Consider the following 55,494-nt stretch of genomic DNA (forward strand, 5'->3'; position numbering starts at 1 on the left):
GATGGCGCTGTTGCCGCACAATCTGCTGACCAACCACGGCAGCCAAATCGGCTCGGCCTGCGAAATGATGTTGCTGGCCTTTGCGCTGGCCGACCGCGTCCATGTGATGCGGCGCGAGAAGGCGCTGGCCAAGCGTGCCGCCTACGAAGCCCAGGCCAGCCTGATCGCCAGCCTGCAAACGTCGGAGCGGCAGCTGGAGGAACGCGTCGCGCAGCGCACGGCGGAACTGCACGAGGCCAATGCGCGCCTGGCCGAACAGAGCATGACCGACAGCCTGACCGGCATCGCCAACCGGCGCCGCTTCGACGCGGTGCTGGCGACCGAATGGGCGCGCGCGGCGCGGCTGGGGCGGCCGCTGGCGGTGGGCCTGCTGGATATCGACCACTTCAAACTGTATAACGACCACTACGGCCACCAGGATGGCGACGAATGCCTGCGCCAGGTCGCCGCCGCATTCGCGGCCCAGTTGCAGCGCACCGGCGATCTGGTGGCGCGCTACGGCGGCGAGGAGTTCGCCTTCATCGCGCCGGCCACCGATGCCGACAGCGCACTGACCATGGGCCAGCGCGTCTGCGAAGCATTGGAAGCGCTGGGCTTGCCCCATGCGAAAACGCCGGGTGGCTTGCTGACGGTCAGCATCGGTGTGGCGGCGTGGACGCCCAAGCCCGGCGAAACGGCCGTGCAACTGCTGCGCGCGGCGGATGCGGCGCTATACCGCGCCAAGCAACTGGGCCGCAATCGCGCCGAACTGGACGCCTGATTTCTCTGGCTTTATTCGTGCGGTAAGGTTCTTGCTATGACGAGGCGGTGAGCCGGTAGGAATTGGCTCTGGCTTCACCCACCCATCCGATCGACCGCGACAGCTATGACGCCCGGGCCGGCACTTATGAATGTAAAATGTTGCACGGTATCGAATGCCTGTATGCGGGACCGCTGTTCAGCCATCAGATGTCGCACATCTGGCCGGCCAAATTAGCAGAACGGGAGGCGGTGGTGCCTGGACTTCTAGTCGCGGATTTGGGGGGGGGAGACCACCCGCCGCGACCGAAACTGAGCGCGTCGGGAAATGCAGCTCGCCGCCTCGTGGGACGCGCCTGCGTTCTTGCCGAACCAGTAGCAGGCTATGTACCGGAAACACCTCTTCATACAGAAGATTATCCTGTTCCCAAGCACAAAAAACAGTCTGCTCCTCGTCGGGGTGCCAGAAGCCGTCGTCGGCCCTCCCGATTACCAGCATCACGCAATCGGCGCCATGTATTTGCACTAGATCGCCTGCCCCTATGTCGCACATACGCCAAGCCCTCTTGTGTCGAAATCAGAAATGATTTTCCGACGAGAAACCGCCGGAAGGCGGTTTCTTGAGTCCATCAGGGTTAACCCTGGGATTTCCGACGCCGGGCAATAATGCCTATCAACCCTAAGCCGCCGAGCATCATTGCGTAGGTTTCGGGCTCTGGCACCCCCGACACTAACGCGACCCCGTAACTGCCTCCCAGCGAGCCGTCAGCCAGGCCGCTAACGATAATGTGGTACGGGCCGGCTCCCGCCAGCGCAAGGTCGTGCGTCATATTGTCACCCAGGAAGGTGCCGTAGGATGCCCCCGCTGAAGACGACGTTCCGTCGTACACCGAGTACGCAAGATTGATTATTTTGTAGATATCCGTGCCGCCCAGAGACACCAAGAGCGGGTTTGCCGACGACTGCACGCTGCCCGAAGGAATGGTGAAGTCGATAGTGTCTGTAAAGGTGCCCGGGTCATGTGTGAACAAATGTCCATACGGGTGGGCCGTGTCTTGGGTAATCGCACCGGCGTTCACCTGGATATCATTCGCCGAGGCAAAGCCGGTAGAAAGCGCCAATGCTAGCGCCATGAAAAGTGCCTTTGTTTTCATTGCAGTTTCCTATTCAGGTTGATGGCCGGCCTGAGACATGCCGGATGATTGCTCCAAGTCGGAGCAAAATAATTTTATCCACCATCAATCTCAACTCCTGGGGCGCACGTTTCCACCTGAAAAATAATTTTAAAAATACAACGGAATTTCACTATTTCTTTGCGATTTAACATTGCAATATGTCCAGGCGCGCAGCGATTCTTCCACTGTGGTTGAAAGTTCATTTGCCGTGGACGCTCATAAGCGGCGCCGGAATAGCCACCGCATTGAGATGTTGGGCAGTGGTGCTGTTCGGCGATACAATCTTGCCTTTCCCCGAACGCTGTTCTCTCATGACGATCCCGACTGCTATTCTCGATGCGCTGACGCGCGCAGATGCTTCCTGGCGTCCGCTGCTGGTGCAAGGACTGGAGGCCATGATGGCCGCCACCCCCGACTACCTGCCGCAGTTGGCCAATGACCAGTACCTGCCGACCGAACAGCGCCTGTTCGCCGCCTTCTCGCTGCCGCTGGATGAGGTGCGCTACGTCTTGGTTGGCGAAGGCCCGTATCCGCGCGCCGAGAGCGCCACCGGCGTGTGCTTCATGGACGGCGCCGTAGGCGGCCTGTGGTCGGAAGAGCAGGGCGGCGGCCTGTCCAAGCCGGTCAACAAAGCCACGTCGTTGCGCAACTTCATGAAGATGTTGCTGGTGGCGGACGGTCAACTGTCGCTGGACAACACCGCCGGCGAAGCGATGGCGGCCGTCTCCGCCCGCGCCCGCAGCGGCGCCGGCAGCCACATCCAGACCCTGGCCGACCTGCAGCAGAAATTGATCCAACAGGGGTTTTTGCTGCTGAACGCCTCGCTGGTATTCCGCAGCCACGTCGCCCCGGCCAAGGATGCCAAGGCCTGGCTGCCGTTCTTCGAGTCCGTGATGGCCGGCCTGGCCGCGCAGGCGCCGAAGACGCCGACCATGGTTTTATGGGGAAAGATCGCTGAACTGCTGAGCAAGTTGCCGGTAATGAAAGATTTCCCGCAAATCAGCGCGGAACACCCGTACAACCTGAGTTTCATCGGCAACCGGGACATGCACCAGCTGTTCCAGCCGATGCAGTTGCTGAAAGAGTAAGTACCCTGACAGGCAATGGGGCTACCCGGCAAACTTTGTTAAAGTTTGGTATACTTGACTAAATCGATCAACTAATCAGCGCTTGTGCAACATCGTGATTAGCGACAAGGTCGATATTTTAACCCAGTTGAACCGAGGTAGTGATGCGTCTGACCACCAAAGGCCGTTTTGCTGTGACTGCGATGATCGATCTGGCTTTGCGCCAAGGCAAAGGCCCGGTCACGCTCTCCGGCATCAGCCAGCGCCAGGCCATTTCGCTGTCCTACCTCGAACAGTTGTTCGGCAAGCTGCGCCGCCATGAGATCGTCGAGTCGATCCGCGGCCCGGGCGGCGGCTACAGTCTGGCGCGCCGCGCCGACAAGGTCACCGTGGCCGACATCATCATCGCCGTCGATGAGCCGCTCGATGCGACCCAGTGCGGCGGCAAGGAAAATTGCCACGGCGCGGACGCCGCCAGCGGCGCGCGCTGCATGACCCACGAACTGTGGGCCACGTTGAACGAAAAAATGGTGGATTACCTGGATTCCGTGTCGCTGCAGGATCTGGTTGATCAACAGAAGCAAAAGAATGCTGAACAAAACGTGGTCGTGATGCACCGTAACCACGCCGCGCTTGGTTAAGAGAACTAAATAACGGAGTAACCCAGATGAACGCCCCTGAAAAAAACATCGCGCCAGTGAAGTTCCAGACCGCCCCGCATTTCCCGATCTACATGGACTACTCGGCCACCACGCCGATCGATCCACGCGTCGCCGACATGATGATTCCTTACCTGCGCGAGCAGTTCGGCAATCCGGCATCGCGCAGCCACATGTACGGCTGGACCGCGGAAAAGGCAGTGGAAGAGGCGCGTGCGCATGTCGCCGCCCTGGTCAACGCCGACCCGCGCGAAATCATCTGGACCTCCGGCGCCACCGAATCGAACAACCTGGCGATCAAGGGCGCGGCCCAGTTCTACAAGACCAAGGGCAAGCACATCATCACCGTCAAGACCGAGCACAAGGCGGTGCTGGACACGGTGCGCGAACTGGAACGCCAGGGCTTTGAAGCGACCTATTTGGAACCGCAGGACAACGGCCTGATCACCATCGAGCAGCTGACCGCCGCGATCCGTCCGGACACCATCCTGGTCTCCGTCATGCTGGTCAATAATGAAATCGGCGTGATCCAGCCGATCGATGAAATCGGCGCGCTGTGCCGCTCGAAAGGCATCATCTTCCACTGCGACGCCGCGCAAGCGACCGGCAAGGTGGTGATCGACCTGCAAAAGACCAAGGTCGACCTGATGACCTTCACCGCGCACAAAACCTACGGCCCGAAAGGCGTGGGCGCGCTGTACGTCTGCCGTAAGCCGCGCGTGCGCATCGAAGCGCAAATGCACGGTGGCGGCCACGAGCGCGGCCTGCGCTCCGGCACCCTGCCTACCCACCAGATCGTCGGCATGGGCGAAGCCTTCCGCCTGGCCAAAGTGGAAATGGACAGCGAGATCACCCGCATCAAGGGTCTGCGCGACCGCCTGGCCAAGGGCCTGCAAGAGATCGAAGAAACCTACATCAACGGCGACATGGAACACCGTGTGCCGCACAACCTGAACGTCAGCTTCAACTACGTCGAAGGCGAGTCGCTGATCATGGCCGTGAAAGACCTGGCCGTGTCGTCCGGTTCGGCCTGCACCTCGGCCTCGCTGGAGCCATCGTATGTGCTGCGCGCGCTCGGTCGCAGCGACGAGCTGGCGCACAGCTCGATCCGTTTCACCATCGGCCGCTTCACCACCGAAGAGGACATCGACTTCGCCGTCAATCTGATGAAGTCCAAGGTACACAAACTGCGTGAGCTGTCGCCACTGTGGGACATGTTCAAAGAAGGCATCGACATCAGCTCGATCCAATGGGCAGCCCACTAATTTTTAAGATACAGGAGCATCAAAATGGCTTACTCGGAAAAAGTGTTGGACCACTACGAAAATCCACGCAACGTTGGCGCTTTCGAAAAGGGCGATGACAGCGTTGGCACCGGCATGGTCGGCGCACCGGCTTGCGGCGACGTGATGAAGCTGCAAATCAAGGTCGGCGCCGATGGCCTGATCGAAGACGCGAAATTCAAGACCTACGGCTGCGGTTCGGCCATCGCATCCAGCTCGCTGGTGACCGAATGGGTCAAGGGCAAGACGCTGGATCAGGCGCTGGCCATCAAGAACACCCAGATCGCTGAAGAACTGGCGCTGCCGCCGGTGAAAATCCACTGCTCGATCCTGGCGGAAGACGCCATCAAGGCAGCGGTACTGGACTACCAGACCAAGCACCCAGTCGCGGCCTAAGTCTGTTTTACACCGGCGACGCATGCCGTCGCCGGTACGGAGAATCAAATGGCAATCACCCTGACCGAAAAAGCAGCCAAGCATATCAACCGCTACATCGAACGCCGTGGTAAAGGCGTCGGTCTGCGTTTTGGCGTGCGCACCACCGGCTGCTCGGGCCTGGCCTACAAGCTGGAATACGTGGACGAAATCGCCGACGAGGACAGCGTCTTCGAATCGCACGGCGTCAAGGTATTCGTCGATCCGAAAAGCCTGCCGTACATCGACGGCACCGAGCTCGATTTCGCGCGCGAAGGCTTGAACGAAGGCTTCAAGTTCCATAACCCGAACGAGAAAGACGCTTGCGGTTGCGGCGAAAGCTTCCGCATCTGATAAGCCATGCAAAATCACTTTGAGTTGTTCAATCTGCCGCAGCAGTTTGCCGTGGACGCGGAGGCGCTGGACAGCGCCTACCGCGACGTGCAGGGCCGCGTCCATCCCGACAAGTTCGTCAATGCCACCGACGCCGAAAAGCGCGTCGCCATGCAGTGGGCCACCCGCGCCAACGAAGCCTATCAGACCCTGAAGAATCCGCAAAAGCGCGCGCAGTACCTGTGCGAGCTCAATGGCGTCGATTTGCAGACCGAGTCGAATACGGCGATGCCGATGGCTTTCCTGATGCAGCAGATGGAATGGCGCGAAGAACTGGGCGACGCCCGCGCCGCCAAGGACAGCGACGCGCTGGACGCACTCGACAAGCAGCTGCGCAACGAACGCAAGGCGCGCCTGGCGGAGATCGCAACGCAGATCGATGGCGGCGACTTCCACGCGGCGGCGCAAGGCGTGCGCGCGTTGATGTTTTTGGAAAAATTCAAAGAAGAAATAGAGCACAGCTTCACCGCGCTCGAAGACAACTAACAACGCCGGGGTCAAGTCTGACATTCGGACACGGTCTCTGCCGTAGCCGCAGCTACGGCAGAGACCGTGTCCGAATGTCAGACTTGACCCCAGGTTAAAGGCACGAAACAATGGCACTTCTGCAAATTTCCGAACCAGGCATGTCCACCGCACCGCACCAGCATCGGCTGGCGGTCGGTATCGACCTGGGCACCACCAATTCGCTGGTCGCCACTGTGCGCAACAGCATTCCAGAAGTGCTGTGCGATGAGGATGGCCGCCCGCTGCTGCCGTCCGTGGTGCGCTATCTGCCGAACGGCCATGCCAACATCGGCTACAAGGCGCAGGCCGCGCAGACCACCGATCCGAAGAACACCATCGTTTCCGTCAAGCGCTTCATGGGCCGCGGCCTGGCCGATATCGCCTACGCGGAAAACATGCCCTACGATTTCCAGGACACCCCTGGCATGGTGCAGCTGAAGACCATCGCCGGCGTCAAGAGCCCGGTCGAGATCTCGGCGCAGATCCTGGCCACGCTGCGCCAGCGCGCCGAAGATTCGCTGGGCGACGATCTGGTGGGCGCGGTCATCACCGTGCCGGCCTACTTCGACGACGCGCAGCGCCAGGCCACCAAGGATGCGGCGCAGCTGGCCGGCATCAACGTGCTGCGCCTGCTGAGTGAGCCTACCGCCGCCGCCATCGCCTACGGCCTGGATAACGGTTCGGAAGGTCTGTACGCAGTTTACGACCTGGGTGGCGGCACCTTCGATATCTCCATCCTTAGGCTGAGCAAGGGCGTGTTCGAAGTACTGTCCACCGGCGGCGATTCCGCGCTGGGCGGCGACGACTTCGATCACCGCCTGTTCTGCTACATCCACCAGCAGGAAAAACTGGCGCCGCTGTCTGACGAAGACACCGCCGTGCTGATGGTCAAGGCGCGCGAAGCCAAAGAGCAGCTGTCGACCAAAAACGATGTGACCGTCGACGCCATGCTCGGCTCCGGCGAAGAAGTGCATCTGAAGATCACCGCCGAGATCTTCCAGGAGATCACCAAGCACCTGATCGACAAGACCATGAAGGCCATCAAGAAGGCGCTGCGCGACGCGAATGTCGATGCGGACGACGTCGATGGCGTGGTCATGGTCGGCGGCGCCACGCGCATGCCGCACGTGCAGCGCGCGGTCAGCGAATACTTCCACACCATCCCGCACGCGAACATCGATCCGGACAAGGTCGTGGCGCTGGGCGCGGCGGTGCAGGCCAATCTGCTGGCCGGCAATCGCGCGCCGGGCGACGACTGGCTGCTGCTGGACGTGATCCCGCTGTCGCTGGGTATCGAGACCATGGGCGGCCTGGTCGAGAAGATCATCCCGCGCAACTCGACCATCCCTTGCGCCCGCGCGCAGGAGTTCACCACGTTCAAAGACGGCCAGACCGCGCTGGCGGTGCATGTGCTGCAGGGCGAGCGTGAGCTGGTGTCCGACTGCCGTTCGCTGGCGCGCTTCGAGCTGCGCGGCATTCCGCCGATGGTGGCCGGCGCCGCGCGCATCCGCATCACCTACCAGGTGGATGCGGACGGCTTGCTGTCGGTGTCCGCGCGCGAACTGCGCTCCGGCGTGGAAGCGTCGATCATCGTCAAGCCGGCCTATGGCCTGGGCGATGACGACGTCGCGCGCATGCTGCAGGATTCGTACAAATCGGCCGATACCGACATGGTCGCCCGCGCACTGCGCGAAGAGCAGGTCGAGGCCGAGCGCATCATGCTGGCAACGCAGTCGGCGCTGGACGAAGACGCAGCTTTGCTGAGCGACGAAGAACGCGCGGCAGTCGACGTGTTGATGAACAATGTGCGCGACGTGGTAGCCCAGTCGCAGACCGGCGCCGTCGATCACGCGGCGGTGAAATCCGCCGTCGAAGCGCTGGCCAACGGCACCGAAGAATTCGCATCGCGCCGCATGGATCGCAGCGTGCGCAGCGCACTGGCCGGCAAGACGCTGGACCAGGTAGTTTAAACAAACCTAGAGGTATCAAGTGCCACAAATCGTATTCCTGCCCCACGCAAAACTGTGCCCGGACGGCGCCGTCGTTGAAGCCGAAGTCGGCAAGACCCTGTGCGACGTCATGCTCGAAAATGACATCCACATCGAGCACGCCTGCGAGAAGTCCTGCGCCTGCACCACCTGCCACGTGCTGGTGCGCGAAGGCTTCAACTCGCTGAGCGAAGCCAGCGAAACCGAAGAAGACCTGCTGGACAAGGCCTGGGGCCTGGAAGCCGTTTCCCGCCTGTCGTGCCAGGCGGTGGTGGCGAATGAAGACCTGGTCGTCGAGATCCCGAAATACACCATCAATCACGCAAGCGAAGGCGGGCACTGAGATGAAATGGACCGACATCACCGCGATTGCGGAAGCGCTCTACGATAAGCACCCGGACGTCGATCCGCTGACTATTCGCTTCACTGATCTGCACAACTGGATCGTCGACCTCGAAGAGTTCGACGACGACCACACGCGCGGCGGTGAAAAAGTCCTCGAGGCGGTTCAGCAGGCGTGGATCGATGAAGCCAAGTAAGCCAGCAGCGAAAGCCGCGCCAGCGAAAATCGGCGCCACCGTCACCGGCGCGGACAACATGCCGGAAATCCGCGAAGGCCAGACCGTCGCGCTGCTGCAAGAACTGCACATCCTGACCCGCGACGGCAAGATGAACCAGGATAGCCGCCGCAAGCTGAAACAGGTCTACCACCTGTATCAATTCATCGAGCCGCTGCTGAAGGAAGTGCTGGCCGAGAAGGACAGCGTGTCGCTGGTGGATCACGGCGCAGGCAAGTCCTACCTCGGTTTCATCATCTACGACCTGTTCTTCAAGGCGCTGAACGATAACTCGCACATCTACGGCATCGAAACCCGCGAAGAGCTGGTGGCGCGTTCGCAGGAACTGGCCAAGCAGTTCAAGTTCCCCGGCATGTCCTTCCTGCCGCTGTCGGTGGCCGAGTCCACCGAATCGAAGCTGCTGCCGGACCAGATCGACGTCGTCACCGCTCTCCACGCCTGCAACACGGCGACCGATGACGCCATCCACTTCGCGCTGAAGAAGAAGGCCAAGTACATGGTGCTGGTGCCGTGCTGCCAGGCCGAAGTCGCGACGGTGCTGAAGAAGAACAAGGGCAAGTCGCTGGCCAAGTCCGCGCTGACCGAGATCTGGCGCCACCCTATCCACACGCGAGAATTCGGCAGCCAGATCACCAACGTGCTGCGCTGCCTGCAACTGGAGGCGCATGGCTACCACGTCAACGTGACCGAGCTGGTAGGCTGGGAGCACTCGATGAAGAATGAGCTGATCATCGCCACCTACAAGAACCTGCCGCGCCAGCGACCATCGGAGCGTTTGCAGGAAGTGCTGGAGACATTGGGACTTGAAGAAATGGGCAACCGCTTTTTCACCGAGCAGGTAGCTAAACAATAAATCAAAAAGGGGTGATGGAACGATGAGTGAGCTGAACGAAAAATGGTTGGACCTCCGCAGCGACACCATCACCCGCCCCAGCGCGGCGATGCGCGCCGCGATGAGCGCAGCGGACGTCGGCGACGATGTCTACGGCGATGATCCGAGCGTCAACCGCCTGCAGGAATACACGGCCGATTTGTTCGGCTACGAGGACGCGCTGTTCGCGCCATCCGGCACGCAGAGCAATCTGCTGGCGTTGCTGGCTCATTGCGGCCGTGGCGACGAATACCTGGTCGGGCAGGAAGCCCATACCTACCGCTACGAAGGTGGTGGAGCGGCGGTGCTGGGCAGTATCCAGCCGCAGCCCATCATCAACCAGCCTGACGGCAGCATCGCGCTGGCCGACATCGAAGCCTACATCAAGCCGGACGATTTCCACTTCGCGCGCACCAAGCTGCTGGCGTTGGAGAACACCATCGGCGGCCGCGTGCTGGGTCTCGACTACCTGAAGCAGGCAACCACGCTGGCGCACGAGCGCGGCCTGGCCACGCACCTGGACGGCGCGCGTGTCTGCAACGCCGCCGTCAAGCTGGGCGTGAGCCCGCGTGCCGCCGTGGCGGGCTTTGACTCCGTTTCGGTGTGCCTGTCCAAAGGTCTGGGGGCGCCGATTGGCTCCGTCCTGTGTGGCAGCAAGCCATTGATCGCCGAGGCCAAGCGCTGGCGCAAGATGCTGGGCGGTGGCATGCGCCAGGCCGGCATGATCGCGGCGGGCGGCATGTACGCCTTGCAGCACAACTTCGCGCGGCTGGCGGAAGACCATGACAACGCCACGTACTTCGCGAGCGAACTGGCCAAGCTGAAAGGCATCAAGGTCAGCACGCCGCAAACCAATATTTTCTACGTCGATATCCCGGCCGACACCTGCCGTGTCTTGAACGACGTGCTGCAACTGACCCGCATACGCGTATCGATGTCGCCGCACCTGCGCATCGTCACGCACATGGATGCATCGCGCGAGGACATCGACCGCGCCATTACCGTTTTTGAGGATTTTTTCGGATGACCGACACTACTGATAACAGCATCCGCCTGGCCAAGCGCCTGTCGGAGATGCGCCCATGCTCGCGCCGCGAAGCCGAACTCTATATCGAGGGCGGTTTCGTCAGCGTCGATGGCGTTGTGGTGGAAGAGGCGGGCGCCCGCGTGACGATGGAACAGCAGATCGACGTCGCACCCGACGCCACGCTGCTGGAGATCCTGCCGGTGACGATCCTGCTGCATAAACCGGTGGGCGCCAACGGCGGCATCGGCAAGGACGGCTCGCCGGCGGTGCACTTGCTGAACCCCGCTTCGCTGACGCGCTCCGCGCCGGGCCAGCGCTTCCTCAAGCGCCACTTGGTCAACCTGACCTTGACCACGCCGCTGGAGACGCATGCCAGCGGCCTGCTGGTGTTCACGCAGGACTTCCGCGTCAGCCGCAAGCTGGTCGACGAAGCGGCCAAGATCGAGCACGAGATCATCGCCGAGGTGACCGGCACCATCGTGGAAAACGGCCTAGCGCTGCTGAACCACGGCCTGCCGTTCAACGGCAAGCCGCTGCCGCCAATGAAGGTCAGCTGGCAGAACGAGAACCGCCTGCGCTTCGCGCCGAAGAATCCGAAGCCGGGCCAGATCGAGCATATGTGCAAGATGGTCGGCCTGACCGTGGTGTCGCTGAAGCGCATCCGCATCGGACGCATCGCGATGTCGAGCCTGCCGGTAGGCGAGTGGCGCTACCTGCAGGATCACGAACGCTTCTGATTACTTCGCGGTGGTCTGCGACAGGATGAAGGCTTAGGTATCGGCCGCTTCCACATCCTGCTGCGCCCGGGTCGAGCCCATGTTCGCCACGCGCGGGCGGAGGCGTTCTCAATAATTACACCGCTGGCACGGCCTTCTTTTTCTTTTCCGGCGGCGGCAGCTGGACCAGGCGGGTGCCGGTCAGTTTGTCGTGGAGGAACTGGCGGTCCTGGTCGAGGAAGGCCGTCAGCGACCAGATCAGGATGCCGGCGCCGACCGCGCCCAGCGCCTGCCACCGATGCAGGTCCAGCACCAGCGATAGCAGCAGCGCCGGCAGCACCCACATCCAGCTCAGCAGATAACGCACGGCGGCGGTTTGCAGCGACAGATGGTTGTGGCCGGGACGCACGACTTTCAGGCGCCAGGTCTTCATCGCCAGCGTCTGGCCGTCGCGGCTCCACTGGTGGATGAAGTAGGCGCCCAGCACCAGGAAGGCCAGCGCCTGGCGCATGTGCTCCAGGCTTGGCGTGTGGTTGCCGTGGACGGCGACTTCAAAAATCAGGAAGGGCAGGAACAGCACCGCGAAACCCAGCAGGGTTTCGTAGACCATCGATATCAGGCGGCGCTTGACGGTGGGAATGGTGACAAGCAGCTTATTTGACATTGTTGGCGGCGGGCTGGGCAGGCGGGACCGACGCCGGCGCGGCAGGCGCGACGAGCGGTGCGATATTCGATGCGTTGGGGATGTTTGGGTCGATCGCCGGCGCCGCGGCCGGCACGGCGCCGGCGACAGGCGAGGCCGGGGCCACGGCGGGACCGCCGGTGGTCGGCACCGACGGTTTGATCGGCGCCACGGTCTTCACCTTGCTCTGGGCCGGCGTCGGCAGGTTGGCGACTTGCTTCTTCGTCGCCGCCTTGGCCGCCAGTTCCTTCTTCTGCTCTTCAGGCAGCTGCTGGTACGACTCCCACTGCGTGGATTTCTGCGACGGATCGATCTTCTGCGCGCGGGCGAAGTTCTGGCGCACCTGGCGGCGTTCGTCCGGCGTCATCTTGACCCACTCCCGCATGCGTTCCTGCACGCGGGCCTGCTCGTCCGGCTTCATCGAGGCGTAGCGCTTGACGATGCCCAGCCATTTTTGCTTGCGGATCGGCTCCATCCGGTCCCATTCGGGCGCCAGCGGCTCCAGCGCCTGCTGTTGCTCAGGCGTCAAATCCTTCCACATGGTCTTTTCCGGCGACTTGGCCGACGCGCGCTTGCCCGCCGCCGCACCCGGCTGCACGCCGGCTGCGGAAGAACTCGACGCGGCAGGCTGGGCTGGCGTTTCCGAGCGGCCACAACCGACCAACGCCGCGCCCGCCGCTGCTAGCGCCAACACCACCACCGTTCCAGCGCCCCATTTTGCGCGACCGCTCAATGCCATGCTGGTTACTCGCTTTGGTTCAGGTAGGCGTTAAAACCGTGGTCCAGATAGGCGGACAACGGCAGTTCGTCCGACAGCACGGCGGCGTCGAGCTCGGCCAGGTCGGCCACGCGCTGTTCCTGTTCGTACTGGTAGATGCCGACCAGGCCGCCGACCAGCACCAGCAGTGGCAGTGCCACGCCCATGCGGGTCATCCAGCTGAACGAGAAGAAGCCGGTGCCGGCGCCAACCAGCGCATTCTTGCTGACGCGCACCTTCAGCGGCGCTTCCACGTGGACTTTCTTGCGGGCGAGCGCCAGCTTGCGCGCTTGCGCCAGGCGGTCGGTGGTCGATGCGGGCAGATCGTCCAGGTGCTCATTGAGCGCGTGGCGCACCTTGTAAGCGAAATTCAGATCGTCGGTGTTCATAGTGTTATTCCCTTGGCTTTTAGCGATTCGGCGAGCGTATGTGTTGCACGTGAGCAATGTGTCTTCACGCTCCCCTCGGAACATCCCATCGCTTCGGCTGTTTCAGCCACGTCCATGTCCTGCCAATAACGCATTAGGAAGGCTTCTCGTTGACGCGCCGGAAGCTTTTGTACTTCGGCATCGATCAGCGCCAGCATTTGCTGGCGCTCGATCTTGTCCGCGCTGGACTCGGAGGCCTCGGAACCCTCTTCGGCGGCGTACGATTCGAGCATGTCGAAATCGTCATGGTCGTCGCCGGAGGGGCCCATGCCCGAGAACAGGCTGACCCAGGTGTTGCGGACCTTTTCCCTACGGAAATAATCGAGGATGGTGGTTTGCAGGATGCGCTGGAACAGCATCGGCAGCTCGGCGGCCGGCTTGTCGCCGTATTTCTCGGCGAGCTTGATCATCGCGTCCTGCACGATGTCCAATGCGGACTCGTCCTTGCGCACCGCATAGACGGCTTGTTTAAAGGCACGCCGCTCGACGTTTTCGAGAAAGTCGGATAATTCTTTGTCTGTGGCCATGCGTCGGGTGTGGATACTGCCGGGAAAGCCGGCGCTGGGCCGCTAGGGGGGCGGCTCGATAACTGAGCGCATGCTAGCAAAATTTAGCCATTTCTGCATGGTTTTTGCGGCTTTGACGGTGCAAAATGTACCGAAGCTGCGATTTTTTCGATATTTCACTTGCTCAAACCGGGGCGGCGGGTGTACCGTATGGGACGCTTTGAACACCCCGAAGCTCTATGGTCTGGTCGCAGTTGGCACACAACGCCGCAATCGACGAGACGCGCTTTCATATGTCAGCAGTTTGCTCTAACCCGTGCCACAAGCGCGAGAGGTACGCAGAACCGCTACAGACAGATCCAGCCAAACGAGAGTTTGCAGCTAGCACTGCTTTGCACGTCACTACGGTTGACGGAAGAGGCAGGTGTGACTGCAGAGAAAAAGGGAAGCAGGGCAATGCTGTAGAGGTGGGCCTACTTCGTTAGGAAAGAGCATCCGATCAATCTCCTATGGACCTTGAAAGGAATGTTTCATGAATACCGAAGCAACCGCATCACAAGGAGCGAACACGCTCACAGGCGCTGAAATACTGGTGCGCTGCCTGGCCGAGGAAGGCGTGGAACACGTCTTTGGCTATCCGGGCGGAGCCGTGCTGTATATCTACGACGCCATCTTCAAGCAAGACAAATTCCAACACGTCCTCGTGCGTCACGAACAGGCCGCAGTGCATGCCGCCGATGCGTACTCGCGCAGCTCGAACAAGGTTGGTGTCGCGCTGGTCACGTCCGGTCCGGGCGTCACCAATGCCGTGACAGGTCTTTCCACCGCTTACATGGATTCCATCCCCATGGTCGTGATCTCCGGCCAGGTGCCGAGCCACGCCATCGGCCAGGATGCCTTCCAGGAATGCGACACGGTCGGTATCACCCGTCCAGTCGTCAAGCACAATTTCCTCGTCAAAGACGTCAAGGATTTGGCGGAAACCGTCAAGAAAGCCTTCTTCATCGCCCGCACCGGCCGTCCAGGCCCCGTGCTGGTTGATATTCCGAAGGATATCTCGATGCACAAGACGACGTACTCGTACCCGAAAGAGGTCGAGATGCGTTCGTACAAACCGGTCGACAAGGGCCACTCCGGCCAGATCCGCAAGGCAGTCCAACTGCTGCTGCAAGCCGAACGTCCGATGATCTACACCGGCGGCGGCGTGATCCTGGCCAACGCCTCGCCCGAGCTGAACAAGCTGGTCGACAAGCTGGGCTTCCCGGTCACCAACACGCTGATGGGTCTGGGCGCCTATAAAGCGTCGAGCGAGAACTTCGTCGGCATGCCAGGCATGCACGGCACCTATGAAGCGAACATGGCGATGCAGCACTGCGACGTCCTGATCGCCATCGGCGCCCGCTTCGACGACCGCGTGATCGGCAACCCGAAACACTTCGCCTCCAACCCGCGCAAGATCATCCACGTGGACATCGATCCATCGTCGATCTCCAAGCGCGTGAAAGTGGACATCCCCATCGTCGGCAACGTCAAGGACGTGCTGATCGAATTCCTGGCCCAGCTCGACGCTGCGGAAGCCAAGCCGAACGCGCCCGCCGTCAAGGACTGGTGGAAGCAGATCAACGAATGGCGCGGCAAGGACTGCCTGAAGTTCGCCACGTCGGACCTGGTGATCAAGCCGCAGGCCGTGGTGCAGAAGCTGTGGGAAGTGACCAAGGGCGACGCCTTCATCACCTCCGACGTCGGCCAGCACCAGATGTGGGCCGCGCAGTACTACCCGTTCGACAAGCCTAAGCGCTGGGTCAACTCGGGCGGCCTGGGCACGATGGGCGTGGGCCTGCCGTACGCCATGGGCGTGCAGATGGCCAACCCGGACGCCACCGTCGCCTGCATCACCGGCGAAGGCTCGATCCAGATGTGCATCCAGGAACTCGCGACCTGCAAGCAATACCATCTGACGCCGAAGATCATCATGTTGAACAACCGCTTCCTGGGCATGGTGCGCCAGTGGCAGCAGATCGACTACGGTTCGCGCTATTCCGAGTCCTACATGGATTCGCTGCCGAACTTCGAGAAGCTGGCCGAAGCCTATGGCCACGTCGGCATGCGCATCGAGAAACCGGGCGACGTCGACGGCGCGATGCGCGACGCCTTCGGCATGAAGGACAAGCTGGTCTTCATGAACTTCATTACCGATCAATCGGAAAACGTCTGGCCGATGGTGAAAGCGGGCAAAGGGCTCTCTGAAATGCTGTTGGGTTCGGAGGACTTATAAGATGCGACACATTATCTCTGTCTTGCTGGAAAACGAAGCCGGCGCGCTGTCGCGCGTGGTGGGCCTGTTCTCTGCCCGCGGCTACAACATTGAAACGCTGACCGTGGCGCCGACCGAAGACGCGACCCTGTCGCGGATGACCATCGTCACCACCGGTTCGGACGACATCATCGAACAGATCACCAAGCACCTCAACCGTTTAATTGAAGTGGTGAAGGTGGTCGATCTGACCGAAGGCCAGCACATCGAACGCGAACTGATGTTGATCAAGGTGCGCGCGGTGGGCAAGGAGCGTGAAGAGATGAAGCGCACTGCGGACATCTTCCGCGGCCGCATCATCGACGTCACCGAGAAGACTTACACGATTGAACTGACCGGCGCCAAGACCAAGCTCGACGCGTTCATCGATTCGATCGACCGCGCCTCCATTCTGGAAACGGTACGTACCGGCGGTTCCGGCATAGGACGCGGCGAACGCATCCTCAAAGTTTAATCAAATTCAAAAATACTACTAAGGAAATACCATGAAAGTTTTCTACGACAAAGACGCTGACATCTCCCTGATCAAGGGCAAAAACGTTGCCATCATCGGCTACGGTTCGCAGGGCCACGCCCACGCGCAAAACCTGAGCGATTCCGGCGTCAACGTGACCGTCGGCCTGCGCAAGGGCGGTGCTTCGTGGAACAAGGTTGAGAAAGCCGGCCTGAAAGTGGCGGAAGTGAACGACGCGGTCAAGGCCGCCGACGTCATCATGATCCTGCTGCCGGACGAGAACATCGCCCAGGTCTACAACGAAAACATCGCCCCGAACGCCAAGCAAGGCGCGGTGCTGGCCTTCGCCCACGGCTTCAACGTGCACTACGGCCAAGTCGTGCCACGCGCCGACCTGGACGTGATCATGGTCGCACCGAAGGCCCCTGGCCACACCGTGCGCGCCACCTACACCCAGGGTGGCGGCGTACCGCACCTGATCGCCGTCTACCAGGACAAGTCCGGCATCGCCCGTGACATCGCCCTGTCGTACGCCTCGGCCAACGGCGGCGGCCGTGCCGGCATCATCGAAACCAACTTCCGCGAAGAGACCGAAACCGACCTGTTCGGCGAACAGGCTGTCCTGTGCGGTGGCGCGGTCGAGCTGATCAAGGCCGGCTTCGAAACCCTGACCGAAGCGGGCTACGCTCCGGAAATGGCGTACTTCGAATGCCTGCACGAGCTGAAGCTGATCGTCGACCTGATCTACGAAGGCGGCATCGCCAACATGAACTACTCGATCTCGAACAACGCCGAATACGGCGAGTACGTGACCGGTCCTAAGGTCGTGACCTCGGCCACCAAGGACGCGATGCGTCAGTGCCTGAAGGACATCCAGACCGGCGAGTACGCCAAGTCCTTCATCCTGGAAAACAAGGCAGGCGCTCCGACCCTGATCTCGCGTCGCCGCCTGACGGCCGAGCATCCGATCGAAGAAGTCGGCGCAAAACTGCGCGCCATGATGCCTTGGATCGCCAAGAACAAGATGGTCGACCAGTCGAAGAACTAAGCTTCCTCTGCTTCACGAAAAAGCCGGCATTGATTGCCGGCTTTTTTATTTTAGCCGGGGCTACTCTTGATGGTTCGCGCGGATGTAGCACAAATGTGCTACATTTAGGTGCGAAAAGGAGCTGCCATGTCTACCACAACAATACGATTGCCAGAAGAGTTAAAGGCGCGCGTTGCTAGCGCTGCCGAACGTGCTGGCAAGACAAGCCACAGTTTTATTCTCGAAGCCATCGCTGAAAAGGCGGAAATGGAAGAGCTGCGCGTCGGCTTTGACGCCGAAGCCGACGCGCGCTTTGCCAAGCTGCTCGAAACCGGTAAGTCCATTCCCTGGGCAGACATGCGTGAGTACCTTGAGGGGCGTGTCGCAGGGTTGCCGGTGCAACGTCCTGCTGCAAAAAAACGTCGGGGCTGAAAATGACGCGCGTCGAACTGGCCGCTGAAGTCGCCGAGGACTTCGACCGCATCATTGAGCATCTCGCGCAGTCTGCTTCCTCCGACGCTCCCGGGCGTATCAATGAAATTGTCCAGGCAATCGAAGTTCTGGCGCACAACCCACTGATCGGCAGACCAACAGCCGGCGGCAAGCGCGAACTCGTTATTGGCCGCAAAGGCCGGGGGTATGTCGCGCTATACTGCTTCGTTGAAAAGATCGATACCGTCTATGTGCTCGGCATCCGCAGTCAGCGCGAAGCAGGCTATGCGCGATGACTCGGTTTATACGATATAAATAATTCCCAATCCGTTCTCAGCCTCTGGAAATTGCGCGCGCCGATGGACGTAGACTCAGGATCAACGCGCCAATTACGCCCAGCACGATCAGCGTGACAGCAATGATCTCCGCCTGCGTGGCCTGCAGGCCCATGACGTTAAACACGGGATTGACGCGGATCTGCTCGATCAGCAGGCGCTCCACGCCGGCCAGCATCAGATACACCGAGAACAGCCAGCCGATGCGGAACGGGTGCTTGCGCAGCGCCCACAGCAGCGCGAAGCACAGCAGCGCCATCGCGGTTTCATAGATCGGCGTTGGATACACGCCGGGCAGGGCGATCAGCTCGCCGTAGATGTTGTTGTCGTAGGTTTGCGCCCACAGCCAGGTCGGCAGCCAGTCCGGCTTGAGCGCCATGTTGGCCGCGATGCCCCAGTCGCCATCGCCCGACACCTGGCAGCCGACGCGGCCGATGGCGTAGCCGATCATCATCGCCGGCGCCGCCGCATCGAGCAGCGGACGCACCGGCAAACGCCAGCGCCGCACGCACACCATGCCGGCCAGCGTACCGACGATCAGCCCGCCGAATATGCTCAGGCCCGAGCGCGTGAAGATCATGCTCATCGGATCGGCCGCAAACTGGGCGGTGTGCTCCAGGATGTGGAACAGGCGCGCGCCGACGATGCCGGCGACCAGCACCACCATCGTCAGATCGCTGACCACGTCCTGTGGCGGCGCCTCGCGGCCGCGCACATGCGCCGGCCCGATCCGGCCCGTTTGGTACAGGCGTTTGAGCTCGGCCCGCAGCAGCGCTCCCGCCGCCAGCGCGCCCAGGGCCACGAACAGTCCGAAGGTTGCCAACGGCAGCGGCAGTTCATGGCCGGTCCAGGCCTTGATCACATCACTCAAATACGGATACGACATGTCAGCTTTCAAAAAGGAGTCCGCCGGAACTTTAGCACAAGGTACTTTTCTGCGAACCTCCGGGCGGATGTTATGCTGGCGGACGTTTGCTTTCTCAGGAAAGGTTGTTACGCGATGGCTGCAAAACATGTGCTGTGTTACGGAGACTCGATGTCCTGGGGGATTATTCCTGGGACCAGGCAGCGCCACCCGCATGATAGGCGGTGGACCGGCATTCTTCAGCAGCTGCTGGGCGACGACATCCGCGTGATCGAAGAATGCCTGAACGGGCGGACCACCGTCTGGAACGATCCATTCCGCCCGGGGCGAAACGGCAAGGACCTTTTGCTGCCTATCCTGCACTCGCATGCGCCTATCGACCTGGTCATCATCTTCGTGGGAACCAACGATCTACAAGCCATCTACGGCGTGGGCGCCTATGAATCCTCGCTGGGTGCCGGCGTGCTGGTCGACATCGTCCAGGGATGCCGCGCGGAGCCGATGCTGGTGGCGCCGCAAGTGCTGCTGCTCGCGCCGCCGCGCATCGGCAAGCTGGGCGGAACCATGGTGGAGAAATTCCACGGCGCCGAGGAAAAGTCGAGCCACTTTACGCGCTGCTACGCGCGCATAGCCGAAGAGCGCGGCTGCTCCTTCATAGACGCTGCAGAGTTCATTCAGCCCAGCGACGTCGATGGCGTCCATCTCGACGAACTACAGCACCGGCAGCTGGCGGCGGCGCTGCATCACCGCGTGCTGGCGATACTGGACCGCTGACGAATGTTACAAACACTCACTATGTCTTACATATCTTGCAGGTAATTTCAGGTAAAGTTCGCCTTGTTGTAATTTTAACTTTGGAGCCCGCAATGACCGTCATGAAAACACTCGCCGCAGCCGCTGCCGCCTCCTTCGCACTCGCCGCACAGGCCGCCCCGCTTGAATCGCTGCCGACCTCCGGCACGCTGGTCGTGGTGCCGGCGTTCGGCGAAGTCAAGCACGCCAACGATCAAGCGGTCGCCACCTTGGCGATCGAAGAGCAGGACAAGGACAAGGCCGCCGCCGCTTCGCGCGTCAACCTGAAAATGAAGCAGGGCCTGGACATCGTCAAGCAAGAAGACCCCGGCGCCAGCCTGAAAACCCAGGGCTACTACACCTATCCGGTCTATCCCGAGGAACGTCCATCGGTGAACGGCCAGCCGTCCAAGCCGCGCGTGCCGACCGCCTGGCGCGTGGGCCAGTATCTGCAAGTGACCACCACCAACCTGGAGAAGCTGCCGAAAACCGTGGCCGCCGCCCAGAAGATCCTGACCCTGAACGGCCTGCAATTCGGCCTGACGCCGGAAACCACGCGCCAGCTGGACGACCAGCGCATCGCCGCCACCTACAAGAACCTGAACGAGCGCATCAACTCGATCGCCAGCGCCATGGGCCGCAAGGTCGGCGACGCCGTGCTCGACACGGTCGACTTCGAAGGCTCGGGCAACTACGCCCAGGAACGCATGGGGGGCGCACCGGCGCCGATGATGATGCGCTCGGCCAAAATGTCGGACGCCGCCGATGTGGCCGAACCGAGCTTCGAGCCGGGCGAAACCACGCTGCAAATGAACCTGGTGGGCAAGGTTCGCTTCAAGTAAGGCCGATGCGCGGCGGCGCGCGTTGAGGTACAGTTGCGATTGCCTTTATATCAATTCTGGAGATCGCCATGACTGTCACGAAACGCCTGTCCGCCGCTGTTGTTGCCGCCTGTGCGCTGTCCGCGCAGGCCGCCCCGCAGGAATCCTTGCCGACCAGCGGCGCCCTGGTGGTCGTGCCCGCCTTCGGCGAAGTCCGCCACGTCAACGACCAGGCCGTCATCACGCTGAACGTCGAGGAGGTCGACAAGGACAAGGCTGCCGCCGCCTCCCGCGTCAACCAGAAGATGAAGCAGGGCCTGGAGATCGTCAAACAGGAAGATCCGCAGGCCAGCTTGAAAACCCAGGGCTACTACACCTACCCGGTCTATCCGGAAGAGCCGGCCCCGGTGAACGGCCAGCTGCGCAAGCCGCGCGTGCCGACCGCCTGGCGCGTGGGCCAGTCCCTGCAGGTCACCACCACCCAGCTGGCGGGCCTGCCGAAGACGGTCGCCGCCGCGCAGCGCGTCATGGCGCTGAATAATCTGTACTTCGGCCTGACGCCGGAAACCACGCGCAAGCTCGACGACCAGCGCATCGCCGCCACCTACGCCAACCTGAACGAGCGCATCAACTCGATCGCGCGTGCCATGGGCCGCAAGCTCAGCGACGCCGTGCTCGACACGGTCGATTTCGAAGGCTCGGGCAATTTCGTCGACCGCGTCAGCGTGACCGGCTCGCGCGTGATGGCGGCGCCGGCGCCGGCCTATGCCGCCCCGGAGGCCGTGGTCGAACCGAGCTTTGAAGCGGGCGAAACCACGCTGCAAATGCGCCTGGTGGGCAAAGTGCGCTTCAAGTAGGCAAACTTGGGCAGAATAGGGCGGATGGTCGGCCGACTCCCTTTTTTATGGTCGGCTCCACTATAATGACGAGGCAACATGACCAGCTAATCAGAAACGGAACCCCATGGCCAAATTCCCCCGTCGCCGAGCCAAGAATGGCGCAGTCCAAGGCAAAACGCCGCAGATGTCGCGCTTTAGCCGCTTTGCGCGCCGCGCCAGGGGCGAGGACCTCGACCGGCCGCGCCATCGCGGGATCTACCTTTTGCCAAACGCCTTCACCACCGCCGCGCTGTTCTGCGGCTTCTACGCCATCGTCATGGCGATGAACCAGAAATTCGAGCACTCCGCCTGGGCCATCTTCATCGCCATGGTGCTCGACGGCCTGGACGGCCGCGTGGCCCGCCTGACCAATACCCAGAGCGAATTCGGCGCCCAGTACGACTCGCTGTCGGACATGGTGTCCTTCGGCGCCGCGCCGGCGCTGGTGATCTACGAATGGTCGCTGCGCGGCTTGGGCAAGCTGGGCTGGATCGCCGCCTTCGTCTACTGCGCCGGCGCCGCGCTGCGCCTGGCCCGCTTCAACACCAATATCGAAGTGGTCGACAAGCGCTTCTTCCAGGGCCTGCCGTCGCCGTCGGCCGCCGCGCTGGTGGCCGGCTTCATCCTGCTGATGGTGGACCAGGAAGTGTCCGGCCTCGAATTGCGCTGGGTCTCGTGGAGCATCGCCGTATTCGCCGGCCTGACCATGGTGACCAATGTGCCGTTCTACAGTTTCAAGGACGTGAACTTCCGCAAGTCGGTGCCGTTCATCGCGGTGTTCCTGATCGCGCTGGGGTTCGCGCTGGTGTCGATCGACCCGCCGAAAGTGCTGTTCCCGATCTTTATCGCCTACGGCCTGTCTGGCTATGTGGTGTCGGCATGGCGGCTGGCCAAGGGCAAGAAGGTCAGCCTGATCCAGACCGAAGAAGACTCCAACGATCCCAGCGAGCGCCACTGAACAAGAGGGCGGCAGGCCCTGAGAATTCAAGCAACGAAGCATCAGCCACGGAGCTATCATGAGCAACTCATCCAACCGCCTCATTATCTTTGACACCACCTTGCGCGACGGCGAGCAATCGCCGGGCGCGTCGATGACCAAGGACGAAAAAGTCCGCATCGCCAAGCAGCTCGAGCGCTTGCGCGTCGACGTCATCGAAGCCGGCTTCGCGGCCGCCTCGCAGGGCGATTTCGAGTCCATCAAGGCGATCGCCTCGGTGGTGCGCGAATCGACCATCTGCTCGCTGTCGCGCGCCAACGACCGCGACATCGCGCGCGCGGCCGAGGCGCTGGCGCCGGCCGAACGCAAACGCATCCACACCTTCATCGCCACCTCCAAGCTGCACATGGAGATGAAGCTGCGCATGCTGCCCGACCAGGTGCTGCTGCAGGCGCGCAACGCGGTGCGTTTCGCCCGCCAGTTCACCGACGATATCGAATTCAGCCCGGAAGACGGCAGCCGCTCGGACGAGGATTTCCTGTGCCGCGTGCTCGAAGGCGTGATCGAGGAGGGCGCGACCACCATCAATTTCCCGGACACGGTGGGCTATGCGGTGCCGGAGATTTTCGGCGAAACCATCCGCCGCCTGCGCGAGCGCATTCCCAATTCGGACAAGGCCATCTGGTCGGTGCACTGCCATAACGACCTGGGCCTGGCCGTGGCCAACTCGCTGGCCGGCGTGATGATAGGCGGCGCGCGCCAGATCGAGTGCACCATCAACGGCCTGGGCGAACGCGCCGGCAACACCGCGCTGGAAGAAGTGGTGATGGCGCTGCGCACGCGCAAGGCCTACTACAACCTGGAAGTCGGCATCGACACCACGCAGATCGTCGCCGCCTCCAAGATGGTGTCGCAGATCACCGGTTTCGCCGTGCAGCCCAACAAGGCGGTGGTGGGCGCCAACGCCTTCGCGCACGCCTCCGGCATCCACCAGGACGGCATGCTGAAATCGCGCGAGACCTACGAGATCATGCGCGCGGAAGACGTGGGCTGGGCCGCCACCAAGATCGTGCTGGGCAAGCTGTCGGGCCGCAACGCCTTCAAGCAGCGCCTGCAGGAGCTGGGCATCGACCTGGATTCGGAAGCGGAGGTCAACGCCGCCTTCGTCCGCTTCAAAGAGCTGGCCGACCGCAAGTCCGAGATCTTCGACGAAGACATCCTGGCGCTGGTGTCGGACGAGGCGCAGTCGCATGAGGGCGAGTACTACCGCTTCCTGTCGCTGTCGCAGCAGTCGAACACCGGCCAGACGCCGAGCGCGAAAGTGGTGTTCTCGATCGACGGCGAGGAACATGCGTCCGAAGGCAAGGGCGATGGCCCGGTCGACGCCACCGTCAACGCCATCGAATCCGAAGTGGGCAGCGGCGCCGAGCTGGTGCTGTTCTCTGTCAACGCGATCAGCACCGGCACCCAGTCGCAGGGCGAGGTGACAATGCGCTTGTCGAAGGAGGGACGCATCGTCAACGGCGTCGGCGCCGACCCGGACATCATCGTCGCTTCGGCCAAGGCTTACCTGTCGGCGCTGAACAAGCTGCACTCGAAGATCGAGCGCGTCAATCCGCAGCCCTGAGGGTTGCCAATCCAGGAACCATCTATGCGAAAGTTTTTCCCGCTTATGTTGTTGTCGGTATCGGCTACTGTCATGGCGGAAGACGCCCCGGCCGAACCTATCCAGCAAGTGGCGGTGGCGGGCACCAAGGACCCCGACTGGAAGCCGTACCGGAAAATGCTGGATGGCTTGAACGCGTTCGATGAATACCATGCCCTCGCGCCCAAGGCGGAACTGAAATTCATCTTGCGTCCGCAACAGCCCAACCTGACGCTGGCCGATCTGAAGTTGCGCATTGTGGGCGACAACGCCAACATCGAGTTGCCGATCGCGGCCGACTACACCTTCTCGGTGCCGCGCGACGAGTCGGCCGCCAAGGACGATGCCGATTTGCGGCTCAACAGCAAGAAGGGATTGTTCCGCTGGCGACCGGACATTCATACTGCCGGTCTTCCCGCAGGGACGCGCCGGCTGGGCGATCTGCGCCTGGAGTGCGAGGTGCGCTGGGCGGTCGATAAATTTGATGCCTCGTTTATCAAGTTGGCCTTCATTGTTCCGCTGGGCGGGGTGTGCCACTCGTCCAGGAGCCGGGTGTTCTTCACGACCGCTACGCCGATCACAGGCGCCACCTTGGTATCCGGCTCCCGTCGCGAAAAACTACCGGCAGAGCGCCTCAACGCGACGGACCTCACTCGCTATGCGCCGCCGCTGCACGACCAAAGCTGGCCAGATGACACGCTGGTGGAATTTGAGTTGCTGGCGCCGCCGGTAGTTGAAAGGGCATCTAATTGAGTGAGTATTCCGGCGAATTTAATGTGGCGCTTACTGCGACAGCGTGGGCCAAGGGATGGACTCTGACGAGGAATAAATCATCGCCCGTGAGGCTAGCCTACGGTTGCAAGATAGACTTGGGACTTCCTGAACATTTGGAGCGCCATGTCGTCGTCGATGATGACGAGGGCATCCTGCTTGAACTGATCGATAAACTGCATACTCCCGGAACGTGGCTTAAAGTCTGCGCGCACCCGGAAAAGGTCATTCCACTCTTGCACGAAAATTGGCAGGTCCAGGCGCCGGAATATTTGATGGCGGTGGCGTTGCAAGGCGCGGTAGCGGGCCCGCATGATGGCTACCTGTTGTCTTTGTCCACAACTGGCGCGGTCACCGAGGCCGAGCTCAGGGATGTGGATGGACAATTGGCGGCGAGGGGGCGGGTCGCCCACAGCGACGGCGTCGCCACCTTTGACCAGATCGTGACTGAGCTTTTGCATCAACGAAAGGGGCTGGGCCGGGTCATCATGGCGACGCTGGTCAACGCGTCCATCGCCCAGGAGGCAAGCGTTGGCGTATTGGTCGCCACGGAGCAGGGCCGGGCTCTCTACCAGGCAATTGGCTGGGCAATGGTTTCGCCAGTCACTGCGGCGGTCATTGCTTAGGCGATTCTGGTCATGATGCGCTCAAAGATGGATTGACGTTCCAGAGCGTCTTCCAGCCTGTTTAGCAATGCGACGACGTCGCCCGACTCGGCGTTCAGCGCCAGGGCGGCTTCGTCAAATGCTGCCCAGACCGGTCGCAACTTCGTGACCAGCCGCTTGCCTGTGGCGGTGAGTATGATTTTCTTCTTTCGGGCGTCCTCGGGATCGGATTGCGATGTCACGATCCCGGATTTTTCCAGGGATTGTCGGGTCTGACTTACAGAGACATGCGTGATCTTCAGCGTCGCCGCCAGTTCCCCCACCGTGGCAGAGCCTTTGATGGCTAATTGGTTCAGCACGCCAAACCAGCGCTGTTCAAACTCAATCCCCAGGGCGGCGTACACCCTCACCGAGTCGCCATCGAGGTTTTCCGACAAACGTCTTAGCCTGGCGCCGATAGCCGCTCCACCGGCAGCGCGCGAATAATCTTGCGTGGTCATGATTTCTTATTTCTTAAGTTGACTTTTATGTAGGTGCCTACACATAATAACATGCAACGTCCGGTTTGCCACCACTTCCATGAAGAGAGCGAAAACATGCCAGTTCATACGCCCGCCCCTGTGTCGACGGTTTCTCGGCGCGCTTTTCTTGGCGCAGGATGGTCTGCGTTCTTGCTGCCTGCTGGTGCAGTGGCTGGCGGTCTCGCGTCGCCGGCCTCGGATCTGGAGGACTTTATCCGAAACGAAATGCGCATCGCCAAGATTCCAGGCCTGGCCGTCGGTTTTGCCCGCGATGGCGTTGTGCAATTTGCTCAAGGATACGGCATGGCCAATATTGGCCAGCGTAAGGCGGTGACCGCGAACACGATGTTTCATATTGCATCCATCACCAAGACGCTCACTGCGACCATGATTATGCGTTTGGTGGAGCGGGGCAAGCTCGCGTTGGATGAGCCTATCGCGGGCTACCTGGACTTCCCCGTCGCCAATCCACGATTTCGCGATACGGCGATCACCTTCCGACAGCTGCTGTTGCACACATCGAGCATTTCCGACGCACGGTATTACGAGATCGATTTCCGGCAGCCCGGTCACGACGCCGATCTATCCCTTGCCGACTTCCTCAAGCAATATCTTACTCCGGCGGGTGGCAATTATTCGGACGCGACGTGTTTCTCCACCGCGCGCCCGGGGGCGGCATGGGGCTACAGCAACGTGGGCTACGCTTTACTGGGTTATCTTGCGGGGCGCATTGGACAATTGGACATGCGCGTACAAACACGCAGGGACATTTTTGCGCCGCTCGCCATGGGGCATACGAGCTGGACTATCAAAGATACTCCCGAGTCGCTCAGTGCCGAGGCCTACGACCTGGTCGATGGTGCGCTGGTGGCTGTCAAACCTGTCGGCTTCCCTGATTGGCCGAGCGGCATGTTGCGCTCATCGATCAGCGATTTCATGAAGTTCATCGCCGCGTCGGCAAACGGTGGCAAGTCGGGCGGCATCAGTGTGTTGGGAGGGGATGCCATGGCGCAGATGCTCGATATGCAGGCGCCGGCCGGGCTGCCCACATGGCTGAACGGTCAGGGTCTGGGTTGGATGGCGTCCACGTTGGGCGGGCAGACCAGGCCCAACCATTGGGGCGGCGATCCGGGTGTTTTTACCGCGGCCTACCTGGCTCCGGCCACGCGCAGTGGCGTGGCGATATTCACCAACGTTAGCGCCTCGGCGGAAAATAGAATCGCCGTAAAGAATATCGCCAGCCGTCTTTTGCAATCAGCTTCATCCTGACGGCGATTCGATGACGGGACACTCGCCCGTGATACTCTTGCCGTCACGCCATTCGTGACCGTGACGGTTCAACTCCACATAGTTGTCGCCAATGGCGCCTCGTCCGTTTATATTCGCCAACCTATTTGGGAGACATCATGAAGTTGAAGTCATTTGCAGCACTGTTCTTTATCGCCGGCGCGGCGTTTGCGCAGGAAGCCGATACCGCGGGCGCCCGCGTGCCGGTCGAGAACTACATCAGGGCCCACGCCACCGGCGACGCGGCCTTCATGCGCAAGGCTTTCCACCCGGATGCAAAGATCTATTCCTACCGCGACGGCAAGTTGCAAACGCTGACGGTGGATGAATTCGCCAAACTGTTCCCCGGCAAACCGGCGGCCAACGAAGATAAGCGCGTGCGCCGCATCGAGAATGTCGAGGTAACCGGCGTCGCCGGAACGGCCAAGGTCTACCTCGACTATCCGACCGTGACCTACACCGACTACATCTCGCTGCTGAAGGTGGATGGCGAATGGAAGATCATCAACAAGACCTTCAACGGCGTGTCCAAGCCCAAGTCCTGACCTGCCGCCACGCATGCTTCGTTGCACGCCGAAGCATGCGCCGATGGAAGCGGCTATCCTGTGACATCTTTCTGCGTAGGAGCGCCACATGATCACCGTGATATTCGAAGTCATCCCCAGCACCGAAGGCTACGCCGAATACCTCGACCGCGCGGCCCAGCTGGCGCCGCTGCTGGAAAAGATGGACGGCTTCATTTCCGTCGAACGCTTCGAAAGCCTGAAGTCCCCCGGCAAGCTGTTGTCGCTGTCGTTCTGGCGCGACGAGCAGGCGGTGCGCGCCTGGCGCGAGCAGGACCAGCACCGCGAAGCGCAAAGCGCGGGTCGAGCCGGCGTGTTCGACAACTATCGCTTGCGCGTGGCCAGCGTCATCCGCGACTACGGGCTGATGGAGCGCGATCAAGCGCCGCCGTTCCATCCACCGATTGCAGCAGGCAAGCCATGAATACACCGCAACCACGCTTCGCCCGCGTCGCCGCCGCGATCGGCGATCCGACCCGCGCGCTGATGCTGTCGCGGCTGCTCGACGGGCGCTTCTATACCGCCACCGATCTGGCCCAGCATGCCGGCGTGTCCGCGCCGACTGCGTCGCAACATTTGAAACTGCTGGTGGAAGAGCGGCTGGCGAGCGTGCGCGCGCAAGGCCGGCACCGCTACTACATGCTGGCCGATGGCAATGTCGCCCACGCGCTGGAGGCGCTGCTGCGCGTGGCCGACGGCGCGCTGCCCGAGAGCACGCGCTGGCAGGCGCCGGCCATGCGCGGCCTGCGTCACGCACGCAGCTGCTACGGCCATCTGGCGGGCGTGCTGGGCGTGGATCTGTGCCGCTGTTTCATCGACAACGGCTGGGTGCAGCCAGGGGAGGGCGATGGCCACGACTATCCGCTCACGCCATTGGGCCAGGCGCGGCTGCGGCAACTGGGCATCCAGCTGGCGGAAGGCGCGCCGGCCCAGCGCCAGTTGTATGGCTGCGTTGACTGGTCCGAACGGCGCGATCACTTCGCCGGCCCGCTGGCCGTCGCCTTGCTCGACAACTTTGTCGAGCGCGGCTGGCTGCGCCGCAGCGACGACACGCGCGCGCTCGACGTGCCGGCCCAAGGCAAGACCGAACTGGCCGCCTGGCTCAGAAGCGGAACTTGACGTAAGCCGCCGGGCCGTTCATGCGCACGTTGACATCGGTCGCATCGCGCTCGCGATTCAGGCTGATCTTGGTCGCGCTGTATTCGGCCACCAGGCCGACGGTGGGCGTCGGATACCATTCCACGCCGACGGCGCCGCCGTAGATGTGGCCGGTGATGCTGCCTCCGTTTTTCTTGATGCCGCTGGCGTCCACATACATGCGTAGGTTCTGCGAGAAGACGTGGCGCCAGCCCAGTTCCAGCAAGGGCGCGTAGGCGTTCTGGTTTTCCGAATACGCGGCTTTGCCGGTGATGCCGTTCAGCACGCCGCTGGCGGTGCCGTCGACGCGCGCACGGTAGTAGGCGGCGCCGACACCGATGCCGAAGACGTCGTTGCCGCTGCCCAGCCACCATTTGTAGGCCAGGTTGGCCAGGTCCAGTTTCAGTTTGGCGTCCAGCTTGCCGTTGCCGGTCAGTGGAATGCCGTTGCGGTTGGTGGCGCCGGTCAGGCTGGGGTTGTAGGTCTTGCTGTAGTTGTAGTAATCGAAGTCCAGGCCCTGTGTATCGCCCAGCAGCAGTTGCGCCCGCACGCGCGGCAGCGTCACGTGATCGGCTTTGTAGCTGCCGCTGTCGATGTGGCCGTAGTTGGTGTCGGCTTCGTAGTTGATGCGCGGGTCGGCATAGTAGGCGCCGACCGATACGCTGGCGCGGTCCAGCGCCGGCGATGGATCGGCCCAGGCCATTGCGGTGGCGGTGGCTAGGGCGAGCAGGGTGGCCGCGTACATGGCGTGGCGTGCCGGGGGCGTGCGTAAGGACATGTAGGACTCCGGTCTATCGGCGATTGAATCCCGGAATCTTAGCAAGCCGCTGTCGCGATCGACGTCGGCGCACTCCCAAATGTGACGTGGGACTGGTCCTACTCGTCCTCTTCAATGCGCAGCGACAGCGCCGCCGCGATGAACATCGAGATGCCGCCGAGTACCAGCATCATCACAGCGCTGCCGTTGAAGACATGGGTCAGGAAATAGCCCAGGCAGACGCCGGACACCACCTGCGGGATCACGATCGACATGTTGAACATGCCCATGTACATGCCCATTTTCGTCGCCGGAATTTTCCCCGCGAGGATGGCATACGGCATCGACAAGGTGCTGGCCCATGCCAGCCCGACGCCGGCAAACGACAGCAGCAACATCATCGGCGAGGTGATGAAGTAGATCGAGATGAAGCTCAGCCCACCGACAACCAGTGCCAGCGCGTGCGCGGTCTTGCGGCTGGTGCGCGCGGCGATCAGCGGCAACACGAAGGCGAAGGCGATCGAGGCCGCGTTGTAGACCGCGCCGCACACGCCCCACCAGTTGGCGCCTTCGTTGTATAGCGCGGAGCTGGTGTCGCTGGCGTGGTAGATGTGCTGGGTCAGCGTGGCGGTGCCGTAGGTCCACATCGAGAACCAGGTGAACCAGGTGAAGAACTGCACCAGCGACAACTGCACCATGATCCTGGGCATGTTGAGGTAGTCGTTGACGAAGCCGCGCAGGCCGGTCGGCGCGTTCGCCTCCGCTTCCGCTTCGGGATGGAATTGGCTCAGCTGTTCCGGCGAGTATTCGCGGGTGCGCAGCACGGTCCACAGCACGGCCGCCAGGTAGATCGCGCCGCCGATGTAGAAGGCGTAGACCACCGAGTCCGGCGTCTTGCCGGCGGCGGCGGTGTTGGCCACGTCGAACCAGTGCGTCAGCACCCACGGCAGCGCCGAGGCGCCCACCGCGCCCACGCCGATGAAGAAGGTTTGCACGGCATAGCCGGTGGTCAGCTGTTCCTTCGGTAGCAGGTCGCCGACGAAGGCGCGGAACGGCTCCATCGAAATATTGATCGCGACGTCGAGCACCAGCAGCATGGCGGCGGCGGTCCACAGCACGGTGGCGTTCGGCAAGCCCAGCATCGCCAGCGTGGCCAGCACGGCGCCGATGAAGAAGTAGGGGCGGCGACGGCCCCAACGGCCCCAGGTGCGGTCGCTCAGGTAGCCGATGATGGGTTGCACCAGCAGGCCGGCCAGCGGCGCGGCGGTCATCAGGAAACCGATCTTGTCGAGCTCGGCGCCCATGGTCTGGAAAATGCGGGGAACATTGCTTTGCTGGAGGGCGAAGCCGGCCTGGATGCCGAGAAAACCAAAGCTCATGTTCCAGATGGCCCAGAACGACAGCTTAGGCTTTTGCGCCGGCGCGGCGGTGGCGCCGGTTTCGGCCAGTTTCACTTTTGCATGCATGAGGATCTCCGTTTTTGTTGGCGTATTATCTACTTGAAAAAGTAGTTTGGCTACAAAATGCGGAAATCCTCAGCAAAACTAAACAATTCGTTTGTATCTTTGCTACATTTTAGCGGCGGCGCGATTCCCGCTCCGGGTCCGGGCCGTTGACCATCGCCTGGACGATGCCGTTGCGGTCGAATTCCACGTGCATCACGGAATCCCAGACGTTTTGTTCCTTGTAGCGATAAACCCACACATCGCCGTCGACGCTGGCGTAATGCACCTGCTGGGCAGGCTTGCCGAAGGTGCTGAGGACGGTTTGCTTGCTGTCCTTGCGTGGTTTGATGGTGGCGAACTTCTCGCTGCTCAGCACTTGCTCGAAGGAGATCAGCTTGCCGTCCGGGCCGATGCGCGCCATATGCGTGTACTGGCCGAACGGGCCGCCGGCGTATTCGAGCATGATGTCCTGGCCGCTGGCATAGGTGGCGGTGGGCTGGCCCAGCTTGGCCTTGACGGCGTCGACCGGTTCGCCGGCCGCCAGCGGAGGGGTGTTGAGGCTGGCGCAAGCGCTCAGCACGGCAGGCAAGATTGCCACAAATATCAGTTTTTTCATCGCACACCCCTCTATAGGACCGGAAAGTTAGAACAATTGTAGCCAACACAGGATACATGTGGGAGTTTTTCCGCTATACTTCCGGGTCTGGTCTTCGGATCAGTTTTTTTTGAAGTTCACGATGTGCAGGGTTACGACTCCGCGCACCGCATGTTAAAGGTAAATATCATGACCGTAGAAAACATCAACAAAGCCGCCATTATCGCGGACAACGCCCGTGGTCAAAAAGACACCGGCTCCCCAGAAGTTCAAGTTGCGCTGCTGACCGCACGCATCAACGAATTGAACGGCCACTTCAAGGCACACAGCAAGGATCACCACTCGCGTCGTGGTCTGATTATGATGGTTAATCGTCGTAAGAGCCTGCTGTCCTACCTGAAGGGCAAAGATGCTACCCGTTATCGCGATCTGATCGCTAAACTGGGTCTGCGTAAGTAATTTTTTGCGTCATCCGGCTTAATCGAAATGCCTGCGCCAGTTTGCTGACGCGGGCATTTTGTCATTTTTGCCGGGAAAATTGCCAAGCGGAATAGCGTCTTGGCAGTGCGACATGGAATTCCTGGGTTTTAGCAGTTGCAGTAAAGACGATAACTATATCGTCTGTGGTGAGGTGAACGACAGCCCCTGAAAATCTGTCGGCAAATAGAAAGGGATTACCCATGTTTAATAAAGTTACGAAAACCTTCCAGTACGGTCAACACACCGTGACCCTGGAAACCGGCGAAATCGCTCGCCAGGCCTCCGGTGCAGTCCTGGTATCGATCGAAGATACCGTGGTGCTGGCTACTGTCGTCGCACGCAAAGACGCCAAGCCAGGCCAGGACTTCTTCCCGCTGACCGTCGACTACGTTGAGAAAACCTATGCTGCCGGTAAAATCCCGGGCGGTTTCTTCAAGCGTGAAGGTCGTCCTTCGGAAAAAGAAACACTGACATCCCGCCTGATCGACCGTCCTATCCGTCCTCTGTTCCCGGAAGGCTACCTGAACGAAGTGCAAGTGATCATTCACGTGCTGTCGGTCAATCCGGAAATCGATCCAGACATCGCCGCCATGATCGGCGCATCGGCCGCCCTGTGCGTGTCGGGCGTTCCGTTCAACGGCCCGGTCGGCGCAGCGCGCGTCGGCTACGCCAACGGCCAGTACATCCTGAACCCTACCGTTGAACAACTGAAGACCTCGCAGATGGATCTGGTTGTCGCCGGTACCGAAACCGCCGTGCTGATGGTGGAATCGGAAGCCAAGCAACTGTCCGAAGAAATCATGCTCGGCGCGGTCGTGTTCGGCCACACCGAAATGAAAGCAGTCATCGATGCGATCCACGAGCTGGTGCGCGACGGCGGCAAGCCGGAAGTTGAATGGGTCCCACCAGCGAAGAACGAAGCGCTGATCGGCCGCGTGTCGCATTTCGCCGCAGGCAAAATCAACGCCGCTTACCAGACCAAAGACAAGCAAGAGCGTACCGCCAAGCTGAAGGCCGCCACCAGCGAAGTGCTGGCCGACCTGTCCGCTGAAGCCGCCGCTGCCGGCGCCGCGCCAGTCGATGCAGCCGAAGTGAACAACATCCTGTTCGACATCGAAGCCAAGATCGTCCGTACCCAGATCCTGGACGGCGAGCCACGTATCGACGGCCGCGACACCCGCACCGTTCGTCCGATCTCGATCCGTACCTCGGTGCTGCCACGCACCCACGGTTCGGCGCTGTTCACCCGCGGTGAAACGCAGGCGCTGGTGGTTGCCACCCTGGGCACCGCACGCGACAGCCAGAAGATCGACGCGCTGATGGGCGAGTTCACCGACTCCTTCATGCTGCATTACAACATGCCACCGTTCGCCACCGGCGAAACCGGCCGCGTAGGTACGCCTAAGCGCCGCGAAATCGGTCACGGCCGTCTGGCCAAGCGCGCGCTGATCGCCGCGCTGCCGGCACCGGAAGAGTTCAGCTACTCCGTGCGCCTGGTGTCGGAAATCACCGAATCGAACGGTTCGTCGTCGATGGCTTCGGTCTGCGGCGGCTGCCTGGCGCTGATGGACGCTGGCGTTCCAATGAAAGAGCACGTCGCCGGTATCGCGATGGGCCTGATCAAGGAAGGCGGCAAGTTCGCGGTGCTGTCGGACATCCTGGGCGATGAAGATCACCTGGGCGACATGGACTTCAAGGTAGCCGGTACCCGCAACGGTATCACCGCGCTGCAGATGGACATCAAGATCATGGGCATCACCAAGGAAATCATGCAAGTGGCGCTGGCGCAAGCCAAAGAAGGCCGCGAGCACATCCTGGGCGAAATGCAAAAAGCCATGCCGACCGTGAAGACCGAACTGTCGGACTTCGCACCGCGCCTGATCACCATCAAGATCAACCCAGAGAAGATCCGTGACGTTATCGGCAAGGGCGGCGCAGTCATTCGCGCGCTGACCGAAGAGACCGGCACCCAGATCGACATCAGCGACGAAGGCGTGGTCACCATCGCTTCCGTCGACGCTGCCGCCGGCCAGGAAGCCAAGCGCCGCATCGAAGAACTGACCGCTTCGGTCGAAGTGGGCAAGACCTACGACGGCGTGGTATTGAAGCTGCTGGACTTCGGCGCGATCGTTCAGGTCATGCCAGGTAAAGATGGTCTGCTGCACATCTCGCAAATCGCCAACGAGCGCGTCAACGCCGTTGCCGACTACCTGAAAGAAGGCCAGGCAGTGCGCGTCAAGGTTCTGGAAACCGACGACCGCGGCCGCCTGAAACTGTCGATGAAAGCCGCTGCTGAAGAAGCCGCTGCCGCCGCTGCACAGTAATCTCAGACTCGTCTGATCGAAAGCCGCCCTTCGGGGCGGTTTTTTTTCGTCCCGAACTTTGAGCGTCGCGCCCGGCCTACGATCCGGACCGACTACTTGCCGTCGTAAGTGACGCGGTACACGCGGCCGCCGTAGTCATCGGACACGATCATCGAACCGTCCGGCAATGTGGCCACGTCCACCGGCCGGCCCACCACTTCCTCGCCGCGCAGGAAGCCGTCGATGAAGGCGGTGTCGGTGACGACCTTGCTGTTGTAGAGCGTAATCAAGCGCACGCTGTAGCCGCTCTTGGTGCTGCGGTTCCACGAACCATGCTCGGCGATGTAGACGTTGTTGCGATACGCCTCGGGGAATTGCTTGCCGGTGTAGAAGCTCAAGCCCAGCGGCGCCACGTGCGGCCCCAGCTTGGCGACCGGCGGCTCGAACTCATCGCAGCTGCGGCCCTGGGCAAAGTCCGGGTCCGGCACCACGCCGCCGTGACAGTAGGGGAAGCCGAAATGCAGGCCCGCCTTGGGCGCCACGTTCAGCTCGCACGACGGCGTGTTGTCGCCCATCTCGTCGCGGCCGTTATCGGTGAACCACAGCACCTTGGTCGCTGGATGGAAGGCGAAGCCGACCGTGTTGCGCACGCCGCGCGCATATTCCTCCAGCTGGCTGCCGTCGGCATTCATGCGATAGATCTTGGCGCTCTTGGTATCCTCGACATCGCACACATTGCACGGCGCGCCGACCGGAATGTACAGCTTGCCGTCCGGCCCGGCCTTGATGACCTTCTCGCCATGCCACTTGTCGTTCGGCAGGCTGACCTTGACCACCTCGTAGGACGGCTTCTGTGTGTAGCGCTTGTCGATATTATCGAAGCGGATCACGCGGCTGATCTCGCCCACGTACAGCGCACCGTTGAGCAGCGTCACACCGATCGGGTGTTCCAGGCCCTCGGCGACGGTGACCACATCGGCCGTCTGCTTGTCGGCGCGCGGCACCAGCGCATACACCTTGCCGGCCTTACCCGAGCCGACGTAGACGACGCCGCTGTCCGACACCACCATGCCGCGCGCCGCGCTGACCTGGTTGGCGTAGACGCTGATGTGGAAACCCTTCGGCAGCTTGAAGCCGTTCAAGTCGGGCACGGTCTGCTGCGCCTTGGCCTCGGGCGTTAGCGCCACGGCGGGCTTGGCGGCGTTGGCGGCGATCAGGTCGGCCAGCAGCGAGATCTGCGTTGCGTTCAGGGCCGGGGACCAGGCCGGCATGTCTTTCTCCGGCACGCCCTTGCTGATGATCTTGATGAGGTTGGCCCTGGTGGGCGCGCCGTGCAGCCACGCGTGATCGCCCAGCGACGGACCGACGGCGCCCTCCATCTTGACGCCATGGCAGGCGGCGCAGTTGGCCTGGTAGAGCTTTTCGGCGACGCCAGGCTTGGCTTCGGCAGCATGGCCGGCAAGGGACGTGGCGGCCAGACAGGCCATGAGGGCGGCGCGGAGTGCGGGATGTTTCATGGGCGTTTCCTTCGAGTGGCGACACGGTATTGTGCCAGTGTCTACCAGCTATTACCATGTTGCCGATACCGCAAGCCCCATACATACAGGATGTACGGATGTACAATGTTCTTTCTTTACCAACTCTGTCGCACACCACTCATGATCAAACCCTTGCTGGCCGCCGTGCTCTGCGGCCTTGCCGCCTTTGCCTCCGCAAACGCACCTGATGACAACTGGAACAAGCCGGTCGAACCCTTCCAGATTTATGGCAACAGTTATTACGTCGGCGTGAGCAGCCTCAGTTCAGTGCTGGTGACGTCGCCGCAGGGCCATATCCTGCTGGACGGCGGCTATCCGGATTCGCCGCAGCGCATCGCCGCCAGCATCCGCAAGCTGGGCTTCCGCATCGAGGACGTCAAGCTGATACTGAGCTCGCACGATCACTTCGACCACGCCGGCGGCATCGCCGAACTGCAGCGCATGAGCGGCGCGACGGTGGTGGCCAGCCCACTGACGGCGGCGGACCTGAAGCGCGGCAGCATGGCCAAGGATGATCCGCAGTTCGTCGGCAGCACGCCATTTGCCAGGGTGCGCAAAGTGCGCACGGTGCGCGATGGCGAAGCCGTCAAGGTCGGGCCGCTGTCGTTGACCGCGATGTACACGCCCGGCCACACCGCGGGCGGCACCAGCTGGACGTGGAGCTCCTGCGAACAAGATCGTTGCGCCAGCATCGTGTTCGCCGACAGCATCAACCCCATTTCCAGCGACGGCTACAAGTTCAGCGCCCATTCGGAAGTACAGAAACAATATGAGCGAAGCTTTGCGGCGCTGGAGCAGGCGTCGTGCGACATCATCATCGCCGTACACCCGGATAACTCCGGCACCTGGGACAAGCTGAGAAGCGGCAAGCCGCACCCCTTGCTCGATGGCGGCGACGGCTGCAAAGCCTACGTTAAACTATCGCGCGACAAGCTCAATCTGCGGTTGGCCAAGGAGGCAGGCAAATGATCGTGGATTTCGATGTGGCGTTTGGGGACCATGTGCTGAAGGGCGACCAGTACGTCGGCGACGGCGTCAACCGCGTGCTGTACTTGCATGGCGCCGGCACCGGCAGCCGTCGCGGCCATCATCTGCTGCGCAACGCCTTGCAGCAGCGTGGCATCGGCAGCACCAGCTTCGATTGCATCGGCCATGGCGACACCGGTGGCACGCTGGCGCAATCGTCGGTGGCCAGCCGCACGCGCCAGGCGCAGGCGGTGGCCGCCGCGCGCGCCTTGCCGGAGCCGTTGGCGGTGTTCGGCGCCAGCATGGGCGCCTACAACGCGATCCGCTTCACGCAAAGTCACCATGTCGATGCGCTGGTGCTGATCGTCCCCGGCGTCTTCACGCCGACCGCGTATGAGGTGCCGTTCGGGCCAGAGTTCTCGGCCGTGATACGGCGCGAGCGCAGCTGGGCCGACAGCGACGCCTGGGACATCCTGTCGCGCTTCGAAGGCCGCCTGCTGGTGATCGCCGCCGAGAACGACGCCACGATTCCGCGGGAGATCCCGGAGCGCCTGGTGGCCGCCGCCACGCGCGCGCAATCGAGCCGGCTGCACGTGGTGCAGGGCGCCGAACATAATCGACTGTGGTCGCTGCTGGCGGAAGACCCGCCCAGCTTCGACGCCGCCGTCGACATGGTGGCCGATACCTTGAATGGCGGAAGGCAGTAGGAGTCGAACTTACAGGGGAGCGTCTGACGCCCCCCACCGGGTTTGAAGCCCGGCCCCATCACCGGATGAGTATGCCTTCCCTGGTACTACTCGCCACTGTACGACCAGACCGCGTTGGGTCGTATCAAGTGGATGTTGCCCACGCGCCGAGTATAGCCGACGCGATCGAAGAACTCCAATATCTGTATGGCCCGCTTGCGACCCAGTCCGGTCACATCGCGGAATGCCGACGCCTGTACTTCGGGCAGCGACGCGACCAATGCCGCCAGTTCGGCCAGCCGCTTTGGATGATAGAACAGATCCGGCACCAGCTGGCTGATCTCCCCCATCTTGGAGAGCTTGAGCAGCAGGCGCCGCACCTCCGCTTCCGACATGCCGTGTTCGCGCGACAGGTCGCGTACCCACGGCGGGTCGTATGCGCCTTCCATCAGGGCGGCCAGCAGGGGCTTGACCTGCGCTTGTTCCTGGTCGCTGAGCTCCACGCTGTGGCCGGGCAGATGCAGGCTGCGGCCGCGCTGTTTCACCTGACCTGCGACTATCAGCGTTTCGATCAACCGGCCCCACAACCGGTCTTCCATTTCCGGCGCGACGATGCGCTTGAGGCGCCACAGTTCGGGTCCGGCGTCGTCCGGCGCGCGCGTGTGGAAGTCGGTCAGCCCATTCAGGATGCGTGCTTCCAGCGCTTGAACTTCGTCGGCGGCCAGTAGCAGCTGGTCGCCGCCTTGCAGGGGTACCTTGATGGTATCCGGCGGCAGCGCGATTTGATCTGCAGGCAGCTGCGACAGGCGCACCAGCGCCGACATGCGCAAGCCCAGTGGACTGCGCTCCAGCAGCGAGGCGGCATCGCCGCTGGCGACGAAATCGGATAGCGCCTGCAACCACGCCAGCCGCGCTGTGCTGCGTCGCTTGCGCGCAGGGCCGAAGGGATCGAGCACCGTGCCGCCGCCGATAGTGGCGGTGGCCTGTGCGTTGCGGATCACGAAGCGGTCGCCGGGGACGGCGTGCACCGGCGCGTCCAGCACCAGTTGCACGCGGGCGGTCTGGCCCGGCGCCAGCAGGTCGCCGTCCAACATGACGACGTTCGCCGTGTGGTGCGCCGCGCCCAGGTGCACGTGCAGTGGCGACCAGGGCTTCAGCGTCTGGCCGCAGTCTGGCGTGAGCGTCAGTTCGGCGTCGATGCGTTCGGAGCAGGCCGCGAGTGCTGGGGCGACTATCCAGCTGCCGCGCTGTATCTCTTCCTTCGATACGCCGCTGATATTCAAGGCCAGCCGCTGGCCTGCGTGGCCGCTGTCGGCGTTGCGGTTCTGCGCGTGGATGCTGCGCACGCGCGCCTGTTGTCCGCCCGGCGCCAGTTGCAGCACATCGCCGACGCGGACATTGCCCGCCAGCGCGGTGCCGGTGACGATAGTGCCCTGGCCGGACAAGGTGAACACACGGTCCACACCCAGCCGGAACAGGCGCCGTTCGTCGCTGGCCGGCAGCGCCGCCGCCATCTGCGCCAGATGCCTCAGCAAAGCTTGCACGCCAGCGTCCGCCGCCACGCTGGCGTTGGTGCGGAAGATCGGTGCTTCGGCAAAGTCGGTCGCCGCCAGCAGGGCGCTGATGTCCCGTTCCACCTGCTCCACGCGCGGGGTATCGACACGGTCTATCTTGGTCAGGGCCACGGCGCCGCGCCGCACGCCCAGCAGGCGCAGGATGGCGAGATGCTCCAGCGTCTGCGGCATGATGCCGTCGTCGGCGGCGATCACCAGCAGCGCGGCGTCGATGCCGGTGACGCCTGCGGCCATGGTGCGGATGAATTTTTCGTGGCCCGGCACGTCGATCACCCCGAGGATACGGCCGTTTTCCAGCGGGGCGTAGGCGTAACCGAGTTCGATCGATATGCCGCGTTCCTTCTCTTCCTTCAGCCGGTCCGTGTCGACGCCGGTGAGCGCGCGCGTCAGCGTGGTTTTGCCGTGATCGATGTGGCCTGCCGTGCCGACGATCATACGGCCAGCAGCGCCAGTTGCTCGGTGAAGCGCTGGCGCTGGTGGTCGTCCAGGCAGCGCAGGTCCAGCCACAGCGCATCCTGCGCGACGCGGCCGATCACCGGCAGCGGCAATGCACGCAGGCGTTGTTCCAGCACGCCCAGCGCGTTGCTGATGCGTCCCGCCGCAGCGGCGCGTATCACCAGGCCGTGGCTGGGCAACTGGTCGACGGGCAGGGCGCCGCTGCCGATCTGGCTCAGCATCGGCTCGCTGCTGACTGCATAACCGGCGCCCAGCGCCGCTTGCAACTGCGGCAGCAGCGCTTGCGCCAGCTCGCGCATGGCGGCGGCGGGCCGGGTCAGCAGCTTGAGTGTGGTCAGGCGTTCGGGCAGCAGGTCCGGTGCGCGATACAGCGCGAGCACGGGCTCCAGCGCAGCCAGCGTCAGTTTGCCCACGCGCAGCGCGCGCTTGAGCGGATTCCTCTTGATCTGCGCGATCAAATCGGCGCGGCCGACGATGATGCCGCACTGCGGACCGCCCAGCAGTTTGTCGCCGCTGAAGGTGACCAGGTCGGCGCCGCCGGCGATGGTTTCGCGTACCGTGGTTTCGTGGGGCAGGCCGTATTGTTCCAGGTCGACCAGCGTGCCGCTGCCCAAGTCCACCGCCAGCGGTATGGTGTGCCGCTTCGCCAGCGGCGCCAGCTCCGGCAGCTCGACGCTCCTGGTGAAGCCGGTGATGGCGTAATTGCTGCAGTGGACCTTCATCATCAGCGCGGTCTGCGGGCCGGCCGCTTCGGCATAGTCTTTCAGGTGCGTGCGGTTGGTGCTGCCCACTTCGCGCAACACGGCGCCGGCGCGGGTCATGATGTCCGGGATGCGGAAGGCGCCGCCGATCTCCACCAACTCGCCGCGCGAGACGATGACCTCCTTGCCTTGCGCGATGGTGTTCAGCATCAGCAGCACGGCGGCCGCGTTGTTGTTGACGATAGTGGCCGCTTCGGCGCCGGTCAGTTCCAGCAGCAGGTCTTCGATCAGGTTGTCGCGGTCGCCGCGCTTGCCGGTGTCGATATCCCACTCCAGGTTCATCGGCCAGCGCAGCGCTTCGGCCACGGCTTGCACCGCGCTGTCGGGCAGCAGGGCGCGGCCAAGGTTGGTGTGCAGGACGGTGCCGGTGAGATTGAAGACGGGCCGCAGCGGTGAGCGGTTGGTCTCGCGCAAGCGTTCGGCCAGCATCGCCAGCAGGGCAGGAATGGAGGTGTCGCCAGCTGCCGGCATGCCGTCACGGCGGCTGGCCAGCATCATGCCGCGTAGTTCGGCCAGCAGCATGCGGGCGGCTTCCAGCGTCTGCACACGGCCGTATTCGGCGATCAGCGGCGCGCAAGCGGCGTCGGACAGGATCAGGTGGACGGCCGGGAGGTGGATGGCGCCCGCTGCGACTGCGGTGCTCATGTCTGCCATGTCGCCGCTCATTCGGCGTTGAACCACAGCAGGGGATTGCCGCTGGCGCGGGCGTAGCCGGCTTCGCCCACCAGCAGATCCAGCGCCAGGCTGGCCAGGTCGTCGGCCAGCGGTTCGACGTTGTAGTCATGCTCCTGGTTGAAAATCTTGCGGTAGGTACGGCAGTCGTCGCAGGTTTCGGCGCGCGCCACCTTGCTTGGGTCATTGGCCTTGTTGACGATTTCCGGCGCAGCGTCGGCCGCGTCGGCCGGCTCGATGCTCTGGTAGGCGATGCGCGCCGTGTGCTCGCAGCACGAGCACTTGACCCGCACCATATGCCATTCGCTGGCGCAGCAGCTGCACTGCAAGTAGCGATAACCCTGCGATTGTCCGCCGATGCGGATCACGCTGGCCACCGGATGCGCGCCGCACACAGGACATAGCGTGTTGGTCACCAGCGGCTGTACGCGCTGCGCGTCCAACTGGCCGGCGCGCATGCTCCACATGACCTGCAACGCCGCCGCCACGAACGGTGCGTGCAGCGGATTCACGCCATCGGTCAGCTCCGACAGCACGGCGTCGGCGCAGCCTTCCAGTTCAGCACTCTCCAGTGAGCGCAGTTCGGCCAGCACGGTGGCGATCTGCGGCTGGCCTTCCGCCAATGGATCGAGTTGATCGAGCAGGGCGTCGAACACCGCGCGCCACGACGGCGGCCGCGCGCCGCTGACCGGCAGCGGCGGCATATTGTGTTCGAGCGAGACGTCGATGTCGGCGGCGTCGGGCAGGGCGAAGGCCTCTGCCGGAAGGGAGAGCACCAAGGCGGCTTGCGCGTCGACCAGCGCCGCCATCAGCAGCAGGTAGCCGCGCAGCGTTTCGCCGACGGGGATACCTTTGATGTCATTCTTGGCAAGTTGGCGCAGGCGGGCGGCGCGCGTAGAGAACAGGCTGCGCGGCTGCGGCAGCAGCAGGCGCGGAATGGCGTTGTGATCGAGCGCTTCGATCTCGCCGGGTGCAAGCAGACGTTGTACCAAGATGTCTCCCAGATTGCCGGCGGCGACGGAGCCGCCGGCCCGGAGACTATTCTAATCCTAAATTGCTGAGCTAATCACGCGATTTTCTGGCGACTTCCTCGAACCAGCGCGGGTGATGCTTGCGCGCCCACCCGTAGGTCACGGTGCCGCGCACCATCGCACCGATCGATCCCTTCACCCACAGGCCGGCGTAGATGTGGACCACGATGGCGCAGATGATTACGAACGCGCAGAAGGCGTGCAGCAGCGCGGCGAAGCGCACGATCTCGATCGGGAAGTAGAACGCGAAGTAGGCCCGCCAGATCACAACGCCGGACAGCAGCAGTGCGCACATGCAGAAGATCAGCACATAGAACAGCAGCTTCTGCCCGGCGTTGTAGCGGCCCACCCTGGGTAGCTTTTCCTCGCGGTTGTTGACCACGTCGCCGATTTGATCCAGCCACTGTTTGTCGCCCGGCTCGAACTTGTTGTGATGCCAGAAACGCATCACCAGCAGCGCGAACGACACGAACATCACCAGCCCGATAAACGGATGCAGGATGCGCGTCCACTGGCCGCCGCCCAGGAATACGGCCAGCCACGCCGTCGCCGGATGAAACATCGCCAGCCCGGACACCGCCAGCAGGATGAAGCAGATGGCCGTTACCCAGTGGTTGCTGCGTTCATTGGGCGTATAGCGCTCGATCAGGGGATTGCCGTCCTTGTCGCGATTTGGCGTGCTCATTTTTCGCTCTCCCGGATGCGGTTGGCCTCATGCTGCGCCTCGGCTTCCTCTTCCTTGCTGACCTCATTCGGACCGACGCGCGAATAGTGGAACCAACCCGCCAGCGCGGTGACGGCGATGCCGGCCAGCGCCAGAGGCTTGGTCAGGCCCTTCCACAGTCCGACCATCGGGCTGATGCTCGGATTGGCCTTCAGGCCGTGGTACAGGCCCGGTTGGTCGGCGTGGTGCAGCACATACATCACATGCGTGCCGCCGACGCCCGCCGGGTCGTACAGGCCGGCGTTGGCGTAGCCGCGCGACTTCAGGTCCTCGATGCGCTCGGCCGCGTGCTCCTTCATGTCCTCCTTGGTGCCGAAGACGATGGCGCCGGTCGGGCAGGTTTTGACGCAGGCCGGTTCCTGGCCCACCGCCACGCGGTCCGAACAGAGCGTGCACTTGTAGGCGCGGTCGTCCTTCTTGGAGATGCGCGGCACATCGAACGGACAGCCTGCCACGCAGTAGCCGCAGCCGATGCAGTTCTCCTGATGGAAATCGACGATCCCGTTGGTGTACTGGACGATGGCGCCCGGCGCGGGGCAGGCCGTCAGGCAGCCGGGGTCCTCGCAGTGCATGCAGCCGTCCTTGCGGATCAGCCATTCGAGGTTGCCGTCGTTGGTTTCGTGTTCAGAGAACCGCATCACGGTCCACGATTGCGGCGTCAGGTCGATCGGATTGTCGTACACGCCGGTGGTTTCGCCGACGTCGTCGCGCAGGTCGTTCCATTCCATGCAGGCGGTCTGGCAGGCCTTGCAGCCTATGCACTTCGACACGTCGATCAACTTGGCGACGGTGCCGGTTACCGGCGTGCGCGCCACCGGCTCCTGCACCGTCGTCGCCGACATGCGCTTGATATCAAGGGATTGTAATGCCATGGTCATTCTCCTCGGGCCGTCATGCTTTTTCCACTTTCACCAGGAAGGACTTGAATTCCGGTGTCTGTGAATTGCCGTCACCAACCGTCGGCGTGAGGGTGTTGATCAGGTAGCCCGGTTTGGTGACTCCCTTGAACCCGAAGTGAATCGGCAGTCCGACCTGGTGGGTCTTCTTGCCGTTGATGATGAGCGCCTTGATACGCTTGGTCACCACGGCCTTGGCCACGATGTGCCCGCGCTTGGAGCTGACCTTGACGCGGTCGCCGTGCGCCACGCCCAGCTCCTTGCCCAATTCCTCGCCGATCTCGACGAACTGCTCCGGCTGGATAATGGCGTTCAGGCGCGCATGCTTGGTCCAGTAGTGGAAGTGCTCCGTCAGCCGGTAGCTGGTGGCCACGTGCGGGAACTCCGCCACCTTGCCCAATTTGGCCCGGTCGTTCGGGAACATGCGCGCGGCCGGATTGCTGGTCGCGCGCGCATTGGTCGGATGCAGCGGGTTGTGGCCGATCGGCGACTCGAACGGCTCGTAGTGCTCGGGGAAGGGACCCTCGGCCATCGCATCGCGCGAGAAGAAGCGCGCCACACCTTCGGCCAGCATGATGAAGGGACCCATGCCGTTTTCCGGCGGCTCGTCCGCCTTGAAGTCGGGGACATCGGCGCCGGCCCAGTTGGTACCGTTCCAGCTCACCAGCTTGCGGGTCGGGTCCCACGGCTTGCCTTTCGGGTCGCACGAGGCGCGGTTGTACAGGATGCGGCGGTTGGCCGGCCAGGCCCAGGCCCAGTTCAGCGTCTGGCCGATGCCGCTCGGGTCGGAGTTGTCGCGTCGTCCCATCTGGTTGCCGGCCGCGGTCCAACAGCCGGCGAAGATCCAGCAGCCGCAAGCCGTGCTGCCGTCGTCGCGCAATTGCGCGAAGCCTGCCACCTGCTCGTTCTTCTTCAGGATGACCTTCGTCGGGTCCTTCGGATCGGTGAGCTCCTTGAGCGCCTTGCCGTTGTACTCCATCGCCAGTTCTTCCGGCGTTGGGCTGTATGGCTTGGCGTAAGGCCAGGTCAGGTTGACGATCGGATCAGGGAATTTGCCGCCGTCCGCCTGGTATGCCTTTTTGATGCGCAGGAAGATGCCGGACATGATCTCCAGGTCGCTCCTGGTCTGACCCGGACCGTCGGCTCCTTGCCAGTGCCATTGCAGCACCCGCGAGGAACTCACCAGCGAGCCGCGTTCCTCGGCGAAGCAGGTGGTCGGCAGGCGGAACACCTCGGTCTGGATCTTGGTCGGATCGACCTGGTGGAACTCGCCGAAGGGACGCCAGAACTCCGCCGTCTCCACCGCCAGGGGATCCATCACGACCAGGAACTTCAGCTTGGACAAGGCTTCCGTGATCTTCTGCTTGTCCGGCGCCGAGGCCAGGATGTTGAAGCCCTGGCAGATGTAGCCGTTCATCTTCCCTTGATGCATAAGCTCGAAGGCCTGCATCATGTCGTAGGGCTTGTCCAGCTTGGGCAGGTAGTCGAAGGCGTAGTGGTTTTCCTCCGTGGCGGCGTCGCCCCACCAGCACTTCATGAAGCTGACCAGGAACTTCCTGGCGTTGCTGTAGTAGCTGAGCTGATTTGGACGCAAAGGCTTCAACGCACGCTTGGCGGCATAAGCCTCGAAGTCCTGCTCCGCTTCGCCGGGCAAGGTCAGGTAGCCGGGCAGCATATTGGTCAGCAGCCCCAAGTCGGTCAGGCCCTGGATGTTGGAGTGGCCGCGCAGCGCGTTCATGCCGCCGCCGGCGATGCCGATGTTCCCCAGCAGGAGCTGCACCATGGCGCCGGTGCGCAGCGTTTCCGCGCCGGTGGAGTGCTGCGTCCAGCCCAGCGCATACAGGATGGTGGCGGCGCGGCCCGGAACAGCGGTCGATGCCAGCATCTCGGCGACTTTTAGGAATTTCTCCGGCGGCACGCCGCAGGCTTTTTCCACCATCTCGGGCGTGTAGCGTGAGTAGTGCTTCTTCATCAGCTGGTACACGCAGCGCGGGTGTTCGAGCGTGGCGTCGATCTTGGCAAAGCCGTCGTCGCCCATCTCGTAGTTCCAGCTGCTCTTGTCGGTGTACTTGCCCACCTTTTCGTCCCAGCCCGAATACAGGCCGTCGTTAAAGGCGAAGTCCTCGCGGACGATGAAGGGCATGTCCGTGTAATTGCGGACGTACTCGTGCTGTATCTTGTCGTTCGTGAGCAGGTAGTTGATGATCCCGCCGAGGAAGACGATGTCCGCGCCGGTGCGGGTAGGGACGTAGTAGTCCGCCACCGAAGCGGTGCGGGTAAAGCGCGGATCGACCACGATCAACTTGGCGCCGCGATGCGCCTTCGCTTCCGTGACCCATTTAAAGCCGCAAGGGTGTGCTTCTGCCGCATTACCGCCCATGACCAGGATGACATCGGCGTTCTTGATGTCCACCCAGTGATTCGTCATCGCACCACGTCCAAATGTCGAGGCAAGACCTGCCACCGTCGGACCGTGTCATACGCGTGCTTGATTGTCGAATGCCAGCATGCCCAGACTGCGCATGGTTTTATGGGTCAGGTAGCCTACCTCGTTGGTGCTCGCCGACGCGCACAGCATGCCGGTGGTGGTCCAGCGGTTGACGGTCTTGCCGTCCGCCGTCTTGTCGATGAAATTGGCGTCGCGATCGGCCTTCATCAACTTGGCGATGCGGGTCAGCGCGTCGTCCCAGGACATCTTGCTCCACTCGGTCGCGCCGGGCGCGCGGTACTCTGGCACCATCAGGCGGTTTTCGGAGTGGATGAAATCGATCAGGCTCGCGCCTTTGGGGCACAGCGTGCCGCGGTTGACCGGGTGGTCGGCATCGCCCTCGATGTGGATGATGCTGGCCTTGGCGTTCTTGGCGCCGTCGCCCAGGCCGTACATGAGGATTCCGCAGCCTACGGAGCAGTAGGGGCAGGTGTTGCGGGTTTCGGTGCTGCGCGCCAGCTTGTACTGCCGGACTTCGGCCAGGGCCGATGCCGGCGCAAAGCCGAGGAGCGCGATGCTCGAACCCGCGATGGTTGCACCAGTCACCCGAAGGAACTGACGCCTCGTCATCTGATTCATGGGTAAGCCTCTCATATTATGAAAAGACCTGCCAAGTCTATCACTATAAAAAAGGGAGCCTCGTAACGAATTGAATCGGATGTTGTGTTTTCGGCAGCTGACGATCCTTGGCGTGGCTTAAATGGCAAGCTTATATCAACGTCACTTCGGCATATGGCAGACGCGCAGGCCTGCGTAGTCGTAGTAGTGGCTGGCCGGGGCGATCTTCGCATGGTCGCAGCTTCGCTTGAAGTCCGTTTCCTTCTCGTTGTACAGCATGCGGACCAGTGTGCGGCCCTGGTCATTGGTGTAGACATCCCATTGGATATTGGCCGCCATCGGCGCGACCGCGTCACCGCGCCAGCTGCTGATACCGTAACTGTACGACACTGCGCGTGGCAGCTGTTCAGACATGCCGGGCAGGCCGAGGATGGCCGCCATCGGGATGACGATTTCGGCGTGGGCGAAGCGCAGCTTGGCGGCATGCGACAGATCGCCCTTGGCGATGGCGTCCACCTCGCCGAAGAAATCGTCCAGCAGCGTTTGCGCCATGCGGTAATTGACGTCGCCGTTCTCGCTGATGCCGGGACCCTTGCTGTAGAAGGCGATGGCGTCCTCGGTGGCCGCGAACACCGCCGCCTGCTGCGCCGGCATGTAGCGGGTGAAGTCGGCTTTCAGCTCGGTCTTCATGTCGGCGGCGGTCGCGTACAGGTCGTAGAGCGCCTGCGCGGCATCGACGGAGGATTTGATGTCGGTGTCGCCATCGCCGGTCAGCTGGTTGGTGAACTGCTTGTCGGCGCTGGTGTAGCTGTAGGCCCCGGTGTTGGCGGCGCTGTAGCGGCCCTGATTCAATCCTTCGATAAAGGCCGGCGTGAACAGGCGCTCAAGCACCGCCTTCGCGGCCGCCGCCACCTGCGGCTGCGCCAGCACGGCGGCTTCACGCGCGCGCAGTTCGTCGCTCTTGGCCCATGCCTGGTATGCCTGGCTGGCCAGACAAGTGGCGCGCAGCGGATCGCTGTCGTCGGCCACCAGGTCCTGCTTGGCACTCAGTTTGTGGAAGTAGAGCAGAAAGCGGTCGGTGCCCGCCGGGCGGCTGTCGTGATTCATTTCGGCGCGCGGCGCCAGCGATGGCGGGCGCACGACCAGCGCCTGCAGATTGGGCTGCTGCGCGACCAGCGATCCGGCGAAGTAATCGCCGCTGTCCACGGCGCGGTCCTTGCCGGAGGTGACCAGCAGGATCTGGCGAGGCTGTGCGCCGACGGCCGCGTTGTGGAACAGCTGCGGCAAGCGGCGGTACATGCGCTCGGCGAGCTGCTTGTGCTCCATCACGCCCTGCATGGTCTCGTTGCCGTAGCCAGGTTTGGTGATGCCGGCCACGCCGTAGCCTAGCAAGGCGTTGGCCTTCATCATTTGCAGCAGGTCGCCGCCGAGGTGGGCGCCCAGCGGCGTCAAGGCTTTCTCCCTGCTGGCCAGCTGCCACAGGTTGTAGAGCGCCAGGTCGGTCTTCATGCTGCTCAAACCGCGCGATCCATGCCGCGCCAGCAGTTGGGTGTAGACCGCGCGGTAGCCCTGCGGCGGGGCTTCGTAGCTGGCGCTGGCCTGCCGCGGTTGATACGGCGTCTTGGTTTGATAGTACTGCTCGCCGACGGCGTTCAACATCAACAGGGACAGCGCGGCGCCTGCCGCAAGGCGTTGTGGTTTCATGGTTTAGAAGTCTACGCGAACATTCACGCTGGCGGTACGGGGCGAGCCGACGTTCAGGTAGTTCTCCTGGTAGTAGGTCCAGTATTTGCGGTTGGCGATGTTGGAGATATTGGCGCGCACGCTGACCATCTTGCCGAAGTAGCGGTGACGGTAGCTGAAGCCGGCATCGAACAAGGTGTACGCCGGCAGCGTGTTGACGTTGGCCGCATCCATCGGCAGCTCGCCCAGGTACTGCGTGCCGGCATGCAGCGCCAGGCCTGGCAGCACATCCCGCCAGGTCGCCTGCACCGAAACCTGGCTGCGCGGGGCGCCGGCTGCGCGTTTTCCGCTGTAGCCTGCTGCGGCGTTTTCCAGCGTGGCATCGAGCAGCATCAGGCCACCTTCGATCGACAGGTTCTTGGTGGCTTGCACCACGGTGTTGAATTCCACGCCCTGATATTTGGACTCGCCGTCGGCCACGAAGATGTTGCCGGCATTGGTGTACTGCGCGCCGCGCTTGATGTGGAACAGCGCCGCGCTGGCGTTCCAAAAGCTGCGCTCCGTCTTGATGCCGATTTCGGCCTGCTTGCTCTTGAGCGGGGCAAAGGTTTGGTTGGCGTTGACGGTGGACGTCGGCGCGCTGGATGCCTGTTCCATCGCTTCGACGTAGCTGCCGTAGACGGTGGTGTCGGCGGCCGGCTTGTACATCAGCGCCACGGTTGGCGTGGTGCGCTGCGCCGGGTAGTTGGCGGTGACCACGCCCTTGGTGGAATAGGCATTGTCGTTGTAGCGGGTGTAGCGGGCGCCGGCCAGCACCGACCAGTTGTCGGTCAGCTTGAAGGTGTCGCTGGCGAAGGCCGCATCCTGGCGGGTGGCTTCGTCGCGGTAGGTGCCGCCGCTCCAGTTGATGCTGCCGACGTTGTTGATGGTCGGCGCATACAGGTTACCGGTACCCATATAGGTTTTCGGCGTTACCACGGAGGAGGTCGACGACAGGTTCTGCGAGGTCACGCCGGCGACGATTTCATGCGCCAGGCCGAAGGCGTTGACCTTGCCTTCGAAGCTGGCCTGCGCCTGGTCGAAGTGATAGCCATGCAGCTCGGAGGTGACGCGGTCCTTGTAGTCGGCCTTGTTGCTGGTGATGTAGTACTGATCCTTCTTGTAGACGCGGGTCGAGTTCGAGGTGCGGTACGACAGTTCCGCCATCCACTCAGGGCTCAGGCGATATTCCATGCCGACGGTGGACAGTGCGAATTCGACGTCGCTGCCGGCGCCGATGCTGTTCAATTTACTGTCGCCGGCGATCGGCTTCGGCACCACGTAAAGCGGCGAGATCACCACATCGGTGCCGCCGACGCTCTTGCGGCGCTGGTAGATCGCATCGTAGGTGATCGCCACGTCGTGGTTGACGCGCCATTCCAGGTTGATGCCCGCAGCGTTACGCTTGATGGAGCCGCTTTCTTCCTGCACGCCGCCGTCTTCGTGCAACAGGTTCAGACGGTAGCCGAAACCGCCTTCGTCGCCCAGCCGGCCGCCGGTGTCGATATGTTCCTTGATCGCGCCGCCTTCCTGGTAGCCCAGCGCCGCGCTGAAGCTCTTGTCGGTGGTGGGGCGCTTGCTGACATAGTTGACGATGCCGCCCGGCGAACCGAAGCCGTACATAAAGCCGGTCAAGCCTTTCAGCACCTCTACGCTCTCGAACATCTCCAGCGGCATTTCGGTGCCGCGGTTGACGTTGGCCAGGCCGTTGATCTTGTAGCCGTTCAGGTCATCGAGGCGCAGGCCGCGCATCTGGATGGTGGCCGGGTGGGTGCTGATCGGTGGGCTGATGGCGGTGACCGAGGCGTCGTACTTCAGCACTTCGGAGATGCTGGTGGCCAGGCGGTCTTCGATTTCGTCGCTGCTGACGGCCTTGGTGGAGAAGGGCGTATCCAGTTCGGACTTGCGTCCCAGTGCACCGCCGCTGACGCTGTCGCCCAGTTTCTTCTTTTCCACCGTCGCCTTGATGACGACCTTGGACAGCGCGCCTTCGCCGCTGTCTTCTGTGGCGAAGGCCGCGCCGTGCAGTGCATAGAGGCCGGCGGCCGCGAGGGCCAGGTGCAAACGGGATTTAGCGAAGGGTGTAGTCGGGTGCATGAGAACCTAAAGAAGAGGGACGATATAAAGCCCGCAATCTTATCGGTGTTGTATGACAACCGTATGACGACAGACCCGGGGACCTGACCCCGGATTTCTGTTACGGCAGCAGCGCCTCGATCTGCGCCAGCGATGGCGGCGACGCGCCAGCAGCCAGGCAGGCGGCGGCGCCGGCCGCGACGGCAAACTGCAGATGCTGCAGTGGCTGATTTTGCGGGCGATGCATCATGCTCCATGCCAGCGCCGCGATGCTGGCGTCGCCCGCGCCGACGGTGTCGATCACAGTGATCGACGGTGCGGGAAGGTGCCAAGCTTGATCGCCGACGTGCAGCGATGCGCCGGCTCCGCCCTTGGTGTACAGCCAGGTGGCGCCAGGGTTCCAGCTGCGCAGCGTGGCCAAGGCGCCATCGATATCGGTGGTGCGGAACAGGCCTTCCAGGTCTTCTTCCGACACCTTGATGACGTCCGCCAGCTCCGTCATGCGGCGTAGCGTGGCGTCATAGCGTTCATCCATCAGCAAGCGATAGTTCGGATCGTAGCTGATCCGCACGCCGTCGCGCTTGAGTTGCGCGGCCAGCGCCACCAGCTTGTCCGCCAACGGTTGGCGCGCCAGGCTGATGCCGCCGAAGTGCACCCATTTGCAGTGCGCGCGCCAGCCTTCCGGCAGCGCCGACGCGTCGAACTGCAAATCGGCGCTGTCGTCGCCGACGAAGAAGTAGGCCGGCGGATCGGTGCGGTGCACGATCGCCAGCAGCGGCGATTTGTCGCTACGCTGAAGGAAGCGCAGGTCGAGCCGCGCAGCTTCGCTGGCCTGCCACAGCGCGTCGCCGAAGACGTCGCGGCTGATGGCGCCGGCGAAGGCGGTCGGTACGTCCAGCCTGGCCATGGTGCGCGCCACGTTCCAGGTCGAACCGCCCACCTGGCTAAACCAATGCTGCTGTTGCGGGTCCTGCACGATCATGTCGGTCAGCGCTTCGCCTGCCGCCACGAATACCGGAAAGGCCGTCATTCTCAGTCCTTCAATACGTTGAGCACTTCGTAGCAGGCGCCCATGGTGTGATAGTCCACCTTGCCGGCGGGGCTCTTCTCGTCGGTCAGCTTGCTGTTATCCGCGCCGAGGATGCGATACCACGCGCCGTGCCGGTGGTCGACGAAATGCTCCCAGCTGTAGGCCCAGATCTTGTCGTACCAGGTCCAGTAGCGCGCTTCGCCGGTGCGCGCGGCCAGCAGCGCGGCGGTGGCCAGGCTTTCGGCCTGCACCCAGAAGTATTTGAGATCGTCGCAAATGCTGCCGTCCGGCGCGAAGCCGTAGTAGATGCCGCCGTGCTCGTGGTCCCAGGCCTTGGCCAGCGCCGCGTCGAACAGCTCGACGGCGCGCGGCAGCAGCCAGTTGCTGCCGCCTTCCAGCTGCGCTCCGTGGCGCTCCAGCAGCAGCAACAGCTTGGCCCACTCGGTCAGGTGGCCCGGCTGGTAGCCCCACGGACGGAAGATGTTGCTCTTGTCGTGGCGGTTGTATTCGGTGTCGACCGACCAGTCGGCGTGGTAGTGCTCCCAGATCAGGTTATCGGCCAGTGCTGCCTGGCGTTGCGTGATGTTGCGGGCCAGTGTCTCGGCGCGCAGCAGGTAGGCGCGTTCGCCAGTCGCCTCGAAGGCGGCGATCAGCGCTTCGCAGGCGTGCATGTTGGCGTTCTGGCCGCGATAGGGCGCCAGGAAAGTCCAGTCGGAGCTGGCTTCGTCGGCATACAGGCCGTGGGTGGATTGCCAGAAGCGGCGTTCCATCAGCGCGTAGGTCTCGGCAATCCATTCGCGGGCCTGGGTCTCGCCGGCCATCAGCGCGTGGCTGTAGGCGAGCAGCACGAAAGCCAGCCCGTAGCAGTGGTTGGTGCCGTCGGTGACGAGGCCGGCGCCGTTGTTCCAGTCCAGCTGCCACGCATAGCCGCCGGTGTCGGCGTTGCGGTGCGCCTTGCGCAGGAAGTCCAGGCCATGGCGCAGGCGTTGCTGGTCGCCCGCTTCGCCGAACTGGCGCCACGCCATTGCGTGCGTGAAGATGAAGCGCGTGCTGCTGACCAGGTGGCGGGTGTGCGCGTCGTAGACCGTTCCGTCATCCTTGTAGAAGTGATAGAAGCCGCCGCTGGGGTCCACACAGCGGTCGTCGTAGAAGTGCTTGGTGTGGCGTATGTGGTTCAGCAGCGTTGCGCGGGATTGAAAATCTGGTACCATCGTCAGGTCCGTTTGTAAGTTAAAAAGCAGGCCGCCTTGTACGGCAAAGCGCTGTATGTTTTTCAGGCGCGCAGCAGCCCCCGCATACGATTCCTGCGAACCGTACGCCCTGCGGCAAAGCCTGTTCCGTAAAAATTATTTCTGTATGCGCCACCCGTCGAACACGGTGCTGGCGCGGACGATCAATTCCACCGGCGCGATCTTTTCTACTGCCTCTTCCTGCTGCCCGCTGAGCAGCAGTTCCACGCCCAGTGCGCCCAACGCTTTTTTATCGATGCGCAGCGTCGTCAACGGACGATGCCCCAGCACCGCGGTCGCGATGTCGTCGAAGCCGACGATGGCGATGTCGTGCGGGACCTTCAAGCCCTTGGCCAGGCAGCAGCGCATCGCCACCAGCGCGGCGCTGTCGTTGTAGCAGAACACCGCATCCGGCGGATGGGGCAGTGACAACAGCTTCTCCATCGCTTCCCAGGCGCCGGTTTCCAGGTCCACGCCGTCCGGCAGTCCCGCTTCCAGGCGCGGATCGGCCAGGATGCCTTCTTCAAACAGCGCCTGACGATAGCCGCGTGCGCGCTCACGGATGCTGTAGTGCGACAGCGGACCGGAGATGAAGCCCACGCGGGTGCGGCCGGTGTCGATCAGGTGCTTGGTGGCCAGGTAGCCACCCATCATATTGTCCGGGTTGACGGAGCTGTAGCCACGCAGCTGCATATCGATCAGCACCAGCTGCTTGCCGGTCGAGCGCAGGGCGCTCAGGGTCTCAGGTTCAAAGAAGCCGGCGCAGACAATGCCGTCCGGCGCATGCATGCGTATCTGGTCGATCAAACCGTCCGCCGGGCCGACCGCCATGAACGACAAGACGATGCCCTGCTTGCGGCAGGCTTCCTCGGCGCCGTGCAGCACCGGCGAGTAGAACGGGCTGCTCGACGCGGTGTTGTGCTGGCGGTGCAGCAGGAAGGTGAGCCGCCGCAGGCGCTTCGGCCGCAGCTTGCAAAAATCGTAGCCCAGTTCCCGCGCCGCTTCCAGCACCATCTGGCGGGTGGCCTCGGTCAGTCCCGGTTCATTCTTCAGCGCCCGCGAGATGGTCCCGGCGGACACCCCGGCGACACGGGCGATATCGCGTATCGTCACTCCGGCGACATTCGTGGCATTGCCCATCTACCCTCCAAGTATCTTTATGAAACTGCTCGCGGCGTGGCCGTCGGCAGGATTCTGTGTGAACGCAGTCTTGCATAAGCGTCCACGCTCGGTCAAACAACTAGATGATTATCCTGAAAAGTTTAGCGCAATTTACTAAACATGCCAGTTTTAGCCTTTCGCCGAGCCGCAATGGCGGCGTCGCGCCTATATCGGCGTGTTTAGTGAAGGTGGCTAAACTGCGGCCGAAATGCGCTAGTTGTTTGACCACCGGATGGCGCCCATGCAGAATCTTTTTCATTAATATAAAAACCATCCATACAGGAGACAGATTTATGGAACACGTTGCATCGGCAGCTTTGCGTCGCCAAGGCCAAGCGGACCAGGAGGGGACCAGCAACACCGTCCCGCTGGTGATCATCACGCTGCTGTTCTTCATGTGGGGCCTGCTAACGTCGCTAAACGACGTGCTGATTCCGCATCTGAAATCGATTTATACCCTTAATTATGTGCAGGCGATGCTGGTGCAGTTCTGCTTCTTCGGGGCCTACTTCATCGTCTCGCTGCCGGCCGGGATGCTGATCAAGCGTATCGGCTACCAGCGCGGCGCGGTCAGCGGCCTGGTACTGGCGGCCGGCGGTTGCGCGCTGTTCTATCCGGCGTCGATGAACGGCTACGCGCTGTTCCTGCTGGCCTTCTTTGTGCTCGCCAGTGGCATCACGATCCTGCAGGTGGCGGCCAATCCGTATGTGACGGTGCTGGGCGCGCCGGCCACCGCCTCGAGCCGCCTGACGCTGACCCAGGCTTTCAACTCGCTGGGCACCACCATCGCGCCTACGCTGGGCGGCATCCTGATCCTGTCCGAAGGCGCGCCCGTGGTGGCCAACCTGGTCAAGACCAAGGCCGAGGAAGCGGCCGCCGTGCAGGGGCCATACCTGGCGCTGGCTGCGGCGCTGCTGGCGCTGGCCATTCTGTTCGCGCTGGTGCGCCTGCCGAAGATGACGCACGCGGAAGAGGAGACTGGCGTTATCTCCACCGTCGAGAAAACCGTGCTGGCGCATCGCCACCTGGTGCTGGGCGCGATCGGCATCTTCCTGTATGTGGGCGGAGAAGTCAGCATCGGCAGCTTCCTGATTAATTTCCTCGGCGAGTCGAATGTCGCCAGCCTGCCAGCCGGCGCCGCCGCGCATTACGTCAGCTACTACTGGGGTGGCG

Annotated in this window: 57 protein-coding genes and 1 tRNA gene (2 of these 58 running past the window's edge); 35 read left to right on the forward strand and 23 right to left on the reverse strand. The window is 62.5% G+C overall.

The annotated features are described in order from the left end of the window. Positions 1–760, forward strand: partial view of a sensor domain-containing diguanylate cyclase gene (locus tag KVP70_RS21525; protein ID WP_229225000.1) — the final stretch only. The gene continues 1,070 nt to the left of window position 1, outside the view; the window shows 760 of its 1,830 coding nt (coding positions 1,071–1,830); the start codon falls outside the window, past its left edge; it ends in the stop codon at positions 758–760. A gap of 62 nt (positions 761–822) precedes the next feature. Then, positions 823–1,362: a glucoamylase family protein gene (locus KVP70_RS21530; RefSeq protein WP_229225001.1), complete on the forward strand. Its 540-nt coding sequence runs from the start codon at positions 823–825 to the stop codon at positions 1,360–1,362. An 11-nt stretch (positions 1,363–1,373) separates the two neighbouring features. Here the strand turns inward: KVP70_RS21530 and KVP70_RS21535 are convergent, their stop codons facing one another. Continuing rightward, positions 1,374–1,892, reverse strand: a complete 519-nt coding sequence (locus tag KVP70_RS21535) for an FxDxF family PEP-CTERM protein (RefSeq protein ID WP_217944261.1) — start codon at positions 1,890–1,892, stop codon at positions 1,374–1,376. 332 nt (positions 1,893–2,224) lie between these two features. Here KVP70_RS21535 and KVP70_RS21540 point away from each other — a divergent pair, with 332 nt between their 5' ends. The 12 genes from KVP70_RS21540 to KVP70_RS21595 all read left to right on the forward strand — a co-directional run bounded on the left by KVP70_RS21540 (position 2,225) and on the right by KVP70_RS21595 (position 11,437). Further along, on the forward strand, positions 2,225–3,001 hold the full coding sequence (locus KVP70_RS21540) for a uracil-DNA glycosylase family protein (RefSeq protein WP_217944262.1): 777 nt from the start codon (positions 2,225–2,227) through the stop codon (positions 2,999–3,001). A gap of 143 nt (positions 3,002–3,144) precedes the next feature. Further along, positions 3,145–3,621, forward strand: a complete 477-nt coding sequence (gene iscR / locus KVP70_RS21545) for a Fe-S cluster assembly transcriptional regulator IscR (RefSeq protein ID WP_008450513.1) — start codon at positions 3,145–3,147, stop codon at positions 3,619–3,621. A 26-nt stretch (positions 3,622–3,647) separates the two neighbouring features. After that, entirely contained in the window at positions 3,648–4,904 is a 1,257-nt protein-coding gene (locus KVP70_RS21550; RefSeq protein ID WP_217944263.1) for an IscS subfamily cysteine desulfurase, read from the forward strand. A 24-nt stretch (positions 4,905–4,928) separates the two neighbouring features. After that, positions 4,929–5,318, forward strand: a complete 390-nt coding sequence (gene iscU / locus KVP70_RS21555; RefSeq protein WP_020702063.1) for a Fe-S cluster assembly scaffold IscU — start codon at positions 4,929–4,931, stop codon at positions 5,316–5,318. A gap of 48 nt (positions 5,319–5,366) precedes the next feature. Then, entirely contained in the window at positions 5,367–5,690 is a 324-nt protein-coding gene (gene iscA, locus KVP70_RS21560) for an iron-sulfur cluster assembly protein IscA (RefSeq protein WP_056160441.1), read from the forward strand. Between the two features lie 6 nt (positions 5,691–5,696). After that, positions 5,697–6,215: a Fe-S protein assembly co-chaperone HscB gene (gene hscB / locus KVP70_RS21565; protein ID WP_217944264.1), complete on the forward strand. Its 519-nt coding sequence runs from the start codon at positions 5,697–5,699 to the stop codon at positions 6,213–6,215. Positions 6,216–6,325: 110 nt separating this feature from the next. Then, complete coding sequence (gene hscA / locus KVP70_RS21570) at positions 6,326–8,206, forward strand: Fe-S protein assembly chaperone HscA (protein ID WP_217944265.1); 1,881 nt, start codon at positions 6,326–6,328, stop codon at positions 8,204–8,206. A gap of 19 nt (positions 8,207–8,225) precedes the next feature. Beyond that, positions 8,226–8,567: an ISC system 2Fe-2S type ferredoxin gene (gene fdx, locus KVP70_RS21575; protein ID WP_116987984.1), complete on the forward strand. Its 342-nt coding sequence runs from the start codon at positions 8,226–8,228 to the stop codon at positions 8,565–8,567. Position 8,568: 1 nt separating this feature from the next. Then, positions 8,569–8,763 (forward strand): Fe-S cluster assembly protein IscX, encoded by a 195-nt coding sequence (gene iscX, locus KVP70_RS21580; protein WP_217944266.1) that lies wholly within the window; start codon positions 8,569–8,571, stop codon positions 8,761–8,763. After that, positions 8,750–9,655 carry a class I SAM-dependent methyltransferase gene (locus KVP70_RS21585; protein WP_217944267.1) on the forward strand — a complete coding sequence of 302 codons (906 nt, stop codon included), beginning with the start codon at positions 8,750–8,752 and terminating at the stop codon, positions 9,653–9,655. Before iscX ends, KVP70_RS21585 begins: the two co-directional genes overlap by 14 nt. Positions 9,656–9,677: 22 nt before the next feature. Next, positions 9,678–10,700, forward strand: coding sequence for a low-specificity L-threonine aldolase (gene ltaE / locus KVP70_RS21590; protein ID WP_217944268.1), 1,023 nt, complete (start codon positions 9,678–9,680; stop codon positions 10,698–10,700). After that, the gene (locus KVP70_RS21595; RefSeq protein WP_217944269.1) at positions 10,697–11,437 is read left to right on the forward strand and encodes an rRNA pseudouridine synthase; all 741 of its coding nucleotides are present in this window, start codon (positions 10,697–10,699) and stop codon (positions 11,435–11,437) included. The genes ltaE and KVP70_RS21595 overlap by 4 nt, the downstream gene beginning before the upstream one ends. 115 nt (positions 11,438–11,552) lie before the next feature. Here KVP70_RS21595 and KVP70_RS21600 read toward each other — a convergent pair whose 3' ends face one another. The 4 genes from KVP70_RS21600 to KVP70_RS21615 are packed head-to-tail and all read right to left on the reverse strand — an operon-like array spanning position 11,553 to position 13,810. Beyond that, on the reverse strand, positions 11,553–12,080 hold the full coding sequence (locus tag KVP70_RS21600; RefSeq protein WP_217944270.1) for an RDD family protein: 528 nt from the start codon (positions 12,078–12,080) through the stop codon (positions 11,553–11,555). Continuing rightward, positions 12,070–12,792 (reverse strand): DUF3106 domain-containing protein, encoded by a 723-nt coding sequence (locus tag KVP70_RS21605; RefSeq protein ID WP_262311735.1) that lies wholly within the window; start codon positions 12,790–12,792, stop codon positions 12,070–12,072. Before KVP70_RS21605 ends, KVP70_RS21600 begins: the two co-directional genes overlap by 11 nt. A 50-nt stretch (positions 12,793–12,842) precedes the next feature. Continuing rightward, entirely contained in the window at positions 12,843–13,244 is a 402-nt protein-coding gene (locus tag KVP70_RS21610; RefSeq protein WP_217944272.1) for a DUF3619 family protein, read from the reverse strand. Next, the gene (locus tag KVP70_RS21615; RefSeq protein ID WP_217944273.1) at positions 13,241–13,810 is read right to left on the reverse strand and encodes an RNA polymerase sigma factor; all 570 of its coding nucleotides are present in this window, start codon (positions 13,808–13,810) and stop codon (positions 13,241–13,243) included. Before KVP70_RS21615 ends, KVP70_RS21610 begins: the two co-directional genes overlap by 4 nt. A gap of 511 nt (positions 13,811–14,321) precedes the next feature. Here KVP70_RS21615 and KVP70_RS21620 point away from each other — a divergent pair. From KVP70_RS21620 to KVP70_RS21640, 5 genes are all read left to right on the forward strand, one after another. Further along, on the forward strand, positions 14,322–16,064 hold the full coding sequence (locus tag KVP70_RS21620; RefSeq protein ID WP_217944274.1) for an acetolactate synthase 3 catalytic subunit: 1,743 nt from the start codon (positions 14,322–14,324) through the stop codon (positions 16,062–16,064). Position 16,065: 1 nt separating this feature from the next. After that, on the forward strand, positions 16,066–16,557 hold the full coding sequence (gene ilvN, locus KVP70_RS21625) for an acetolactate synthase small subunit (RefSeq protein WP_026334297.1): 492 nt from the start codon (positions 16,066–16,068) through the stop codon (positions 16,555–16,557). A gap of 31 nt (positions 16,558–16,588) precedes the next feature. Then, on the forward strand, positions 16,589–17,605 hold the full coding sequence (gene ilvC / locus KVP70_RS21630; RefSeq protein WP_217944275.1) for a ketol-acid reductoisomerase: 1,017 nt from the start codon (positions 16,589–16,591) through the stop codon (positions 17,603–17,605). Between the two features lie 126 nt (positions 17,606–17,731). Then, complete coding sequence (locus KVP70_RS21635; RefSeq protein ID WP_217944276.1) at positions 17,732–18,016, forward strand: CopG family ribbon-helix-helix protein; 285 nt, start codon at positions 17,732–17,734, stop codon at positions 18,014–18,016. A 2-nt stretch (positions 18,017–18,018) separates the two neighbouring features. After that, the gene (locus tag KVP70_RS21640; protein WP_217944277.1) at positions 18,019–18,312 is read left to right on the forward strand and encodes a type II toxin-antitoxin system RelE/ParE family toxin; all 294 of its coding nucleotides are present in this window, start codon (positions 18,019–18,021) and stop codon (positions 18,310–18,312) included. A gap of 37 nt (positions 18,313–18,349) precedes the next feature. On the opposite strand, the gene KVP70_RS21645 is transcribed toward KVP70_RS21640, so the two are convergent. Further along, positions 18,350–19,237: a prolipoprotein diacylglyceryl transferase gene (locus KVP70_RS21645; RefSeq protein WP_217944278.1), complete on the reverse strand. Its 888-nt coding sequence runs from the start codon at positions 19,235–19,237 to the stop codon at positions 18,350–18,352. Between the two features lie 114 nt (positions 19,238–19,351). Here KVP70_RS21645 and KVP70_RS21650 point away from each other — a divergent pair, with 114 nt between their 5' ends. From KVP70_RS21650 to KVP70_RS21680, 7 genes are all read left to right on the forward strand, one after another. Next, complete coding sequence (locus tag KVP70_RS21650; protein WP_255575856.1) at positions 19,352–19,990, forward strand: SGNH/GDSL hydrolase family protein; 639 nt, start codon at positions 19,352–19,354, stop codon at positions 19,988–19,990. Positions 19,991–20,082: 92 nt separating this feature from the next. Next, on the forward strand, positions 20,083–20,850 hold the full coding sequence (locus KVP70_RS21655; RefSeq protein WP_217944280.1) for an SIMPL domain-containing protein: 768 nt from the start codon (positions 20,083–20,085) through the stop codon (positions 20,848–20,850). 68 nt (positions 20,851–20,918) lie between these two features. Continuing rightward, positions 20,919–21,686, forward strand: coding sequence for an SIMPL domain-containing protein (locus KVP70_RS21660; RefSeq protein WP_217944281.1), 768 nt, complete (start codon positions 20,919–20,921; stop codon positions 21,684–21,686). Between the two features lie 106 nt (positions 21,687–21,792). After that, positions 21,793–22,665 carry a CDP-diacylglycerol--serine O-phosphatidyltransferase gene (pssA, locus tag KVP70_RS21665; protein ID WP_217944282.1) on the forward strand — a complete coding sequence of 291 codons (873 nt, stop codon included), beginning with the start codon at positions 21,793–21,795 and terminating at the stop codon, positions 22,663–22,665. Positions 22,666–22,723: 58 nt separating this feature from the next. Continuing rightward, entirely contained in the window at positions 22,724–24,271 is a 1,548-nt protein-coding gene (locus KVP70_RS21670; RefSeq protein WP_217944283.1) for a 2-isopropylmalate synthase, read from the forward strand. A gap of 24 nt (positions 24,272–24,295) precedes the next feature. Further along, positions 24,296–25,042: a hypothetical protein gene (locus KVP70_RS21675; protein WP_217944284.1), complete on the forward strand. Its 747-nt coding sequence runs from the start codon at positions 24,296–24,298 to the stop codon at positions 25,040–25,042. 116 nt (positions 25,043–25,158) lie between these two features. Continuing rightward, a complete protein-coding gene (locus tag KVP70_RS21680; RefSeq protein ID WP_217944285.1) occupies positions 25,159–25,686 on the forward strand; it encodes a GNAT family N-acetyltransferase in 528 nt (175 codons plus the stop codon). Here KVP70_RS21680 and KVP70_RS21685 read toward each other — a convergent pair. Further along, positions 25,683–26,165, reverse strand: coding sequence for a MarR family winged helix-turn-helix transcriptional regulator (locus tag KVP70_RS21685; RefSeq protein ID WP_217944286.1), 483 nt, complete (start codon positions 26,163–26,165; stop codon positions 25,683–25,685). The two genes, KVP70_RS21680 and KVP70_RS21685, sit on opposite strands and share 4 nt — an antisense overlap. A 51-nt stretch (positions 26,166–26,216) precedes the next feature. Here KVP70_RS21685 and KVP70_RS21690 point away from each other — a divergent pair, with 51 nt between their 5' ends. The 4 genes from KVP70_RS21690 (at position 26,217) to KVP70_RS21705 (ending at position 29,155) form a co-directional block, all read left to right on the forward strand. After that, positions 26,217–27,455: a serine hydrolase domain-containing protein gene (locus KVP70_RS21690; protein WP_229225002.1), complete on the forward strand. Its 1,239-nt coding sequence runs from the start codon at positions 26,217–26,219 to the stop codon at positions 27,453–27,455. Positions 27,456–27,592: 137 nt separating this feature from the next. Continuing rightward, positions 27,593–28,018: a nuclear transport factor 2 family protein gene (locus KVP70_RS21695; protein ID WP_217944287.1), complete on the forward strand. Its 426-nt coding sequence runs from the start codon at positions 27,593–27,595 to the stop codon at positions 28,016–28,018. An 88-nt stretch (positions 28,019–28,106) separates the two neighbouring features. Next, positions 28,107–28,460 carry an antibiotic biosynthesis monooxygenase family protein gene (locus tag KVP70_RS21700; protein WP_217944288.1) on the forward strand — a complete coding sequence of 118 codons (354 nt, stop codon included), beginning with the start codon at positions 28,107–28,109 and terminating at the stop codon, positions 28,458–28,460. Further along, positions 28,457–29,155, forward strand: coding sequence for an ArsR/SmtB family transcription factor (locus KVP70_RS21705; RefSeq protein ID WP_217944289.1), 699 nt, complete (start codon positions 28,457–28,459; stop codon positions 29,153–29,155). The genes KVP70_RS21700 and KVP70_RS21705 overlap by 4 nt, the downstream gene beginning before the upstream one ends. On the opposite strand, the gene KVP70_RS21710 is transcribed toward KVP70_RS21705, so the two are convergent. The 3 genes from KVP70_RS21710 to KVP70_RS21720 form a co-directional block, all read right to left on the reverse strand. Beyond that, entirely contained in the window at positions 29,139–29,951 is an 813-nt protein-coding gene (locus KVP70_RS21710) for a hypothetical protein (protein ID WP_217944290.1), read from the reverse strand. The genes KVP70_RS21705 and KVP70_RS21710 overlap by 17 nt on opposite strands. A gap of 98 nt (positions 29,952–30,049) precedes the next feature. Continuing rightward, positions 30,050–31,396 carry an MFS transporter gene (locus KVP70_RS21715; protein WP_217944291.1) on the reverse strand — a complete coding sequence of 449 codons (1,347 nt, stop codon included), beginning with the start codon at positions 31,394–31,396 and terminating at the stop codon, positions 30,050–30,052. Between the two features lie 109 nt (positions 31,397–31,505). Further along, positions 31,506–31,991 (reverse strand): putative periplasmic lipoprotein, encoded by a 486-nt coding sequence (locus KVP70_RS21720; protein ID WP_217944292.1) that lies wholly within the window; start codon positions 31,989–31,991, stop codon positions 31,506–31,508. A 168-nt stretch (positions 31,992–32,159) separates the two neighbouring features. Between KVP70_RS21720 and rpsO the strand changes: the two genes are divergently transcribed. Next, positions 32,160–32,429, forward strand: coding sequence for a 30S ribosomal protein S15 (gene rpsO, locus KVP70_RS21725; protein WP_008450438.1), 270 nt, complete (start codon positions 32,160–32,162; stop codon positions 32,427–32,429). Between the two features lie 221 nt (positions 32,430–32,650). Then, positions 32,651–34,774, forward strand: a complete 2,124-nt coding sequence (pnp, locus tag KVP70_RS21730; RefSeq protein ID WP_020702092.1) for a polyribonucleotide nucleotidyltransferase — start codon at positions 32,651–32,653, stop codon at positions 34,772–34,774. Positions 34,775–34,866: 92 nt separating this feature from the next. Here the strand turns inward: pnp and KVP70_RS21735 are convergent, their stop codons facing one another. Further along, positions 34,867–36,270: a PQQ-dependent sugar dehydrogenase gene (locus KVP70_RS21735; protein ID WP_217944293.1), complete on the reverse strand. Its 1,404-nt coding sequence runs from the start codon at positions 36,268–36,270 to the stop codon at positions 34,867–34,869. Between the two features lie 141 nt (positions 36,271–36,411). On the opposite strand from KVP70_RS21735, the gene bla reads away from it, so the two are divergent. Together bla and KVP70_RS21745 are read left to right on the forward strand one after the other, a co-directional pair. Further along, positions 36,412–37,260 carry a subclass B3 metallo-beta-lactamase gene (gene bla / locus KVP70_RS21740; protein WP_217944294.1) on the forward strand — a complete coding sequence of 283 codons (849 nt, stop codon included), beginning with the start codon at positions 36,412–36,414 and terminating at the stop codon, positions 37,258–37,260. Continuing rightward, on the forward strand, positions 37,257–37,964 hold the full coding sequence (locus tag KVP70_RS21745) for an alpha/beta hydrolase (protein ID WP_217944295.1): 708 nt from the start codon (positions 37,257–37,259) through the stop codon (positions 37,962–37,964). Before bla ends, KVP70_RS21745 begins: the two co-directional genes overlap by 4 nt. Here the strand turns inward: KVP70_RS21745 and KVP70_RS21750 are convergent. From KVP70_RS21750 to KVP70_RS21805, 12 genes are all read right to left on the reverse strand, one after another. Then, positions 37,949–38,044: transfer RNA gene (locus KVP70_RS21750), tRNA-Sec, on the reverse strand. The two genes, KVP70_RS21745 and KVP70_RS21750, sit on opposite strands and share 16 nt — an antisense overlap. A gap of 6 nt (positions 38,045–38,050) precedes the next feature. Next, the gene (selB, locus tag KVP70_RS21755) at positions 38,051–39,952 is read right to left on the reverse strand and encodes a selenocysteine-specific translation elongation factor (protein WP_217944296.1); all 1,902 of its coding nucleotides are present in this window, start codon (positions 39,950–39,952) and stop codon (positions 38,051–38,053) included. Further along, positions 39,949–41,400, reverse strand: a complete 1,452-nt coding sequence (gene selA, locus KVP70_RS21760) for an L-seryl-tRNA(Sec) selenium transferase (RefSeq protein WP_217944297.1) — start codon at positions 41,398–41,400, stop codon at positions 39,949–39,951. Before selA ends, selB begins: the two co-directional genes overlap by 4 nt. Next, positions 41,397–42,398 carry a formate dehydrogenase accessory protein FdhE gene (fdhE, locus tag KVP70_RS21765; RefSeq protein WP_217944298.1) on the reverse strand — a complete coding sequence of 334 codons (1,002 nt, stop codon included), beginning with the start codon at positions 42,396–42,398 and terminating at the stop codon, positions 41,397–41,399. The genes selA and fdhE overlap by 4 nt, the downstream gene beginning before the upstream one ends. 70 nt (positions 42,399–42,468) lie before the next feature. Continuing rightward, on the reverse strand, positions 42,469–43,122 hold the full coding sequence (locus tag KVP70_RS21770; protein WP_217944299.1) for a formate dehydrogenase subunit gamma: 654 nt from the start codon (positions 43,120–43,122) through the stop codon (positions 42,469–42,471). After that, entirely contained in the window at positions 43,119–44,033 is a 915-nt protein-coding gene (gene fdxH / locus KVP70_RS21775) for a formate dehydrogenase subunit beta (protein WP_217944300.1), read from the reverse strand. The genes KVP70_RS21770 and fdxH overlap by 4 nt, the downstream gene beginning before the upstream one ends. Positions 44,034–44,052: 19 nt before the next feature. Beyond that, a complete protein-coding gene (gene fdnG, locus KVP70_RS21780) occupies positions 44,053–47,124 on the reverse strand; it encodes a formate dehydrogenase-N subunit alpha (RefSeq protein ID WP_217944301.1) in 3,072 nt (1,023 codons plus the stop codon). 141 nt (positions 47,125–47,265) lie between these two features. Beyond that, positions 47,266–48,807, reverse strand: coding sequence for a histidine-type phosphatase (locus KVP70_RS21785; protein WP_229225004.1), 1,542 nt, complete (start codon positions 48,805–48,807; stop codon positions 47,266–47,268). Between the two features lie 3 nt (positions 48,808–48,810). After that, entirely contained in the window at positions 48,811–50,889 is a 2,079-nt protein-coding gene (locus KVP70_RS21790) for a TonB-dependent siderophore receptor (RefSeq protein ID WP_229225005.1), read from the reverse strand. A gap of 133 nt (positions 50,890–51,022) precedes the next feature. Next, the gene (locus tag KVP70_RS21795) at positions 51,023–51,931 is read right to left on the reverse strand and encodes a carbohydrate kinase family protein (RefSeq protein ID WP_217944303.1); all 909 of its coding nucleotides are present in this window, start codon (positions 51,929–51,931) and stop codon (positions 51,023–51,025) included. 2 nt (positions 51,932–51,933) lie between these two features. Continuing rightward, the gene (locus KVP70_RS21800) at positions 51,934–53,142 is read right to left on the reverse strand and encodes an AGE family epimerase/isomerase (RefSeq protein WP_217944304.1); all 1,209 of its coding nucleotides are present in this window, start codon (positions 53,140–53,142) and stop codon (positions 51,934–51,936) included. 135 nt (positions 53,143–53,277) lie between these two features. Further along, positions 53,278–54,300, reverse strand: coding sequence for a LacI family DNA-binding transcriptional regulator (locus KVP70_RS21805; RefSeq protein ID WP_116988019.1), 1,023 nt, complete (start codon positions 54,298–54,300; stop codon positions 53,278–53,280). A gap of 314 nt (positions 54,301–54,614) precedes the next feature. Here KVP70_RS21805 and KVP70_RS21810 point away from each other — a divergent pair, with 314 nt between their 5' ends. Then, on the forward strand, positions 54,615–55,494 hold the 5' portion of the coding sequence (locus KVP70_RS21810) for a sugar MFS transporter (RefSeq protein WP_217944305.1). The gene runs 395 nt beyond the window's last position; 880 of the gene's 1,275 nt are visible here — the first part of the coding sequence; it begins with the start codon at positions 54,615–54,617; its stop codon lies beyond the right edge, outside the window.

It is taken from the genome of Duganella violaceipulchra (genome assembly GCF_019166075.1).
GTDB lineage: Bacteria > Pseudomonadota > Gammaproteobacteria > Burkholderiales > Burkholderiaceae_D > Rugamonas > Rugamonas violaceipulchra.

Bases quoted from the DNA above. Each gene is read 5' to 3' on its own strand.
- KVP70_RS21540 (WP_217944262.1), top strand. From the start codon at position 2,225: ATGACGATCCCGACTGCTATTCTCGATGCGCTGACGCGCGCAGATGCT.
- hscB (WP_217944264.1), top strand. From the start codon at position 5,697: ATGCAAAATCACTTTGAGTTGTTCAATCTGCCGCAGCAGTTTGCCGTG.
- rpsO (WP_008450438.1), top strand. From the start codon at position 32,160: ATGACCGTAGAAAACATCAACAAAGCCGCCATTATCGCGGACAACGCC.
- ilvN (WP_026334297.1), top strand. From the start codon at position 16,066: ATGCGACACATTATCTCTGTCTTGCTGGAAAACGAAGCCGGCGCGCTG.
- bla (WP_217944294.1), top strand. From the start codon at position 36,412: ATGATCAAACCCTTGCTGGCCGCCGTGCTCTGCGGCCTTGCCGCCTTT.
- pnp (WP_020702092.1), top strand. From the start codon at position 32,651: ATGTTTAATAAAGTTACGAAAACCTTCCAGTACGGTCAACACACCGTG.
- fdxH (WP_217944300.1), bottom strand. From the start codon at position 44,033: ATGGCATTACAATCCCTTGATATCAAGCGCATGTCGGCGACGACGGTG.
- KVP70_RS21720 (WP_217944292.1), bottom strand. From the start codon at position 31,991: ATGAAAAAACTGATATTTGTGGCAATCTTGCCTGCCGTGCTGAGCGCT.
- ltaE (WP_217944268.1), top strand. From the start codon at position 9,678: ATGAGTGAGCTGAACGAAAAATGGTTGGACCTCCGCAGCGACACCATC.
- KVP70_RS21785 (WP_229225004.1), bottom strand. From the start codon at position 48,807: ATGAAACCACAACGCCTTGCGGCAGGCGCCGCGCTGTCCCTGTTGATG.
- KVP70_RS21640 (WP_217944277.1), top strand. From the start codon at position 18,019: ATGACGCGCGTCGAACTGGCCGCTGAAGTCGCCGAGGACTTCGACCGC.
- KVP70_RS21685 (WP_217944286.1), bottom strand. From the start codon at position 26,165: ATGACCACGCAAGATTATTCGCGCGCTGCCGGTGGAGCGGCTATCGGC.
- KVP70_RS21650 (WP_255575856.1), top strand. From the start codon at position 19,352: ATGGCTGCAAAACATGTGCTGTGTTACGGAGACTCGATGTCCTGGGGG.
- KVP70_RS21715 (WP_217944291.1), bottom strand. From the start codon at position 31,396: ATGCATGCAAAAGTGAAACTGGCCGAAACCGGCGCCACCGCCGCGCCG.
- iscR (WP_008450513.1), top strand. From the start codon at position 3,145: ATGCGTCTGACCACCAAAGGCCGTTTTGCTGTGACTGCGATGATCGAT.
- ilvC (WP_217944275.1), top strand. From the start codon at position 16,589: ATGAAAGTTTTCTACGACAAAGACGCTGACATCTCCCTGATCAAGGGC.
- KVP70_RS21635 (WP_217944276.1), top strand. From the start codon at position 17,732: ATGTCTACCACAACAATACGATTGCCAGAAGAGTTAAAGGCGCGCGTT.
- KVP70_RS21795 (WP_217944303.1), bottom strand. From the start codon at position 51,931: ATGACGGCCTTTCCGGTATTCGTGGCGGCAGGCGAAGCGCTGACCGAC.
- KVP70_RS21705 (WP_217944289.1), top strand. From the start codon at position 28,457: ATGAATACACCGCAACCACGCTTCGCCCGCGTCGCCGCCGCGATCGGC.
- KVP70_RS21655 (WP_217944280.1), top strand. From the start codon at position 20,083: ATGACCGTCATGAAAACACTCGCCGCAGCCGCTGCCGCCTCCTTCGCA.
- KVP70_RS21735 (WP_217944293.1), bottom strand. From the start codon at position 36,270: ATGAAACATCCCGCACTCCGCGCCGCCCTCATGGCCTGTCTGGCCGCC.
- KVP70_RS21745 (WP_217944295.1), top strand. From the start codon at position 37,257: ATGATCGTGGATTTCGATGTGGCGTTTGGGGACCATGTGCTGAAGGGC.
- pssA (WP_217944282.1), top strand. From the start codon at position 21,793: ATGGCCAAATTCCCCCGTCGCCGAGCCAAGAATGGCGCAGTCCAAGGC.
- KVP70_RS21805 (WP_116988019.1), bottom strand. From the start codon at position 54,300: ATGGGCAATGCCACGAATGTCGCCGGAGTGACGATACGCGATATCGCC.
- KVP70_RS21600 (WP_217944270.1), bottom strand. From the start codon at position 12,080: ATGTCAAATAAGCTGCTTGTCACCATTCCCACCGTCAAGCGCCGCCTG.
- KVP70_RS21535 (WP_217944261.1), bottom strand. From the start codon at position 1,892: ATGAAAACAAAGGCACTTTTCATGGCGCTAGCATTGGCGCTTTCTACC.
- hscA (WP_217944265.1), top strand. From the start codon at position 6,326: ATGGCACTTCTGCAAATTTCCGAACCAGGCATGTCCACCGCACCGCAC.
- iscX (WP_217944266.1), top strand. From the start codon at position 8,569: ATGAAATGGACCGACATCACCGCGATTGCGGAAGCGCTCTACGATAAG.
- KVP70_RS21595 (WP_217944269.1), top strand. From the start codon at position 10,697: ATGACCGACACTACTGATAACAGCATCCGCCTGGCCAAGCGCCTGTCG.
- selA (WP_217944297.1), bottom strand. From the start codon at position 41,400: ATGAGCGGCGACATGGCAGACATGAGCACCGCAGTCGCAGCGGGCGCC.
- KVP70_RS21675 (WP_217944284.1), top strand. From the start codon at position 24,296: ATGCGAAAGTTTTTCCCGCTTATGTTGTTGTCGGTATCGGCTACTGTC.
- KVP70_RS21620 (WP_217944274.1), top strand. From the start codon at position 14,322: ATGAATACCGAAGCAACCGCATCACAAGGAGCGAACACGCTCACAGGC.
- KVP70_RS21700 (WP_217944288.1), top strand. From the start codon at position 28,107: ATGATCACCGTGATATTCGAAGTCATCCCCAGCACCGAAGGCTACGCC.
- KVP70_RS21670 (WP_217944283.1), top strand. From the start codon at position 22,724: ATGAGCAACTCATCCAACCGCCTCATTATCTTTGACACCACCTTGCGC.
- KVP70_RS21710 (WP_217944290.1), bottom strand. From the start codon at position 29,951: ATGTCCTTACGCACGCCCCCGGCACGCCACGCCATGTACGCGGCCACC.
- selB (WP_217944296.1), bottom strand. From the start codon at position 39,952: ATGATCGTCGGCACGGCAGGCCACATCGATCACGGCAAAACCACGCTG.
- KVP70_RS21770 (WP_217944299.1), bottom strand. From the start codon at position 43,122: ATGAGCACGCCAAATCGCGACAAGGACGGCAATCCCCTGATCGAGCGC.
- iscA (WP_056160441.1), top strand. From the start codon at position 5,367: ATGGCAATCACCCTGACCGAAAAAGCAGCCAAGCATATCAACCGCTAC.
- KVP70_RS21660 (WP_217944281.1), top strand. From the start codon at position 20,919: ATGACTGTCACGAAACGCCTGTCCGCCGCTGTTGTTGCCGCCTGTGCG.
- KVP70_RS21690 (WP_229225002.1), top strand. From the start codon at position 26,217: ATGCAACGTCCGGTTTGCCACCACTTCCATGAAGAGAGCGAAAACATG.
- KVP70_RS21550 (WP_217944263.1), top strand. From the start codon at position 3,648: ATGAACGCCCCTGAAAAAAACATCGCGCCAGTGAAGTTCCAGACCGCC.
- KVP70_RS21800 (WP_217944304.1), bottom strand. From the start codon at position 53,142: ATGGTACCAGATTTTCAATCCCGCGCAACGCTGCTGAACCACATACGC.
- KVP70_RS21645 (WP_217944278.1), bottom strand. From the start codon at position 19,237: ATGTCGTATCCGTATTTGAGTGATGTGATCAAGGCCTGGACCGGCCAT.
- KVP70_RS21695 (WP_217944287.1), top strand. From the start codon at position 27,593: ATGAAGTTGAAGTCATTTGCAGCACTGTTCTTTATCGCCGGCGCGGCG.
- KVP70_RS21615 (WP_217944273.1), bottom strand. From the start codon at position 13,810: ATGGCCACAGACAAAGAATTATCCGACTTTCTCGAAAACGTCGAGCGG.
- KVP70_RS21610 (WP_217944272.1), bottom strand. From the start codon at position 13,244: ATGAACACCGACGATCTGAATTTCGCTTACAAGGTGCGCCACGCGCTC.
- iscU (WP_020702063.1), top strand. From the start codon at position 4,929: ATGGCTTACTCGGAAAAAGTGTTGGACCACTACGAAAATCCACGCAAC.
- KVP70_RS21585 (WP_217944267.1), top strand. From the start codon at position 8,750: ATGAAGCCAAGTAAGCCAGCAGCGAAAGCCGCGCCAGCGAAAATCGGC.